Source organism: Enterobacter sp. A8 (genome assembly GCF_004296595.1).
GTDB lineage: Bacteria > Pseudomonadota > Gammaproteobacteria > Enterobacterales > Enterobacteriaceae > Enterobacter > Enterobacter cloacae.
In genome coordinates this window covers 170,536-227,103 of record NZ_SCMF01000004.1, presented here as the reverse complement: position 1 = coordinate 227,103, position 56,568 = coordinate 170,536, and the positions used below count along the sequence as shown (strand labels likewise).

Below are 56,568 nucleotides of genomic sequence, written 5' to 3'. Positions count from 1 at the left end.
GAGCGCCTGGCACGCATCAACGCCCGCGCGCCGGTATACACCGTGACGCACGGCGATATCGACCTGTCTCAGCTGTTCAACACCAACGGTTTTATGCTGGAAGAGCATGTCACCTCAAAACCGCGTTTTCACTTTATGGCGGATAAGCAGAACGACGTAGCGTCGATTGTGGTGGAGCTGGATTACCCGGTAGACATCAGCGAGGTCTCCTGCGTGATGGAGAACCTGCTGCTGTCGTTTGCGGATAAGCTGCTGCGCTACAAAGGCATGCTGTGGATCGACGGCGAACCAAACCGCCTGCTGTTCCAGGGCGTACAGCGGCTGTACAGCGCGGACTGGGACAGACCCTGGGGCGACGAGACACCGCGCAGCGTGATGGTGTTTATTGGCATCCAGCTGCCGGAAGAGGAAATTCGGGCGGCATTTGCGGGGCTGAAGAGATAACCGCCCAGCATCCCCTCTCCCGGTGGGAGAGGGTTAGGGTGAGGGGTAAACCTTATTTCACCGCCTCCGGCAGCGTCACAATCCACAACTCACTGTCAGACGCCGGTTTCTCCAGCGGCTTCACGCTGAGGGTCGTTTCAACCGGCTTATCATCCAGCGTCAGCTTTCCTTCCGCGTTCACCCGATAATCCTTGAGCTTCTTGCCCTCGACCGGATGTTGCATCGCCACCTTCACGCCAAAGTCGTTATCGTTCGCCACCGCCAGCGTTTTGCTGTCGATCAGCGCCAGCCCTTCAGCCTTTTCCTGCTGCCAGCCCAGGGCGCGCAGATCAACAACCTGCGTTTTCTGCGCAAGGGTAATGCCGCGCTGTGCCAGGGTTTTCTCATCATCAAACTCCGGATATTCGCCCGGCTTGTCGAAACCTGACAAATCGCTCACCTTACTGAGATCGACCTTGTAAATCAGGTTACGCATTCCGTCGTTTTTATCACTTCCCTGTTCGATCAGCAGGATGTGCTGGTTATCGAGCGCCACGATGTCGCCGATTTTAGCGTCGCTTTTTTTGCTGTAGGCCGCGCTGTCGATGGGATAACCGTACATCGCGGTTTTCCCGCTTGCCGGGTCAAAGCTCACCAGACGCGTAAACAGCGCCTTTTTCTTGCTCTTACCGTCGATATCCAGCGTACTTTGCACGGCGGCAATAATACGCCCGTCCGGCATACGGGTGAGGCCTTCAAAGCCGCGGTTCGCCTGACGCCATTTGAGGATATTTGGCAAACCGCCCGCAATTGCTTTTTCCCCTTCCGCCGCCTGCGGACCGTGGATCGCCAGGATTTTCCCTTTACTGTCGATGTTAATCAGGAACGGGCCATACTCATCGCACAGCCAGTAACCGCCTTTACCGTCCGGGGTGATCCCTTCCGTATCCAGCCCGCGATTATCCCCCTTCAGCCTCTTTAACGTGTCGCTGAAGGCCACTTCATTGGTGGATCCAATCACGTCGCTTTCCAGCGGCAGACCGTTGATCGCGCCTTTATCGTCATGGAGAGGACGGGCATCAATGGCCTCCGCTTTGCCGTTTTGTACACGAATCGTCATCAGCAGCGGCGCGAAATCTGGCGTAACGAAAATTTTGGCTTCGTTTTTACCCACTTTCGGTGAATCCGCGTTCGGACCGCGATCGGTAATGGTGGCGAAGGTCAGGGCATCGCCCTGTTTCCCGGTGAACAGCAGGCCAGAACCAATCCCAACCGGAAGCCCGTTCGGGAATGCACTGGCAAACGCGCCGGTGTAGTTCACGTGTGTGCCTTCTGGAAAACTGACGACATAGCGCTCAGCCGTAGGCTGCGCCGCGAGGGCAGAGAAAGAGAGCACACAACCGATTAGCACAGGAATAATTTTTCTTTTCATATTGTTAGCTTCCATAAAGTGAAGCTCACACCGTAAAGAAGAAACGTGTCAGGAAAATGACATCGAATGGCAACATTGCGCGGGCCGGAGCGCCAAAGAAATGTAAAGCTCTGTTGTTATCTGTAACAGCGGAAACATTTCTGGAAATTATTAGAAACCCAATTAATTCGCTGCGAACCACTCTTTCTGCTCTCGTTCAGATTATGTTTAGCTAAAAAAATAAACACTTTCTAAACGCCAAATCATTACCCGTTGACGACCTCTCAACCCAACACTCTCGCAACACCACCAAATTAAAAAATTAACAAAACCAGCATAAAACGGCGACTTTCATCACATTTGCAGTCATTAACATCGCTTGTTAAGGTGCGCCCAGATTAAATTGATGACGAGGCATATGAGATGAAAAAACTGAATATCCTTCTGCTGACTGCGTTGACTGCTGTATCGGGTTCTGCACTGGCTCTGGGTGGCAGCGTTGAGCAGGGTAAAAACTTCACCAACCTCAATCTTGAGATGGGTAAATCCTCATCCGGTCTGTATGTGGAAAGCAACTGGCTGAAAAACACCGATGACGGTACGCAGACCGGCGGTGTGGGTGCAGGTTATAACCTGGGTCTTGGCCCGGTCATGCTGAACGCGGGTGCAAAAGCTATCTATATCGGCCCGAAAAAAGGCGATAACGGCGTGGCGTTCCCGATCGGTGGCGGCGTAAACGTTGCCCTGACCGACAGCATTCATCTGTATGGTGAAGGCTACGTGGCACCAGAAGGGATGAACAACAGCGTGAAAAACTACGTTGAAGCCAACGGCGGCGTAAGCTGGACGCCAGTTACACCTGTGACCCTGAAAGTGGGTTACCGCCACGTGAGCGTTGATGGTAAAGACGGTCGTCCAGGCCACACCCTGATTGACGGTGCGTATGTTGGCGGTGGAGTCACCTTCTGATGAAACACCGCATTACCGCGCTTTGCGTTCTGAGCCTCACGCTTCTGCTCACCGGCTGCGTCCAGTACAAATGGGTGAAACCGGGCGTCAGCGACGCTGAAATGAACAAAAAGCTCACGGAATGTGAAGCGCAGGCGCTGATTGATCTGCCCCCGGATAACGTCGTAACCGGTTCGGACTCGGAAAAAACGGATCTGAAGAACAAGAAAAAGGATATTTCCACGAGCTACACGGTTGAAGACGCCAATGAGGATCGCAGGGCGACCCTCGTAGACAGCTGCATGTTCAAAAGCGGCTGGGATAAAATTGAAGTGCAATAATCTCTAAAAAACCTGCCTACTGGCAGGTTTTTTATTGCCGCTTACTTACGCACCACCACCAGCTTCTGGTTCACAAACTCTTTGATCCCCAGATCCGACAGCTCGCGTCCGTAACCGGAGCGTTTCACGCCGCCAAACGGCAGCTCCGGTGCGGTATCGGTGAGCCAGTTGATATACACCATGCCGGTATCAATCCGTGACGCCATTTTCTTCGCGCGTTCAATATCCTGACTGAACACCGCACCGCCCAGTCCGTAGTGAGAGTCGTTCGCCAGGGCGACCGCCTCGTCATCGTTTTTCACCACATATATCTGCGCCACCGGGCCGAAGAACTCCTCGAAGTACGCCGGGTTGTCGCGGGAGATATTCGTCAGGATCGTCGGCTCAAAGAAGCTCCCGTCGCGCTGCACCGGTTTACCACCATAGTGTAACGTCGCGCCCTTTTTCACCGCCTCGTTGACCTGTTTTGTCAGCGTTTCGAGCGCATCTTGAGACGACAGTGGTCCAAGCGTGGTGCTTTCATCCAGCGGGTCGCCAATTTTCACCTGCTTAAAGGCGTCGGTGAATTTGCTCAGGAAGGCATCGGCAATTTTCTCATGCAGGATAAAGCGCTTCGCTGCGGTACAGACCTGACCGGCGTTGTTAAGTCGCGCGTTCACGCCTGTCTTCACCGCTTTATCAAGATCCGCATCGTCCAGCACCACGAAAACGTCGTTACCGCCCAGCTCAAGGGTGGATTTCTTGATGTGCTTCGCCGCCTGCGCGGCCACCACGCTGCCCGCTTTCTCAGAGCCGGTTAGGGCGGCCCCCTGTACGCGGTCGTCAGCGATGATGTTCGCCACCTGCTCAGACGAGATAAAGAGATTGGTCCATGCCCCTTCCGGCGCCCCTGCCTCACGCACCAGATGAGCAAAGGTTTCGGCACAGTGCGGCACGATGCTGGCATGTTTAGCCAGCACCGGGTTACCCGCCGCCAGGTTAGGTGCCAGAACACGCATCAGCTGATAATACGGGAAATTCCACGGTTCCACGGCCATCAGCACGCCGATGGGGTGATGCTCCACCCACGCTTCTCCGAGTTCAGACGGGTACTTCACCGGGGCCAGGAACTGCTTCGCGTTATCGGCATAGTAGCGGGCGATTTGCGCGCACAGCTTCACCTCACCGCGGCTTTGTTCGATGAGCTTACCCATCTCCTGACTGGCAATTTTAGCCAGCTCCTCGGTGCGTTCGTCGATCAGGTCAGCAAGCTTATGCAGCACCGGCAGGCGCTGTTCAATGTCGCCTTTCGCCCACTGCGAATGGTAAAGGGCGTCGGCCGCTTTCAGCGCCGCTTCGATATCCGCGTCGGTATGAGAGGGATATTCTTTGATGAGCTGGTTGGTGGCAGGATTTACTGTCTGATAAGCCATATCGAATCTCCATGTTTTACCGCTTAGGGTAGTAAGGGTAGACAACATGACGGGTGATGGACGTAAAGTTGGGTATATCCGGAAGGTTCTTAGTAAGGCCAGGGCATGGTATAAAAATGTTCCTGACAGGAGCGCCTATGACCCATACCCGACACATCCGCCAGACCTTTAACCGCCTTCCGGGCCTTGAGCTGCGCAGCACGTGGCAGAGTACCGTGGCGTATAAACGTCATTGTCACCCTCAACTCTCGATTGGCGCGATAGTGGAAGGCCAGACCTGCTGCCGGTGCAATGACACGCAGTACATCCTCCACCCCGGCGATCTCATCGTGATCCCGGCGCATGTGCCGCACAGCTGCAACCCCGTTGCGGGCCAGCCCCGCAGCTATCACATGCTCTATATCGACACGGATTATCCCCTGGCAGAACAGGTCATACGCGACAGCACGTTGTTTGCTCTTTACCAGAACGTTGTTGAGAACATGTCGGCTAATTCCCTGAACATGCTGATTTCTGCCCTTCCGCGCTGCGCCAGCCGCACGGGTGAATTACGCTCAACCAGCCAGCACATTCAGCAGGCGTTTCTTGCCGATTTAACCAGCCCGCCGTCACTCGACGACCTTGCCCACCGCTTCTCGCTGCGCAAAGAGACGCTGATCCGCACCTTCAGGCAGGACACTGGCCTGACGCCGGGCAGCTTTCTCAACATCTCCCGCGTGGAATACGCCAAAGCGCGGCTCCGCGCCGGGGATGATATTGCCGATGTCGGCTACCAGAGCGGGTTTGCCGATCAGAGCCATTTTCATAAGACCTTTGTGAGCTATACCGCCGCCACGCCGCGCCAGTACGCCACGGGCCGATCAATATTGGACAATAAATAGCGTTTGCATCGCCGTAGTCTGACCTCGGTTTTTTACACAGAGGTTGCTATGGAACTGTTATTCCCTTCCGCTTTTCTCGCTCTGGCGCTGGCGCATTTTGTCGCCCTGTTAAGCCCGGGCCCGGATTTCTTCCTGCTGGTGGGCTACGCGGCGCGCTACCGGGTCCGCGGCAGCGCCGGGCTGTGCCTCGGCATCGCCGCGGGCAACGGGTTGTATATCCTGCTGGTGATTATCGGCTGGAGCGCGCTGCGCCAGTTTACGTGGCTGTTTACCCTTATCGAGCTTTGCGGGGCGCTGTATCTGCTGTGGATCGGCTCGCATCTGGTGCGCAGCCGCCCGCAAGCGCTGGCGCTGAATGAAACCCACCAGCGCTTCCCCTCACTGCGTAAACAGATCCTGCTGGGGCTCGGCTCGGCGTTATTAAATCCAAAGAACGCCCTGTTCTATCTGGCGCTGATGACGGCGCTACTGGGGCCAAACGTCACGCTGCTTCAGCAGGCGACCTGCGGCGTCTGGATGGTGATGGTAGTGCTGGTGTGGGATCTGGCGCTGGTATCACTGATGGGGCTGCCCGCGGTGCAACAGAGGCTCAGCCGTTCGCTGTGGCTAATTGAGCGGGCGGCGGGGGTTGTACTAATGGGGTTTGGCGGGTGGGTACTGTGGCGACTGCTGGAGCTGATAAGCTGAAATAAGGGGCAGCCCAACGCTGCCCGTGGTCTATTTTTTGTTTTGATCGCGCAGCATCGCTTCACGCAATATGGCGTTTAGCCGCGTCTGGTAACCCTTTCCAGGCCGTTTCAGCCACTCCATCACGTCGGCGTCAATGCGTACAGATGCCTGCGTTTTAAGTGGCCGATAGAACTTCCCTCGCACCGCCCCGGACCACTGTTTATCGTCCGTGGCAGGAATATCGCTGTAATCGATTTCTGCTTCTGGTTTTTCAGCTAATGCTTTTAGCTCAGCGTCACGACGAGCGCTAACCTCAGGCGAACTACCTCGTTTATGTTTAACGATGCTCATAACGGTTCCTCTCTTTACGGTCCGCCTTACGTGCGCTAATGATACGAATAATTTCGCCTCCGCTTTCGAAACGTACCGTATGTGCGACCAGGATAACAATGACGCCTTGCACAAGGCCGATGGTTTGCCAGCGAAACTCACCGTTCTCATAGCGATCCTGAACAGACAAATGATAAGGATCGTCGAAAACCAGAACCGCATCCTCAAAGCGTATGCCATGTTTTTGCTGGTTACTTTTCGCCTTATCGCTATCCCACTCATACTCCGTTGGCATAGTGTACCCTTCCCTGATTGTATATACAAAAAAGCATATACAAACTGCGCAAGGATTAAACCCATTAAGCAAAAGCGGTGTTTAATTTCGGAATGCAGATTCCAGAAGCGAAGATGGTGTAACGCTCCCGTCTTTGCACTTTCCCCCCGTCTCCCTCTATCCTTAACCCATGGAAAAAATTGCTGAACTCAAACGCGCCAAGCTGCTGGCGCTGTCGCTGCTGCTGATTGCCGTCGCGGCGTTTATCACTACCCTGTTTCTGCCGCAAACCTTCTGGGTGCGCGGCGTGAAGGCCATTGCCGAGGCGGCGATGGTTGGTGCGCTGGCGGACTGGTTTGCGGTCGTCGCGCTGTTTCGCCGGGTGCCCATTCCGTTTATCTCGCGCCATACGGCGATTATCCCGCGCAATAAAGACCGGATTGGCGATAATCTCGGCCAGTTCGTGCAGGAGAAGTTTCTCGACACCCAGTCGCTGGTGGCGCTGATCCGCCGTTATGAGCCGGCGCAGATGATTGGCACCTGGTTTAGCAAGCCCGACAATGCCCAGCGTGTCGGACAGCATCTGATTCAGGTGATGGGTGGTTTTCTTGAGCTGACCGACGACGGGCGTATTCAGCGCCTGCTCAAACGCGCGGTGCATAAGGCCATCGACAAGGTCGATTTCACCGAAACCAGCGCAGTGATGCTGGAGAGCATGACCAAAAACAACCGCCATCAGGTACTGCTGGACGCCATCATCAACCGCCTGATCACCCTGATTCAACGCGACAGCACGCGGGAATTCATTTCAGACCAGATCGTCCACTGGCTTAAGACCGAGCATCCGCGCAAGGCGATGGTGCTGCCCACCGAGTGGCTGGGCGATCAGAGCGCGGAGATGGTGTCGAACGCGGTGAATACCCTGCTGGACGACGTTAGTCATGACCGCACCCACCAGATCCGCCAGGCGTTCGACCGCGCCACGCTGAAGCTTATCGACAACCTGAAAAACGATCCGGAGATGGCCGCAAAGGCAGAGAACATCAAGCATTACCTGAAGAACGACGACGCGTTTAACCGCTATCTGGGTGAGATGTGGGCTGACCTGCGCCAATGGCTGAAGGCGGATATGCAACGTGAGGATTCCCGCGTGAAGCAGCGCATCGCCAACGCCGGGCAGTGGTTTGGCGAAACGCTGCTCGGTGACGACAGCCTGCGGGCATCGCTCAATGAGCACCTCGAGCAGGCGGCGCACCGCGTAGCACCGGATTTCGCGGCGTTTCTCACCCGTCATATCAGCGACACGGTAAAAAGCTGGGACGCCAAAGATATGTCCCGCCAGATCGAGCTTAACATCGGCAAAGATCTGCAGTTTATCCGCGTCAACGGCACCCTGGTGGGCGGGACGATTGGCCTGATCCTGTTTTTACTTTCGCAACTGCCCGCCGTGCTTGCACATTACTCCGTTTTGGGTGGTGCAATGACGTAGCGCGTCGCCTCAAAGCGATTGAGGATCAAGTGCACCAGAAACACCATCGTCAGCGTCGCCACCAGAGAAAAGGTCACCGAGGTGATGCGGTAGAGATCGCTGAACACCAGGTCGCTGTCCGGGTGCATGTTCTGACCGAACATAATCCCGATGGTGGTGATGCTGGCAAACCCAACGCCGGCTCCCACCTTCTCCATCACATGCAGACGCGCACCAAACGCCAGCCCGAGGCCGATAAGCGGCATCATCAGTAGCATGTGGCTGCTGTGATCGTAGAGGATAAGCTGCACCACCAGAATATAGAGACAGCCCAGCACCACGCCAGCCACGCGCCAGATAGAGCTCATCACCGCGCCGCGATAGTGCATCGGGAACAGAATCAACACACCGGCCATCAGCGCCGAAAGCGAATCGCTCAAATCGCTTATCTGGAAGATGACAAAAATCATCGTCGCAACGGTGCCGGAGAGCAGAGACTCGTGCCGCACGCGGGCATCATCTTTCTCGATCAGCGGCGGCGGCTTGCGCGGTTCAACGTCCGGCAGGAGGTAGTTCATCAGCGCGCTCAGGCATACCGCCATCACACTCGCTTCAATGTTGGAAAACAGCAGCGTGTGCCAGTCGGTGGTGGGATAGCTCATAAAGTTGAGCATCACGCTCTGGCACACCACGCCCATCGACCCGAACAGGAACAGCGGCCCCTTACTCATAAAGCGAAAACGCATGACATACAGGGCAAAAACTACCAGCGTCATGATCACCGGCCACTGGGACAGATAGCCGATAATAATCACCATTTCGACGCAGTTTAGCGATGCGCTGAAGATAAACTGCTTCGCCACATGGCGGTTAAAGACCGGCACCAGCGACAGCAGCATGATGGGGTAGACCACATATAACACGCCGTAGCTGGTGTTATAGAAACTTGAAATACTCAGCGCGATCATCCCGGCAAAGACGATGCGCAGGGTCTGGCGAAAGTCATTGGCCGTATAGACGATGTTGCCGTGCGGGGTAAAGACCCGCGCCAGCGTGCTAATAGACATAGTGGAGCAGGCTCACCAGGTGGATTTGCATCCCGGAGAAGAAGCGCGCAAACGGCCCTTCGCTGTTGTAGAGCTGCACGGTGGCACGAGCGCCGGTCGGGAGCGGTTTCGGCAGCGTCTCATCCAGCGCCACGTGAATGCGCATTCGCTGAGCGTCGCGCACCCAACGGTTGGAGGTTTCCGGCGCGGACAGTTCGCCGCTCACCGCCTCCTGTCCGGCAAGGATCCCCGCATCGCTGCTGGTCACGTGGGCGCGGAAAACCTGTCCCGGAAAGGCGTCAAATACCACGGCGGCATCGGTCCCCTGATGGGTATGGCGCAGACTCTTCTCACGAAAATCGGCCACAATATCGGTCTGATTATTCACCAGCGCCAGCGCCGCCGAGCCGGACGAGGCATAAAACCCGGGGCTCAACTGCAGGTTGCTGACCGTACCATCCGCCTGGGCGTAAACCTTCGTCCAGCCGAGGTTCAGCTCCGCCTCATCCAGCGCGTTACGGTATTTTTGCAGCGTCACGTTGCGGTGCTCTTCCCGCTCGCCGCGCTGGATGCGCAGGTTATGGATGTTCGCCTGAATCGAGCTCACGGACTGCTCGCTGCTCTGCCAGGTGGTACGGACCTTATCCAGATCCGCCTGCGAGACGTTCTGTAACGTGCTCAGCTTCTGGTAGCGGTCAAAGGTCACTTTGTCGTTACGCGCGGTCAGCACGGCGGTTTTCAGGCTGGCCTGGGCGGCGGCGATCTGCGCATCCAGCTGTTCATTGGACAGGCGTGCCTGCTCAAGCGCGATTTGCGCCGCTTCCACTTTATTGCGAAACGGCGTGTCATCCAGCTCAAACAGCAGGTCGCCCCGCTTCACCTGGCTGTTGTTGTGTACGTGCACGGCCGACACATACCCGGAGACGCGCGGAGAAACCGGCGTCACCACGCGCATGACGGTGGAGTCCGGCGTCAGCGGGATCCAGATATCAGCGACGACAAAGTAGACAAACATCAGCAGGAAAGAGGCAATACTCACCCTTACCCAGCGGGCAAACTTTTGTTCAGGAGTCATTATTTTTCGGTCTTGTTATCTTCTTCGCGGATTGTCCGCAAATTGCAGGCGATTTGATTCAAGGTGGCGCTGAAAATTTCGATATGCTCAGGCGCGATGTTTTGCGATACGCGCGTCTGGTACGTCTCAATCACCTGGGTGAGCCTTTTTAGGATGGCTTTTCCCTCAGGCGTCAGCGTCAGAAGCCGGATGCGCTTGTCATAAGGCGATACGGTGCGCAGCAGGTATCCCTGCTTTTCCAGCTGTGTCAGGGTGCGCATCAGCGGCGGCAGTTCAATGCCCTGCACCTCCGCCAGCTCACTCACCGAGACGTTATCCCCCAGTTGATGAAGCTGCATCATTACCGTCCAGCTCGACTGGGTTAACCCGGTATCGAGAATGGCGTCGTCAATAACGGCGCGCCACTGGCGCACAATCATCGCCATCCGCATGCCCATCGGCCTGCGGCAAAACAGTTGTTCTTCACTCATGGGGGGAACCTCTCTAAACACGTCGTCAAGATAATAGTTATCAGGGTAAGTATCAAGAAACGCGAGACGAAAGAGCAGGAATTGCGAAACGATGTCTCCCTCTCCCGGCGGGCTGAGGGTTCCCCATACAATAATGCCTGCACGGAGGACCCCCCTCTCCCTTGAGGGAGAGGGTTGGGGTGAGGGGGAACATACGGCTGTGGAGGTCATTCCGTTCACTTTATGTTCCTTGCTACTCTGTAACAACATGACCCGTGAACGTGCCAGGGCGGCTCAATCGCCGCCGCCCTGGCGACCCGGGCTCCCGGCGGTAAATCGCCGCTTCGCGGTGCCTTCGGCTTATTCCTTCCGGCTTATCGGGGACGGGCGGATGTAACGTCCCTGTAAAGCCGCCCTCTCGGCGCATCCATGCGCCTCGCCCCGGCCTGCAGGAAACGCCTCAGCGATTTACAGCCGGACCAGGGCATCGCTGAATGCTCTCAGTCATTCTGAGAGCAGCGTTATCGCTTATGGTTAAAAAATTACTGGGGAATCCTCTCCCGGCGGGAGAGGGTACAGCCCGCAGCGGAGTTTAGCGGCTAAAATGTCGGGTAATGGCGCCCTTCCCCGAAGCCGTAAGCACCACTTCCCGATACCCTGCCACCCGCTGGATCCAGCCCTTGCTTTCCAGATGCATGAGCAGCGCCGCACCGGCTTCACCGCCCAGATGAAACCGCCGCTCGCTCCAGTCCAGACAGGCGCAACAGGCCTTTCGCCGGGGATGGGTGCTTAACGGGATACCGAGTTTCAGAAACTGCTCCCGGCCATACAGCGTCAATGCTGAACCGTCTGGCTCCAGCCAACTTTCGGCCTGCATGAAATCGTAGATCTGCACCGCCACCGCGCCCGCCAGATGGTCGTAGCAGGTGCGGGCTTCACGCAGGGCTTTTGGCGCGCTGGTTTCCGGCGGAGAAATGCGGTGCCACGACAGCCCCATCATCTGCTCCACCAGCTCCGCTACGTCATACCCTGCCAGGCGATAATAGCGATGGCGCCCCTGCGACAGGCAGGTAATGAGCTTTCCGTCCAGCAGCCGCGCAAGGTGCCCGCTGGCGGTAGACGGCGCCACATCCGCCGCCGCACTCAGCTCGGTGGCCGTCCACGCTCGCCCGTCCATCAGCGCACAAAGCATTTTCACGCGCGACGGATCGGCCATTGCGGCTGCTACTGCGGCAATGGCCTGCTCCAGCGCTGCGCTGTTATCTGGCGGTAAGCTCGTCTTTAACATAGGTTGCCCAGGGTTCGGTGATTGCTGCGGCCAGCTTATCATTATCCGTCAGCAGAATGAGGTGATTCGCGTGGTCGCTGTACTGGGTAAGAATAGACACCCCGCGAGCCGCCAGTGCAGCAGCTATCTCCCCCAGCTCGCCGGGGCGTTCCTGCCTCAGTTTTCTGATGATGGGCCGACGAACCGCTTTCAGGTTAAATCCGGCCTCAAGCAGAACATGGCGGGCTTTTTCGCCGTCTTCCACCAGAAAATGTGCCTCAACGCCGAATACACCACCGCCTTCCAGCCCAATCCCTTTACTGCCCAACAGCTGACCAAAGCGTGCCAGTTCACCCGGCGTATCGTTAAAAATCACATGAACATCATACATCCGCGTGCCCTCCGTTTTCGGCGCTGTATTCCCGCACCAGCTGTGCCACCCGAATGCGGTAGTACGTAAAAATCGACTCCCGCCCCTCGGCCTGCGCGGCCTGATGAAAAACGTTCTGCTTCCAGTTGCGGATAGCTTCTTCGTCCCGCCACCAGGAGAGCGAGAGAATTTTGCCGTCGGTGGTCAGGCTCTGGAAACGTTCGATATCGATAAAACCGTCATTATCCGCCAGCAGGGGTTTAAGTTCGGCCGCGAGCTGCAGGTACCGCGCCTGATGCGCCGGCGCGGCTTTGGCTTCGAAAATGACTGCGATCATGAAGGTCTCTCCGTTGTGATGGTGTGAAGAGAATGCAGGACAGATGACAAGGATGCTTCGGTATGGAGCGAAGTGTTGTGCCGGATGGCGCTGCGCTCAATTTCCCGTTGAAATCCGATGATGACAGACATATGATTTATGTACGGTAAGATTCCGTACATAATATTACTATGCAACCGGGGCATTAACCCCAGGTAACGATGAAGAGCGAATCATGTCAGCACTAAAGAAACAGCGTATCGATCTACGCTTAACCGAAGACGACAAAAGCCTGATCGAAGAAGCAGCGGCAATGACGAACCAGTCAATTTCACAATTCATGGTAAGTACGGCCTCCGAACGCGCAGCAGAAGTGATTGAACAGCACCGCCGCCTGATCCTCAACGAGGCATCCTGGAACCAGGTGATGGATGCGATCAGTAACCCGCCAACACCAAATGAACGACTGAAGCGAGCAGCCAGGCGTCTCCAGGATCTGGAGTGATACGTGAATAACATGAAAATAGGGATTTTTTCAGATGACGTTGAGTATGATCTAAGCCATTTCGATTGCGGAGAAGAGAGCCTAAACACCTTTCTGACGGCACACCTGAAACGCCAGCATCGTGGGAAATTTTTGCGGGGTTACGTTCTTGTCGCATCCGGGGAAAAGCCGCGGGTGTTGGGTTATTACACGCTGTCCGGGAGCTGCTTTGAAAAGGCGTACCTTCCTTCTAAAACCCAGCAGAAGCGAGTGCCTTACAAAAATGTTCCCAGCGTCACGCTGGGCCGCCTGGCGATAGATAAACGCTTCCAGGGGCAAGGATTGGGGGAGTTGCTGGTCACCCATGCTCTGAAAACGGTCTACCTGGCGTCTTTTGCCGTGGGTATCCACGGGATATTCGTAGAAGCGCTGAACGACAGCGCCAAAAACTTTTACCTTAAACTGGGGTTTATCGCCCTTCAGGCAGAGAATGAAAATACTCTCTTCCTGCCGACTAAAACCATTGAAAGACTGTTTGCAGATTAAGCCTGTTTCTCACGCCCCGCGAACCGGGCGTGAGTAACACGTAATGGGTTTAACCCACAATCGACTTCGGCTCCATAAACGCCCCAATTCCCCATTCGCCCATCTCACGTCCCACGCCGGAGTGTTTAAACCCGCCAAACGGGGCTTTTGGCTCATGCGCGAGGGTGTTCACCAGCACGCGCCCGGAAACAATCTGCTGCGCCACGCGACGCGCACGCCCGGTATCACGCCCCAGCACCATCGCGCTCAGGCCGTACTCGGTATCGTTGGCAATCGCGACAGCCTCCGCCTCGTCCTGATAAGGAATAATGCACAGCACCGGGCCAAAAATTTCCTCACGCGCGATGGTCATCTGGTTGTTCACATCAGTAAACAGCGTCGGGCGCACAAACCAGCCGTCCCGCGTCCGGTCCGGTCGCCCTTCGCCGCCCGCCAGCAGTCGCGCGCCTTCGTCGAGCCCTTTGCGAATATATCCCTGCACCCGCAGCCACTGCTTTTCGCTGACCATTGGGCCAATCTCTGTCGCGCTTTCGCGCGGGTCGCCGGATTTCACCGCCGCCACCGCCTGCGCCAGGGCGATTTCCATCTCGGCCTTGCGCGACTGCGGCACCAGAATACGCGTGCCGGCCACGCACGCCTGCCCGCTGTTCATAAACCCGGCCTGAATCACCAGCGGGATCGCCCGTGCAAGATCGACATCATCCAGCAAAATCGTCGGCGATTTACCGCCTAACTCCAGCGTGACGCGCTTAAAACCCTCCGCTGCGTTACGCAGGATCGCTTTGCCGGTATTCGTCGACCCCGTAAACGAGATTTTCGCCACGTCCGGGTGGCGGCCAATGGTCTCCCCCACCGTCTCGCCGCGCCCGGTGATGATATTAAACACGCCCGCTGGCAATGCGGCATCACGCAGCGCCTCGGTAATAATCTGCGTTTGCAGGGCGCTCATTTCGCTGGGTTTGATCACCGCCGTGCAGCCCGCCGCGAGCGCCGCCGCCAGTTTGCCGCAGATAAACCCCGCATCGCTGTTCCACGGCGTGATCAGGCCCGCTACGCCTAGCGGCGTCATCTGCACCGATGCCGCCCCCGCTGAAAATGCGAATTCAAACCCCTCCAGGGCCTCAATCGCCTGGGCAATGACATCGGCCGGATAACTGGCCATCCACGCCGAGCGCGCAGCCGGTGCGCCGTACTCTTCGATTATCGCCTCCAGCAGCTGATCATGACGGGCGGCAACAGCGGCATGCATACGTGTTAACGCAGCAATCCGTTCCTGTTTTGTGGTTTGCGACCACGCCGGAAACGCCGCTTTGGCGGCCGCAATGGCGCGTTCAGCGTCGACCTCATCTGCCAGACGCACCTGCCCTATGACCTGTGCCGTCGCCGGGTTGTATAAATCAAAACGCTCGGTGCCGTGCGGGGTAACAAATTCGCCGTTGATAAAAATCTGTTCGATGTGGTGCATATAAACCTCCTCAGGCTGTGTGGACACAGTCTGGCACGACTACTCCGTTGCGATAATCCACGCTATGCTGCAAGGGTTGTTTCGATTTTCAGGATAATCTATGCATCGTTCAGGTTTGACAGAGCTGGAAGTGGTGATGGCGGTGGTACGACGCGGCAGCTTTCGCGGTGCCGCCCAGGAGCTGGGTATGTCCGCCACGGCGGTGAGTAACGCCATCGCCGGGCTGGAGAGCCGCCTCGAGACGCGTCTTTTTAACCGCACTACCCGCAGCGTGGCGCTCACCGACGCCGGGCAGCGTTATGTGGCGCGCATCGGTCCGGCGCTGCAGGAAATTCGTCAGGCCGGGGAAGAGATCAACAGCGACACCGGTGAACCCGCAGGCACCCTGCGCCTGAACGTGCCGAACAATATTGGCTCCCTGTTTCTGGACCAGCTGCTGATCGACTTTATGATCCGCTACCCGAAAATGCGCGTGGAAACGGTGAGCGAGGCGCGAATGATCGATATCGTCGCCGAAGGCTACGACGCCGGGATCCGCCTTGAAGAGGCGGTTCCGCAGGACATGATCGCCGTACCGCTGACCGGAGAGATCCGCCAGCTCGTGACCGCCACACCGGACTATTTTGCCCGCCACGGTATCCCGCAAACGCCGGAGGATCTGCTGTTGCATCAGGGGATCGGGATGCGCATGGCCCACGGTGGGATCTACCGCTGGGAGCTGGCCCGTCGGGGAGTCCAGTATGCGCTGGCCGTGCCGCCGCGTTTTGCGACATCCGATCTTTTTGCCTCGATCCGCGCGGTCAAAGCAGGGCTGGGGATTGGCTTTTTGCCGGAACTCTATATCCGTGACGAGCTGAAAAGCGGGGAACTGGTGAGCGTGTTAAACGACTGGACGCAGCCGTTTGCCGGGCTGCGTCTTTACTATCCAGGCCATCGCCACGTCCCGCCGGGGTTGCGGGCGCTGGTGGCGATGATCCGCGAGCGCGGGATTATTCCAGGTTAGCCTTGTTCAGTCCGTAAGCTGCGTCCAGCGAGCCGGGGGCCATGCGCGAGGTAATGCCTAAACGGTTCCAGGCGTTGATCGCCACGATGGCGAAGTTCAGCTCTGAAATCTCCACGTCAGAAAAGTGTTCCGCCACGCTACGGTACAGCGCGTCGCTCACCCCGTGAACGCCAATCTGGGTCAACGCTTCGGCGAAGGCCAGCGCCGCTTTCTCGCGAGCGCTGAACAGCGGAGATTCGCGCCAGGCCGCCAGGTGGTAAAGGCGCAGTTCGCGCTCCCCGGCAATTTTGGCCTCTTTGGAGTGCATATCCAGACAGAAGGTACAGCCGTTCAGCTGGGAAACGCGAATGTCGATCAGGTGCTTCAGCGCCGGGTCGATGGAGGTTTTCGCCACTTCCATGCTCAGGGCGGACAGCGCGTTGGCAAGGGCTGGAGTGACTTTATGGTGGTTTACGCGAGTGCTCATTGTCTTTCCTCTTATTTACACGGTATGTGTCATGCGATGAGGACAATCTACGCGGGTCATGACATAGTAAAAAGATACAAAAAACATAAAATGAGGTAGGACATGAAGCCGGGCTATCACGACATTTACACCCGCTATCGCGACAACATTACGCGCGGCGTGCTGAAGCCTGGCGATAAGGTGCCCGCCATTCGCGTACTGGCCGAAGAGCTCAAGGTAGCGCGCAAAACCGTCGAAACGGCGTATGCTATTTTAATCGGCGAAGGGTACCTGGTGAGCCAGGGCGCACGCGGCACGCGGGTCAATCCCGATCTCTTGCTGCCCGCGACGCCGGCTCCAGCGGATCACACCACCGGTACACTCCCGGCATCGCTTATCAGCCAGCGTGAACGAGCGGGTTTTCTGCGCCCCGGCATTCCCTCCCTCGACAGCTTCCCCTATAAAAAATGGTTACTGCTGGCAGGCCAGGCGACGCGCTCGATGCGGCCGGAAGAGATGCTCAACCCGCCGGTGCTGGGCTGGTATCCCCTGCGCCAGGCTATCGCCCGCTATCTGAATATCTCCCGCGGGCTCTCGTGTACCGCCGAACAGGTGTTGATCACCAGCGGCTACAGCGGCAGTCTGCGCCTGATCCTCGATACGCTCGCCAGCCGCAGCGACAAAGTGGTGTTTGAAGATCCGGGCTATTTTATGGGCCAGCAGCTGCTTAAGCGGATTGTGCCACGTCTGCACACCGTGCCGGTCGATCGCTGCGGCATCGACACGGAGTATCTGTTGCATCATCACCGCGACGCCCGTTTTGCTATCGTGACGCCCTCTCACCAGAGCCCACTGGCGGTAACGCTCTCTCTGCCGCGTAAACAGCAGCTTCTCGACTGGGCGAGCCAGAACGGGGCGTGGATTATTGAAGATGATTACGACGGGGAATTTCACTATACCCGCAAGGTGCTGCCGTCGCTGAAAAGCCTCGATCGCCATGATCGGGTGATCTTTATGGGCACTTTCAGTAAAACCATTATGCCCTCCTTACGCATGGGCTACATCGTGATGCCCGCCAGCACGGTTGAGGCATTTACCGACTGCGCGGACATCGTCGCCAGCGGCCAGCCGGTATTGACGCAAAAAATCCTCACCACCTTTCTCAACGAGGGCCATTTTTTCCGTCATCTCAAGAAGATGCGCGCGCTGTACCAGACCCGCCGGGAGTGGATGATTGCCGCCCTGCGTGAGGTATATGGCGATCTGTTTTTCACCGAGCAGAACGACGGCGGAATGCATATCGTGGCGTTTCTGGCGAAAGGCAGCAACGATCGGGAGGTGGCGTGCTGCTGGCAAGCGCAGCAGCTGCAGGTGAATGCCCTTTCAGAGTGGTATCGCGGGTCGGGCAAACGCTACGGGCTGGTGATGGGCTATAACAACGTGCGGTCATATCAGGAGGCGGTGGATTTGCTGGAAAGACCGAAGCGGCAGACGCTTGCGCTGTTGAGCTAAACATCGCCCGGTGGCGCTACGCTTACCGGGCCTACGGGATCGAGTAGGCCGGGTAAGGCGCAGCCGCCACCCGGCGGCGACGTGTCTCACACATCATACCGCGACAACCCAACGTCCTTGAGCTGCTCGTCGCTCATCTGGCTCAGAATGCGGCGGGTACGGTTGACGCGATACCAGTTACGCAGCGTTTTCGCTACCCACACAAACGCGATAAACGGACGTTTTGAACGATTTTCGTAGAATTCCATGATGCTCTCCTCACCGTGTCAGTGGGGCTATGATCGTGGAAAACGGCTTTAGCAATACAGACTCAAAAACAACTTTTGTTTAACATACAGATCCGCTAAAACGGTATCTGCATGCCGTTTTTTGCGGCAATCTGTACTGGTTTTGTAATCTGTATGGTGACAACAAAGGATACAGCATGACGCGCTACCAACATCTGGCCAATCTACTGGCAGAACGCATTGAACAAGGGCTGTATCGCAGCGGTGAACGTCTGCCGTCGGTACGCGCGCTGAGCCAGGAGCATGGCGTGAGCATCAGCACCATACAGCAGGCCTATCAGATCCTCGAAAACCTGCAGCTCATCACTCCCCAGCCGCGCTCCGGCTATTTTGTGTCTAAGCGCAAGGCCCAGCCGCCGGTGCCGGCCATGACGCGCCCGGTGCAGCGCCCGGTGGACGTCACCCAGTGGGATGAGGTGATGATGCTGCTGGATGCCCGCGCCGACAAAGAGATGATCTCCTTTGGCGGCGGTTCGCCAGACGTTAACCAGCCGAGCCTGAAGCCCCTGTGGCGTGAGATGAGCCGCATCGCACAGCACAACCCCGCCGAAATGCTGAGCTATGACGTACTCGACGGGCGCCTTGAGCTGCGCGAGCAGATCGCCCGGCTGATGCTCGACGGGGGCTCCACCGTGGCGGCGAACGAGATTGTGATCACCAACGGCTGCCACGGCGCGCTCTCCATCGCCCTGCTGTCGGTCTGTAAACCAGGAGACATTGTGGCGGTGGAGTCGCCGTCGTTCCACGGCACCATGCAGATGCTGCGCGGGTTTGACATCAAGGCGATAGAAATTCCGACCGATTCGCAAACCGGGATCAGCATTGAGGCTTTAGAGCTGGCGCTGGAGCAGTGGCCCATCAAAGCGGTCATCCTGGTGCCCAACTGCAATAATCCGCTTGGGTTTATCATGCCGGAGTCGCGTAAGAAGCAGGTGCTGGCCCTGGCCCAGCGGCACGATATCGTGATCGTCGAGGATGATATCTACGGCGAGCTGGCGGCGGAATACCCGCGCCCGCGAACCATTCACTCCATGGATATTGATGGCCGCGTGATCCTCTGCAGCTCGTTTACCAAAACCGTGGCGCCAGGGTTACGCGTCGGCTGGATTGTGCCGGGACGCTACTACGACCGGGTGATGCACATGAAATACGCCGCGGGCGGGTTTAACGTGCCGGGCACGCAGATGGCGGTGGCGGCGTTTATCCGCGACGGCCATTATCATCGCCACGTGCGCCGTATGCGCCAGATTTATCAGCAGAATATGGAAACCTATACCTGCTGGGTACGGCAATATTTTCCGGCAGACATATGCGTGACGCGCCCGCAGGGCAGTTTTTTGCTGTGGGTGGAGCTACCGGAGAAGGTCGACATGGTGTGCGTCAGCAAGCAGCTGTGCCGGTTGAAGATCCAGGCCGCGGCCGGGTCGCTGTTTTCCGCGCCCGGAAAGTACCGCAACTGCCTGCGGATTAACGTGGCATTACCGCCGACGGATAAGCATCGCGAGGCATTGAAGAAGATGGGTGAAGCGATTGTGATTGCGATGGAGGAGGGCTAGTGCGGCCTGATGCCCTCACCCCGGCCCTCTCCCACAGGGAGAGGGAGAAAACCGCCGTTGTAGGCCCGGTAAGCGCAGCGCCACCGGGCAACAGGCCGCACTACTCGTCGAAGTACCAGTACCCCTGGTTAATCAGCCCGGTGAGCTCCTCGACAAACGCCGGGTTGTTCAGCGCATCGCCCAGCTCGGCCTGGCCCAGCTCAGTGTAGCGGCACAGCGCGTCCGCCGCCTTCGCGTCGACTGTCTCGAGCTGTTCACTGTTGATAAAGAAACTGCCGTTGATATTCAGCACGCGCAGGCCGCTCAGGCGAGACAATCTCTCTCCGCCCTGCAGCGCGTCCAGCACCTCCTCGGGCGCATACGGCGGCTCGGCGGCGGCGATATCCAGCTCGTGACGCGGCGTGGAGACAAAGCTGCCGAACCATTTTGTGAAATCATCCGGCTTACCGATCATGTCGATCATCATCTGGCGAATGCGATCGAGCTCGTACTGCTCAATGCGCCCAGGGTGTTCGCGGCAGGTCAGATCCGGATCGCTGTAATGCTCCCCACCCAGATCGTTTTCCAGCGCGTAATCGGCAAAGCTGCTGATCAGATCGCGGCCGTTTGGCCCCCGGAAACCCACAGAGTAGTTCAGCGCGGTTTCATGGGTGAAGCCGTCGTGCGGGAATCCAGGTGGAATGTAGAGAATATCGCCCGGCGCCAGATCTTCGTCGATGATCGGTTCAAACGGATCCACGTGCAGCAGCGCCGGATGTGGGCAGAACTGACGCATCGGCAGCTTGTCACCCACGCGCCAGCGACGGCTGCCCATCCCCTGAATGATGAACACATCGTACTGATCGATATGCGGGCCCACGCCGCCGCCCGGCACGGAGAAGGAGATCATGAGATCATCCAGACGCCAGTCCGGCAGCACGCGGAACGGGCGCACCAGCTCCGCCGCCGGCATGTGCCAGTGGTTCACCGCCTGCGCCAGCAGCGACCAGCCGGTTTCACCCAGGCCGTCAAAGTGCTCAAACGGACCATTGCTGGCCTGCCATTTGCCGTTGAAATGGCTCACCAGACGGCTATCGACCTCCGGCTCCATCGCCAGGCCTGCCAGCTCGTCCGGGGTAATCGGGTCGACAAAATTCGGGAAGGCATTTTTCAGCACAACGGGTTTTTTTTGCCAGTATTTCTCAAGAAATTCCGGCCAGTTCAGGTTCAGTTGATACGCCATGGATAGCACCAGTGAGAGGGGAAACAGGCGCGATTATAGGCAAGAAGGCAGAGGGGGAACTTGTCATGGGTCAAACCAGCACGCGTAGGTCGGGTAAGGCGTAGCCGCCACCCGACACGTACACGGCGTTAAAAACTTAATCCAGCTTCAGATCGTCATAATGGGTAATCAGTTTACCCACAATGCCGTAATCCAGCGCTTCGGCCGGAGACATCCAGAAGTTGCGGTCGGTGTCTTTTTTCACTTTTTCCAGCGGCTGGCCGGTGGCGTCGGCGATCAGTTTGTTTACCCGGTCCAGCATGCGGATGATCTCGCGCGCTTCAATCTCAATATCCGTCGCCTGACCGCGCACGCCGCCCAGCGGCTGGTGGATCATAAAGCGGGTGTTTGGCAGCGAGTAGCGATGCTCTTTTTTCGCCGCCAGGAAGATGGTGATCCCGGCGCTCGCCACCCAGCCGGTACCGATCACGTGTACATCCGGGCGGATGAACTTGATGAAGTCGTGAATGGTATCACCGGCTTCCACGTGACCGCCCTGGCTGTTGATGTAAAGTTTGATCGGATCGTTGCTCACGCTTTGCAGCAGGATCAGCTGGGTGATGACTTTCTCTGCCAGCGCCTGGTTGATTTCACCGGAGATAACAATCGAGCGGGATTCCAGCAGCTTCTGCTGCAGTGCGCTCTGTGTCCCTTCCGCTTTATCCTTATCGCCGTCTTTCAGTGTGTAGTGCATTGTTATGTCCTCAGCATTTAGCGCTCAAAACCAGAGTGTAGCCTGTTTTACCCGTGAAAGTCCTCAGGCGCACACAATGCGAATGTCCTGGGCCGCAAACGCGTCGACAACGCCCTGTTCCAGCGCCTCTTCTACCACCAGCACATCAATGTCCTGGCACGTCGACACCACAAAGCGCGCCACACCGGGAAGTTTGTCTGCCGTCAGGGCCACGATGGTCTGGTTGCTCTGGGCGATAACCGCCTTTTTGAATTCGCAGTCGGCAAAGTCAAAGCCGGTGAGTCCCATCTGCGGATCCATCGCGCAGCCGCCAATAAAGGCCTGATCGAAGATAATGCCCTGGATCTGACCCGCGGCCGTGGCGCCCACCGACCCGCCGGATGCCCGCTGGATCTGCCCGCCGGTGATGATCACCTCGCACAGGGGATGGCGCAGCAGTTCCGTGGCGATGGCCGGGGAGTTGGTCACCACCGTGACGTTGAGATCCGCCGGGAGCGCTTTCGCCAGCGCCAGGTTTGTTGTCCCCGCGTCGATAAAAATGCACCCGCCCGCCTGAACCAGCGTTGCTGCTTTCTGCGCGATTGTGTGCTTTTCTGCACTTATTTTCTGCTCGCGGCTTAAAAAATTACCCGCATCCGGAAGCTGAAGCACCGCGCCGCCGTAGACCTTTTTGCAATAGCCCTCTTTGCTAAGTTCATGTAAATCACGGCGAATAGTGTGCTCGGATACGTTCATCTGGCTCGCCAGCTCGGTACAGACCACCCTTCCGCTCTTCTGAAGGATCTGGCGGATCCGCGCTTGTCGCTGTTCAGGAAAAGCTGCATAATCGAGCATTGAAAGTCCTTTAAAAATTCTAATCGAGTATCAATGCGCATAATGTTGCATAACCGCGCAACACAAACAACGAGGGTTACAATGAATATTGCACATGTCGTACTCTGGACCCGCAGCCTTAACGCCCAGGTTCAGTTCTGGGAAACGGTGTTTAATGGCCGCAGCAACGCACGCTACGTCAGTAAAAATCGTCCGGGTTTTGAATCCCATTTTATTACCCTTGATGAGGGGCGGACGATTGAGCTGATGACCATTCCGGACCTGCCCGACGCGCCTGCCCACCCTGAATTTATCGGCTGGGCGCATATCGCCATCAACGTCGGCGGAAAAGCACAGGTGGACAGCATGGCGGCACAGGCCAGGGCAAACGGCACGCTGCTTAGCGCCCCGCGTATGACCGGGGACGGCTTCTATGAAGCGATAATCGCGGACCCGGACGGCAATCGCATTGAGCTTGTCGGTGCATAAAAACAGCGTTTCGTTCCTTCACCGCCCCTGCTCCGGCTCGCTATACTTCATATGGTTATCATATTGTTAAATGATAATGATATTTAATGTGTTAAGATGAAAGTCAGCATAAACAGTCTCTTACGTAACCGAAGGGACGGTTTGCATCCTCGACCTTTAAATCAGCACCGGGGCGGTGAATGGAACACATTGTGTATGTGGTTGATGACGATGACGCCGTCAGGCAGTCCGTGACCGGGCTACTGGAATCGGCAGACCTGAACGCTATCGGCTTTTCATCGGCAGAAGCATTTCTTCAGCACCGCTTCGAGGATCTGCCTTCGTGCGTGATCCTCGATATGCAAATGCCCACCATCTCCGGTTTTGAGGTGGCTGATGCCCTCAGGGACAGCGGGCGTGAGATCCCGATTATTTTCCTCACCGGCCACGGCACCATCCCGATGTCGGTTCGCGCCATCAAAGGCGGGGCCTACGAGTTTCTGACCAAACCGGTTGAATCCGCCGCGCTTATCGACGCCATTGAATCCGCACTCCGGCTGGCGGAAAACAACGCCGTGCGTAACAAAGAGCACTACGCCCTGAAGCAGCGCCATATGTCTCTTACCCCGCGCGAACATGAAGTGCTCCAGCTGGCGATAAGCGGCCTGCTGAACAAGCAGATCGCCGCCGAGCTTGGGGTGAGCGAAATCACGGTGAAAGTCCATCGCCGCCGCGTGATGGAGAAGATGCAGGTGCGCTCCGTGGCAGAGCTGGTCAGGGTCGTGGAACGCCTGAGCAAAAGTCTGCCAACGGAATAGCCGTTACCCTTCCTGTGCCGCAAGCGGCAGCGCAAAAGCAAAGACGGTGCCGTGCGGCTCCCGGCGGCGCGCGCTCAGTTTTCCGCAGTGCCGCTCAATGATGCTGGCGCTGATGGTCAGCCCCATCCCCATGCCCTGCGCTTTAGTGGAATAGAACGAGTCAAAAATCTTCTCCAGCCGCTCAGGCTCTATGCCGCTGCCGGTATCGGCTATCTCCACCAGCACTCTCCCTTCTGCATTGCTGGTGCTGATGGTGATGGTGCAAGAGCGATCTTTCACCTCGGCCATCGCCTCTACCGCGTTCATCACCAGGTTGAGCAGCACCTGCTGGATCTGCACGCTGTCGCCAGTGATAAAGCTATCCTGTGCCTGCAAAAGGTAATCGACGCTAATGTGTCGCTGCTCAAGCTCGCTGCGCGACAGCGCGATGATATGGTGGACCAGGTAGTGCAGATCGATGCGTGAGAAGGTCGGATCCTGCTTGCGCGTCAGGGACTGAATGCTGCGGATGATCTCCCCCGCCCGCGCCCCTTCAGCGGCGATCTCCTCCAGCCCTTCACGCACTTTATCCAGCCGGGCTGGCTCCCGGTTGAGCCAGCGCAGGCTCGCCCCGGCGTTGGAGACGATCGACATCAGCGGCTGGTTGATCTCATGAGCGATGGAAGAGGTCAATTGCCCGACGGTGGTCGCCCGGGAAACGCGCGCCAGATCTGCCTGCGCCACCCGCATCGCATCTTCCGCCGCCCGCTGGCTGGTAATGTCGGTGATGATGCCGTAATACTCGTTCACCTCGCTGCCCACGCCCACCGGATCGCCAATCCCGAGAATATAGCGGATTGAGCCATCGGTGCGGTTAATGCGGAACTCCGCCCGCATGGAGAGCCCTTCGCGTACGCTTTGGGTGACGATGGTACTGATCCGGGCGTAATCATCCTGATGCACAAAGGTCAAAAACTCCGCCATGGAGATCTTCTTTTGCTGTTCAGGCAGGCCGAGGATTCGGGCGTACTCCTCGGAGATAAACATCAGATCCTGCTCCAGCTCCCAGCGCCAGCTGCCGGTGTGGCTGATCTGCTCGCCCAGCATCAGCGAGGTCTGGCTGGATCGCAGCTCTTTCTCCACGCGACGACGCTGGATGTTTTCCGCCAGCAGCTCGGCATACAGGCGCGCCGTCTCCAGCGAGACCGCCGCCTGCGCCCCCAGCAGGCTCACCACGCGGGAGTGCTCGGCGGTAAAGACCTCCGGCATCAGGCGATTTTCCAGGTAGAGCACGCCCACCAGACGCGCCTGTTTGAACATCGGGACGCACATCACGGCCGCCCCCGAGGTCACGAGATAAGGATCCTGGCTGAAGGGGTGAAACTCTTCCGGCTTGCCGGTGCGGATCTCCTGCCCGGTGCGGATCACCGCCGCCAGCACCGACAGCGGCATATCGGTCGCCATCGGGACCTCTTTCAGGATCCGCACCCGCACGCCGTCGGTACTGGTCCACGCGCTGGCCTCGATCTCCGGGATATGGTTGTCGCTCACGCGCAGCAGCAGACCGCGCTGCGCCCCGGCCCGTTCAAGCAGCAGCGTCATCAGGTTTTCAATCAACCGCTCAAGGTTAATTTCTTCAGACAGCGCGCGTGACGCCTTGATCACGCTTTGCAGATCGCGAATCACTTCATTCTGCGCGAAAGCCACCGTGTCGTACGCGCTGGCCTGGGCGGAGCTCAGGAGATGCGGGAAATCCTGCTCAAGCTGGCGCACTTTTGCCTGTGCACCGGCGCGGCCCCAGGCGGCGATCGCCCCGCGGAAGTGGGCGTCCGAGGCGGTCGGATAGCCGCAGGCAAGGGCAAAGCGCCCTGCCAGCTCGTGGGCCAGCGCGTTCAGCGGATTGAAACCGCCCTCCCGCGAGAGGCGCACCGCCTTCTCATACTGCTCAAGCGCAATGCTGTTCATCCCGTCCAGACGCACGATTTCGGCGTAAATCAGCGCCTCTTTGTCGGCAAACGTGCCCGGATTAATCCGCGCCCAGAGGGCGATTTTGTCGTAGTGGGCGTGAATGCTGCGACGGTGATTCGCCGAGAAGGTCTCCGGCGTCAGCTGTCTGGAAAGCGACAGGGCGCTGTAGAGATGGTAATCCAGCAGGTGAATGTGGCCAGGCGCAGACCACGCGAACCAGCCCGCCTGCTCCAGCTCCGCCTGCGCGGCGGCATACTCCCCGCAGGTAAAGTGCGCCATCCCACGGTACAGCCAGTACCAGAACAGCATGGTCGAGGTCTGCTCCGGGGCCTGCTCAGGCGCCGCTGGCAGCATCGCTTCAGGCAGCACCTGCGCGGCGCTCCAGGTGCCGATGACCGGCGTACGCAGAAACTCAACGTAGCCGCGCTGGAGCATCAAAATCGTTTCGATGTCCTGGAAGTGGGTTTTACGGACAAAGGCCAGACCGCGATCGATGCTGGTCAGCACCCCGTCCAGATGATCGCCCCGCGAGAGGAAGTTGATCACCTGATGGCAGGCTGCAAAGCAGGCCACCGTCATATCACCGTGAGTGACGGCGGCGGTAAAGCAGGCCTTGGCGCACTCGATGGTGAACGACAGCGGCTGGGTCCAGACGCTGAGCTGATCGAGCGGCAGCAGGGTTTTGGCTTCAAAGGCATCGTAGCCGTGACGGTTTACCAGCTCGCGGGCCAGCGTGCCGTACTGGAAACCAAGGCGATACTCGGCGTAGCGTTGGCCAATCAATACCCCAAACCAGGCCATCGCCGTGGTGGAGGCGCCGGTGATACCGTGGTCGAGGGTCAGGTGCATCATGCGACAGAGCAGCAAAAAGTGCAGGCGCGGGCAGATAAAGCTGGCGCAAATGCTGGCGCTATACAGCAGGTTCATCACCGCTTCGGTTTGCGGGTTGTCCATCTGCGAGAGCTGGACAAAATGCTGTTGCGGCGCGTCTCCCACGCGGTTGCAGAAGTGTTTCCAGGCTTCGTCGCACTCGACGTCTTCCGGGTAGTGGCTGATCTGGATACCAAAAATCCCCAGCCAGCACAGCGCCGCCTCCAGCGCCAGACGGCTGTCGGACTGGCGAATGTAGACTTCCACCAGCAGGTTAGCCGCCAGCGCTTTTTCAGTCAGCCCGCCGGGGCAGCCGAGGATCGCGTCACACAGCTCGCGGGTTCGCTCCAGGTGGCCGAGCGCAAATTCACAGCCCGCCTCTTCGATGTCGAGCATAAAGTCAGACACCGCCCCGGCATTGCCCAGCGCTCTGGCGGTCTGAATGTAGCTCAGGGCCGAATGATAATCGCCGGTGCGCTTCGCCCGCCGTGCGGCCAGCAGGCTGAGCTCGCGGAACATCTGGCGCTGCGGCGCGGGCTGAATGCTGTCCAGCGCGGCCGTCACGTGGTGCACGGCGCGGAACAGCAGTTCGTTCCCCGCCGCCTGACGCGCGGCCTCGGCCAGCAGGCTGGCGGTGGTCAGGTGCAGGTGGCTCCTCTCACGCTGATCCAGCAGTGCGAAAGCAGCCTCCTGCACCCTGTCGTGGGTAAAGGCATACGCTTTTTCCGTCAGCACAATCAGCTGCGCCATCACCGCCGGGTGCAGCGCATAACGGATTTCCGCCACCGACATCCCGACCACGCGGCACAACATCTCCAGCTCGCCCGTGCCGCCAAGACAGGCAATGCTGCCCAGCAGACGACGCGTCTCGTCGGGCATCTCTTCAAGCTTTTCCAGCACCAGGGTGACGACATTTTCGGTGTAATGCCGGGCGCGGATCGCCTGCAGATCGTACTGCCATTTGTCCTGATACTTGTTATGCACCACCAGCCCGTCATCAACAATGCGGCGGAAAAACTCATGCACGAACAGCGGGTTGCCGCCGGTTTTTTCGTGGATAAGCGTGGCGAGGTCGGTTGTTGTGGCGCTGCGCACGCGAAACAGCGTGCCCAGCCAGCGTGCTACCGCCTTCACCGTCAGCGGCTGCGGGATAATCTCGATGGCGTGTTGCGCCGACGCCGGCAGGCTCGCGAGCTGCTGCTGTAACGCGGGATCGGACAACGAGGCGATGTCCCGGTGCGCCACCACCAGCAATAGCGGAATGGCACCGCAGGTCGCCAGCAGGTGCTTCAACGTTTGCAGGCTGGCGGCGTCGCTCCACTGCAGATCGTCAAGCAGCAAGACCAGCGGACAGCCCTGCGAGGCAAAGGTTTTAACCAGCGCCAGCACCATATGGCTGAAGCGGGCCCGGGCATCAATGGAAAATGTATCTGCCGAGAAGCGAGGTTTACTCTCCAGCAGCAACCCCAGCTCGGGCACCAGGCTGACGGCCAGCTCTTCATATCCTTCCAGGGCGCGCGAGAGGCGGATTTTCCACTTCGCCACCTCTTCCGCAGGCAGCCCGAGCAGGTGCAGCGTCAGGGTGCGAAACGCCGAGCTTAATACGCCGTAGGGTAACGTCGGCGAAAACTGATCGACCTTGCCCACCGCCAGCAGCACCCTGCGCTGCTGCAACGTTTTTAGCGCCGTGGCGATAATCGAGGATTTACCGATCCCCGACGGCCCGCCGATCGTCACCAGCTCCGGCACAATGTTTTGCCCCACCCGCTCAAACGCGGCGATGACGTCGTTTGCCTGCGGATGCGCCGCAAACAGGGAGTCCGCCAGATGGATCGCCGGCGTCCGGTCCTGCTGGCCTGGCGTAAAGGCGACGATCTCGCCTTCGGAGGTTAACGTCGCCTGACAGCGTCGAAGATCGGCAATCAGCCCGTCGACGGTCTGGTAGCGGTTATCGGGTTGCTTCTCCAGCAGCTTGAGGATGATGGTCGACAGCATGTCGGGCACATCCGGGCGCAACACGGCGGGAGAGAGCGGCTCAGAGGCAATGTGGTAATGCGCCCAGTTGGTCTGCTCGTTCTCGCCGAGCTCAAACGGCAGGCGTCCGGTCAGGAGCTCATAAAGCACAATGCCCAGGCTGTAGAGATCGCTGCGGCAATCGACGGCCCGCTGTGTGCGGGTGGTGTGCTCCGGGGACATATAGGCGGGCGTACCGCCAGAGACGGCCAGCCGGGTCTGGGAAAAGGCCCCGGAGATGCTACATGACAGGCCAAAGCTGCCCAGACGGCAGGTTGAATCGTGATGAACAAAGATATTGCCGGGCTTGATATCACCGTGGATCAGGTTTTGCAGGTGCATCTGACGCAGCGGCGTGCAGATCTGGATCGCCAGCTCGATAAACCGGGCGATCCCCGAGATCGCCCTGCCCGCGCGTCGCGCCAGCAGCTCAAACGAAAATGGCGCGTACACCAGTGCAAAACGCCCCCGGTACTGGGTGGAGGCCACGGCGCGAATGGCCCAGCTGTCCTGCAGGTGATCGCGCAACGCAAACTCATTTTTGAGCAGCCGGGTGGCCCGCTCTTCTTCTTCGTCGCTGACCGCGGTGGCAATGATAAAGGAGCCGCCAGAATGAGGATGTCGGGCATTCATCCAGGAGATCCCGCCCTCCTGCGCCAGCACGGTAAAAATGACATCCTCTTTAAGGACAAAAACCCGCCCATCATGGAGATTTCCCTGGGCGGGCCAGAATGCAGGCAGCTCGTTTTCGTTCATCCGCGATCCTTATTGTCGGCGGGCCAGCTCCCGCTGAATATGATCCAGCAGAATATCGATGTTAATAGGCTTACGCAAAAATGCAGCGGCGCCCAAATCAAGAGCGTACCGCTGCATATTTTCATCAGCATGACCGGAGATAAAGAGCACGGGGGGAGGCGGGGCAGCCAGCAGCCGCAGCTTTTCAAACAGCTCCAGGCCGTTCATGCCCCGCAGCTTGATATCGGTGATCACCAGCGCCGCGCCGGACAGGGCGAACGGGTGGCTCAGAAACACCTCTGCCGAATCAAACGTGTCGGTCGCATACCCTTCCGACTCCAGGAGGTTACTCAGCCCGCTGCGGACAGAACGTTCGTCATCAATGATGGCAATGCGCCACGGCAGCGTCATGCTGTTATTCCTCAAAAAATCATTAAACGTCGCGGTTTTCCTTCACGGGCGCGGGAGGCGCCGTGCCGCTGATTTTCGGCACACACTCGTGACGAAACCAGGCCAGAGTCAGCGGTTCGCGATTCAGTATGCGACGTCCCACCGGGATCAGCTGTTCGCCCACCAGCATACCAAACAGGCCAAGCAGGGCGACAACCGGCGGTGCCGGAGAGTGGACGTTGAGCAGAGCGTAAATTACCCCAGCCAGCACGCCGCACACCAGCGAAATTATCCAGGCCTTCATGATGACTCTCCTGCCGGATGGTGAACCACTGCCGGAACGCTCACCACGCTGTCGCGGGCTAACAGATGGCGCGTCGCCTGCTCCCCGGCCAGCATCCCCAGCAGGCCAATCAGCGCCAGCGCGGGCGGCGCGGGGGAGCGTACCTTCAGCGCGGCATACATCAGGCCGATCAACACGCCTGCCGCAAGGGATATCAACCCTGTACTCATAGAGAACTCCAGAAAGCAGTCAGTGGCAGGCCGGATGAGGGACCAGCCTGCCGCCGGGACTTAGCGGGCCGGGACCGGCGCTAAGGTACGGTGCTCGCTCTTCTGGCGAGACGGCGCTTTGTGCACCATGGTGTAAGCGTAATCCACGCCCATGCCGTACGCGCCGGAGTGCTCGCGCACGATATCCATCACCGCGGTGTAGGTCTCTTTACGCGCCCAGTCGCGCTGCCACTCCAGCATCACCTGCTGCCAGGTCACCGGGATCACGCCCGCCTGGATCATGCGCTGCATGGCGAAGTCGTGGGCTTCTTTGGTGGTACCGCCGGACGCGTCCGCCACCATATAAATTTCGTAGTCACCTTCCAGCATTGCGCACAGGGCAAAGCTGTTGTTGCACACTTCGGTCCACAGACCGGCAACCACCACCTTCTTCTTGCCGTTGGCTTTCAGCGCGTCGCGCACCTTCTGGTCATCCCAGGAGTTCATGGAGGTACGCTCCAGAATGTCCTGGCCCGGGAACACGTCCAGCAGCTCCGGGTAGGTGTTACCGGAGAAGCTTTCAGTCTCTACGGTGGTGATGATGGTCGGGATGTTGAACACTTTGGCCGCTTTCGCCAGCGCCACGGTGTTGTTTTTCAGCACCTGGCGGTCAATAGACTGCACGCCAAACGCCATCTGTGGCTGATGGTCGATGAAAATAATCTGACAGTTCGCAGGGGTTAATACTTCGAGCTTTGAAGAGGTCATAGCATTTTCCAGTGGTTAAGGGTGAAATCGCCGTGAGTGCCACGCCGATAAAGTCGCCCCCATCCTGCGGCCTTCTGCGCCTGTGCGTAATTATCTCTTCGTATAGTTAACCTTAGGTATAGTTATACTTTGGTATACCTATCCTATTGTATAACTGGATCTTTGCCGAAACCGGTTCCCATAATCCTGACCATTCCCCTCTCAGTCAGGAGCAGTTATGGTTACCCTTGGAAAAGCCGATCTCATTCTGGTTAACGGCCAGTTTCACACCGTCGATCGCGAGAATCCTGTGGCGGAAGCCGTCGCCGTGCGCGACGGAAAATTTCTGGAAGTGGGTACCGTCGCCGAGGTGATGCAACACCACTGCGACGGCACTAAAGTGGTGGATTTAAAAGGCCACACCGCCATCCCCGGCCTGAACGACTCCCACCTGCACCTCATTCGCGGCGGGCTGAACTACAACCTCGAGCTGCGCTGGGAAGGCGTGCCGTCTCTGGCCGATGCCCTGCGGATGCTGAAAGAACAAGCCCTGCGCACGCCATCGCCACAGTGGGTGCGCGTGGTGGGCGGCTGGAGCGAGTTCCAGTTTGCCGAACGCCGCATGCCAACCCTGGACGAAATCAACGACGCCGCGCCGGACACCCCGGTCTTTATCCTGCACCTCTACGACCGCGCCCTGCTCAACCGCGCCGCGCTGAAGGTGGTTGGCTACACCAAAGACACGCCAAACCCGCCGGGCGGCGAGATCCAGCGCGACGCCAACGGCAACCCGACCGGGATGCTGATCGCCCGTCCGAACGCCATGATCCTCTACGCCACGCTGGCCAAAGGGCCGAAGCTGCCGCTGGAGCAGCAGGTTAACTCCACCCGCCAGTTTATGCGCGAGCTGAACCGTCTGGGGCTGACCAGCGCCATCGACGCGGGCGGCGGCTTCCAGAACTACCCGGAAGATTACGAGGTGATTGCCGAGCTGCACGAGAAGAAGCAGATGACCGTCCGCATCGCCTACAACCTCTTTACCCAGCGTCCGGGCCACGAGCTGGAAGACTTTGAGAAATGGACCGACATGCTCACGCCGGGCCAGGGCAGCGACTTCTTCCGCCATAACGGCGCGGGCGAGATGCTGGTCTTCTCCGCCGCCGATTTTGAAGATTTTCTCGAACCACGCCCGGATCTCGCGCCGGGCATGGAGGATGAGCTGGAGCGCGTGGTGCGCCATCTGGTAGAGCACCGCTGGCCGTTCCGCCTGCACGCCACCTACAACGAGTCCATCAGCCGCATGCTGGACGTGTTCGAAAAAGTTAACCGCGATATTCCGTTTAACGGCCTGCACTGGTTCTTCGACCATGCGGAGACTGTCACCCAGGCCAACATCGACCGCATCAAAGCGCTCGGCGGCGGCATTGCCGTGCAGCACCGTATGGCCTTCCAGGGCGAATACTTTGCCGAGCGTTACGGCATTGAAGCCACCCGCCATACGCCACCGGTGGCAAAAATGTTGGAGACCGGCGTACCGGTGGGCTTAGGCACCGATGCCACCCGCGTGGCGAGCTACAACCCGTGGACCGCCCTCTACTGGCTGGTCTCTGGCCGTACCGTCGGCGGGATGCAGATGTACGATCACAGCGCCCGTCTGGATCGCGACACCGCCCTGATGCTCTGGACCCAGGGCAGCGCATGGTTCTCCAGCGAACAAAACCAGAAGGGGCAGATCAAAGTCGGCCAGCTCGCCGACCTGGCGGTGCTGAGCAAAGACTACTTCCGCGTGCCGGAAGAGGAGATCAAGGGCATCGAATCCGTCCTGACGGTGGTCAACGGCGATATCGTCTACGCCGCAGGCAGCTTTGGCCCGCTGGCCCCGCCTGCCATTCCGGTCCTGCCTGAGTGGTCCCCGGTGGTGAAGGTGCCGGGCCACTACCGCAGCGCGCCGCCGCAGGCCACACGCGTGGGTATGAACGCCGTCCACCACTGCAGCGGCCCGTGCGGGGTGCACAGCCACCAGCATGATTTTGCGCGCACGTCAGAGATACCGGTGTCGGACGATAACGCATTCTGGGGGGCGCTGGGCTGCAGCTGCTTTGCATTCTGATGAAAAACACCTTTGCTCCGCCCCGGGTCGACCTGGGGCTGTTTTTCCTGCGCCTGACCGGCAGCCTGCTGTTGCTGTACGTGCACGGCCTGCCGAAGGTGCTGCACTTCAGCGAAGAGCTGACGCGCATTGAAGATCCGTTCGGCTTCGGGCCCTGGGCGAGCCTGATCCCGGCGATTGTCGCCGAGGTGATCTGCCCGCTGTTTATCATTGCGGGCGTCTACACCCGCCTGGCGTGCCTGCCGATTATTGCCGTGCTGCTGGTGGCGATGCTGGCGGTACACCCGAACTGGTCGATTGCCGAAGGGCAGTTTGGCTGGCTGCTGCTGATTATCTTCACCACCCTTGCCCTGACCGGGCCGGGCCAGTGGCGGCTGCAGCGTAAGGTAACGGAGAAATTTGCATGACCCAGGTTAACGACGTTCGTGACGCCCACGTCGAGACGACGCCCGCACCGACGGTTTCGCCCTGGCAGCCACTGAGCCAGCCGGTATTCCGCATGCTGTGGATCGCCACGGTGGTCTCTAACGTCGGCTCATGGATGAGCGACGTCGGTATTAACTGGAGCATGCTGAGCCTGAGCGCCGATCCGCTGGATATCGCGCTGGTACAGGCGGCCAGCAGCCTGCCAATGTTCCTCTTCGCCCTGCCGTCCGGGGTGATGGCGGACATCGTCGACCGACGTAAATACCTGCTCTTCTCCCAGCTGTGGGTGTTCATCGCCGCCGCCGGGCTGGCGGTGCTCTCCTTCACCGGCCACGTCACGCCTGCGGTTCTGCTGGTGACGACGTTTCTGCTGAGCGTGGGGGCGGCGATGAGCTCGCCGCCGTTCCAGGCGGTGGTGCCCGACCTGGTGAGCAAGCCGGAGCTGGGTGCCGCCGTGGCGCTCAACTCGCTCGGGGTGAACATCAGCCGGGCGATTGGCCCTGCGCTGGGCGGTTTTCTGCTGTCACTGGCCGGGCCGTGGATGGTGTTTGCCCTGAACGCGCTCTCCGTGGTCGGCGTGGCGTGGGTGCTGTGGCGCTGGCGTCCCGCACCGACAGTGCAGCGTCTGCCGCCGGAGCACTTCTTCTCGGCGGTGCGCTCTGGCATCCGTTACGTACACGCCGCGCCGGTGCTGCGCAACGTGCTGGTGCGCACGGTGGCCTTCTTCGTTTTTGGCAGCGCGGGCTGGGCCCTGCTGCCGCTGGTGGCGCGCCGCGAGCTGGGTTTAGGCCCGGCGGGCTACGGCGTGATGCTGGCGTGCATTGGCCTGGGGGCGATCGCCGGGGCCATCCTGCTGCCGCGACTGCGCCAGCGGCTGAACGCCGACCGCCTGATGGTGGCCGCCAGCCTGACGTTTGCTCTTACCATGCTGGCGCTGGCGTTCGTACGCCACTTCTGGCTGCTGAACCTGTTTGAGTTTTTCACCGGCTTCGCGTGGATTGCGGTGCTTTCCACCCTCAATCTCGGCGCGCAGCGCAGTGCGGCACGCTGGGTGAAAGCCCGCGCGCTGGCGGTCTACCTGACGGTGTTCTTCGGCTCGATGACCGCCGGCAGCGCCCTCTGGGGACAGATCGCTTCGCAGTTTGGCACCCCGACTTCGCTGGTGGTCGCCACGCTGGGAATGGTGCTGGCGAGCGCGACGGTGTTCCGCTGGAAGCTGGAGAAAGATCCTGATTTAAATCTCGACCTCAGCGGCCAGCCGCTGGACGGCGTGGAGATCGACCTGCCCAACGAGCGCGGCCCGGTGCTGGTGTCGCACGAGTACATCATCGACCCGCACAACGCGAAAGCGTTTTTGCAGGCAGTGCACGAGCTGCGCCGGGTGCGCCGCCGCGCCGGAGCGATGAGCTGGGCGGTGTACGAGGATATCGAACGCCCCGGACTGTTTATCGAGACCTTCCTGATGGGCTCCTGGATTGAGCATCTGCGCCAGCAGGAGCGCCACACCATGAATGACCTCCTGCTGCAGAGCCGCGTTCTGGCTTTTCATCAGGGCACAACATCACCGGCTATTCGCTACCTGGTCGCGCCGGTATAACCATAACCATCACCTGTACAGGAACACACTATGGCAACGTTTAAGGCAAAAGACGGCACGCAGATTTACTACAAAGATTGCGGCGCGGGTAAACCGGTTCTCTTCAGCCACGGCTGGCCGCTGGACGGCGACATGTGGGACAGCCAGTTGAACTACCTGGCCGAGCGCGGATTCCGCGCCATCGCCTTTGACCGTCGCGGCTTTGGCCGCTCGGATCAGCCGTGGAACGGCTACGACTACGACACCTTTGCGTCCGATATCAACGACCTGATTACCACCCTGGACCTGCAGGACGTGACGCTGGTGGGCTTCTCCATGGGCGGCGGCGATGTGACCCGCTACATCAATAACTACGGCAGCGCACGCGTGGCCGGTCTGGCGCTGTTGGGCGCGGTCACGCCGATCTTCGGTAAATCAGATACCTTCCCGCAGGGTGTAGATCAGAGCGTGTTCGACGGCATTCGCGACGGCCTGCGTAAGGATCGCGCCCAGTTCATCAGCGACTTCGCCACCCCGTTCTACGGCATCAATGCCGGGCAGACCGTCTCTGCCGGTGCCCTGACCCAGACGCTGAACATCGCCCTGCTGGCGTCACTGAAGGGCACCATCGACTGCGTGACCGCGTTCGGCGAAACCGACTTCCGCCCGGATATGGCGAAAATCGACGTGCCGACGCTGGTGATCCACGGCAGCAACGACCAGATCGTGCCGTTTGAAAGCACCGGCAAGCTGGCGGCAGAGATGATCAAAAACGCCACGCTGAAGGTGTACGACAACGCGCCGCACGGCTTCGCGCTGACCCACCAGGATCAGCTCAACGAAGATCTGCTGGCGTTTGTGAAGTCGCTGTAAGATGGTCTGAGGGCATGTCGTTATGGCATGCCCTTATAGATCACTGTTTTAGGTAGTTATTCACTAAGGCTTACAATCCCGTAAAATTCAGTCGCCAGGTTACAGAAGCCTGAAATTTTACTGGAGAGCATATGGACGCAGTTGAGCAAGACGTCAGATTCGCATGGGCAGACTTTTATCAGACATTTGCCTCTCAGCTACTGACCTGGCGAAATCGAAGAGAGGAGTTGGTGGCGGGCATTCACCGCATTGCTGCTGAGATTGGCAGTATGTCACACCTGCAAGACAAGCCCGCTAATGGCGCTCCCCATCCTTTGAAAGACATTTGTCCTTTCACCACTATGGGCTTGTTTAATCGCTCACTTACCGTTACCAACCGAAGAAATATCGCAGCCAGCCTGGCAAAACTGATAGGCGTTCGCGAACCGGTTCCTGAATCGTTCGACGGTATTCCGCTGCTGAACAATCAGAAGTCATGGTTCTTTGGCTATGAGAAATCACGTAAGCCAGAAGACATCGATACGCTGTGGGAAATGTTTTCTCAGGCAATCTCCTTCGCCGACACCCCAAACGCCGATCCCACGGACTTCCTCTTGTCTTATGACGCCGCATCTAACGTGCGCAATGTTGGCTGGAACCTGACGATGGGATTGTACTGGCTACGCCCCTGGTTCTATCCTACGCTGGATAGCCAGTCTCAGTACTACATTCAGAAAGTCCTGAATATTAAAATCATTAAAAAAGGTGCCAAAGGGCGCTGCAGTGGACACAACTATCAGACCGTAGCGCTGGCGCTCAAAAAGGCCTTTACCCAGCCAAACTATCCGGTTCACTCCTTCCCTGAACTCTCCCTGGCGGCATGGAATATCGATTTACATCAGTCAAATGATGAGGTCGAGCGGCTGACATGGAAAGCGTATTTGCTTAATAAAATCAAACTACTGTGCCTGAAAAAAGACAACCCATACTTCTCCTTGAGGGAGTTAAAAGAGGCTTATCTGGAGGAGATTAAGGCGGATTATCCCAATAACAATACGGTTGAATCGTCCATTTCATATTATCTGCAAAAACTACGTGATGATGATGAACTGGAGTTTCAGACCCCCGGTAACTATGAATATCTCAACTTCGATAAAGGTGAATTGCAGAGCATCACCGAGGAAACGGTTGAAGAGAACGTGCCCGCTGAAATCTCTTACAAGCCTTACGCGATAAGCAATTTGATCGACGAAGGCTGCTTTTTAGAAGAGGATAAAATCCAACTCATCCTTCAGCGTTTACAGGCCAAAAAAAACCTGATCCTGCAGGGCCCGCCGGGAACCGGTAAAACCTGGCTTGCTCGCCGCCTGGCGTATTGCCTGATGGGCGAGGAAACCTCTAAGCGCATCAGCGCGGTGCAGTTCCACCCTACCCTCTCCTACGAAGATTTTATTCGCGGCTGGCGTCCTAATAATGAAGGACGTTTAGCACTGGTAGACGGGCCTTTTCTCCATGCGATAGACAGAGCAATAAACGATCCGACGACTAAATACGTGGTCATCATTGAAGAGATTAACCGGGGCAATCCTGCGCAAATTTTCGGCGAAACGCTGACGCTGATGGAGGCGGATAAACGCACACCGAATGAGGCGCTTGAGCTCTCATACCGATCGGATATGGACGAAAAAACCTACATTCCTGAAAACCTGTACATCATCGGGACGATGAATATCGCTGACCGCTCGCTTGCCCTGCTAGACCTGGCATTACGGCGCCGCTTTGCGTTTATTGATCTTAAGCCCGAATTCAACGACACGTGGAAAAAGTGGGTTAACCAACGGTTTAATGTGAGCCTGGAAACATTAGCCCTTATAGAATCCCAATTAACCGCGTTAAATGAAAAATTGTCCAGGGACGCGGCGCTAGGGCCACAGTTTTGTATCGGGCATAGCTATTTTACCCCACCCACGGGGTTGAAAATTGACGACGGGATGGCCTGGTACGAGCAGGTTGTCGAAACCGAAATCTGCCCTTTACTTGCCGAATACTGGTTCGATGCGCCGGAGAAAGTCCTGGATGCCAGAAAGGGACTTCTCAGCGTATGACCGATCTTGCTGAACGTGGCGATACGCAGGCTCGGGCAGCTGTATCGCGCATTCCTTTGCGCAACATCTGGCTATTGATGCTGTACGCCTCCAGTCTGTTTCGCCACCACGGGCGCAGCATGGTTGCCGCTGAAAACAACCCGGAGGAGATCCCGGCGCTGGTAGCCAGAATCCTGCTTCACGAAGTGGAACAGCGGCTGTTAAGGCAGTTAAGTGTGGGATACCAAACACGCCGCGCCACGCTTAACAGGGTAAGAGGACGCATTGATGTTCTGCGTACAACCAGTCGACAATTGCTTGAGCGGGCACAGGTAGCGTGTCTGTTTCAGGAAATGACGCTGGATACACCACGAAATCGCTATGTTCGCTCTGCGCTAGAGCACCTTGTTCCACTGCTCAGCGACGGCGCGCTGGCTGCGCAATGTCGCGCAATGGCAGTCAATTTGCGTCGTAGAGGTATCGAGGGCGCTATGCCCAGCAAAGGTGAACTGCCGTCAATCACGCGCTTTGGTCGCCACGATGCGGCGGATAAAGCCATGGTCGATGCCGCGCAGCTGGCATTTGAATTATGGCTACCAACCCAAACTGCGGGGCAAAAACTGTTGCCAACGCCGTCTGATGACCCTTACTGGATGCGTAAGCTGTTCGAGAAAAGTATGGCGGGTTTCTATCACGTCCATCTTCCCAAAAAAGACTGGACAGTCGCTGCCGGAAAAGAGTTGAAATGGAGATTAACGTCTCATAGTGCAGGGAGCGAAAGTATTTTCCCAACCATGAACTCGGACATCATTCTTGAGCACAGGCAACCTGCACAGCGCATCATCATCGACACTAAATTCAATAACATTCTGATTAAAGGCTGGTATCGCGATCAGAGCTTGCGCAGCGGTTATATCTACCAGATGTATACTTATCTGCGCACGCAGGAGAACCGAACAGACCCGCTATCTCTCCGTTCGGCTGGATTATTACTTCATCCAGCCGTCGACGTAATGCTCTCCGAATTCGTTGAGGTACAGGGGCATAAAATCCACTTTGCCACCGTTGATTTAGCAGCAGATGCCGTCACAATGACTCAGCAATTATTGAAATTAGCCCAAGATTGCTGTGGGATAGCTGACGTGAATTAAGTTCTGAAGTGGACGCCTGCATGACAGGCGCCCACCTGGATTAGTTCGCCGGTGCCGGGCGCTCCAGCCGCTTATTCTCCGAACCGCTATTTTCTATATGATGCCTGCGCTCCGCCAGCAGCCGACAAATCTCCGCATGCTTCTCCTCGGTAAAGGTAAAGCGCGACATAAAGCCCATGCGGATCAGCGACCCAATCGCCGGCAGCAGGCAAATCCCGAAGAACAGCCCGGACAGCACGCCTTCGCTCTGGATCTGCGCCTGCGGCACGTAGCCGATCATCGTCAGAAACACGCCGATGAGCCCGCCGCCTACCGCCACCGACATCTTGCCGGTAAAGGTCTGCCCGGAGAAGGTGATCGCCGCGCAACGTTTGTGGGTGTGATACTCCGCGTACTCGATGGTGTCGGCAATCATCGACGAGGTGAGGATATTGGTCATCATCACGAACAGCGTGCTCAGGCCGAGCAGAATGAACAGCATCGTCACCTGCTGATACCCGATGAACCACATCACCACGCGCACCGCCACGTCCAGCCCGCAGAGGATCATAAACAGCTTCCGCTTCTGCATCCGGCGCGTCAGCATCGGGGCCACCAGGCACAGCACCGCCGCCACAATCCCCATCACGCCAATCGCCATCTGCAGGCCGCCGTCGCCCAGGTTATTGATAAAGAAGTAGATATAGAGACCGCCCGCCACGTTGTGGAACACGCAGAAAAAGAACGACAGCAGCACAATAAACAGCGGCTTGTTCTGGCGCAGGTTGTGGAAGGTGTCGCGGATGGTCACCTTTTCCGGGCTCGGCGGCACGCGCTCTTTGATCTGCATAAAGCCGTTAAGCATCAGCGGCAGGCCCACCAGCATCATCACCAGCGCCGCCATAAAGTAGCCTTTGTCATTGCTGTACTGGGCGAAGAACGCCGCCAGCTTCGGGAAGAAGATGTTGGCGCAGGCAATGCCCGCGTTCACCCCAAGCATCGCCGCCGTCACCGCGCGGGTGCGCTGGGCGGAGTCGTTGGTCATCACCGACGACATCGACCAGAACGGGGTATCGGAGATGGCATACAGCGTCCCCCACAGGATATACGTCACCCCGGCGTAGAGGATTTTGGTGGTCATGTCCGCTTCGATTTTATAGAACGACAGCAGCGTGACGCCGGTGATCAGCAGCGGCGCGATCAGCAAAAAGTGGCGAAACTTACCGAACCGGCTGTTAATGGTGTCCATAATGCTGGCAAACAGCGGATCGTGAACCGCGTCCCACGCGCGGGCAATCAGGAAGATGGTACTGGCCGCCAGCGCCGAGATCCCCAGCACGTCGGTGTAAAAATAGTTAATAAACGAACCCACTAAACCAAAGCTAAAACACTGACCTAAACCATAGCCAAAATAAGACCACAACTCGCGAGACGGTATTTTCATTGTCATTGCCATTGTTATATGCCTGCCTGGTTGCCCGGCGGTCGGCCGCCGGGTCAATATTATTAGCCCTGCGCCTGCGGGGCGATCTTGCGCAGCTGCTGCATTAATGCGATTTCACGGCGTGAGAACGGAATGCCGTTCTCCTCGAACACGTCGTGGAACCAGAGGCGGCAGTAGTCCGTGGACTCCGTCATCACCACCGGCCACGGCAGCCACGTCTGGGTTTTGCCGCGCACCAGCCCCCACTGGTACGGCGCGACCTTCGCCGCGTACATCAGCGGAAGCTGCTCCTCAATGGTGCTGCCCACGTGGCGCGCCAGCCATTCGGTGCAGAACAGCGGCCGACCAAGCTGTTGCAGTTGCTGAATAATCGCCGTCATACGGCCGGTGTGGGTGTAGGCGTGGAAGCTCACCACGTCCGAGAGCGCCAGTGCGGTCTGGTCCAGCGGATGCTGGAAGAACGTCTCGCCCTCCTCTTCCGGCGGCAGACGCCACGCGCAGACGGTGAGCGGCTGGGTCGGGTCTTCTTCACGCACCCACTGGAACGCCAGCTTCATCAACTCATGCGCGCAGGTCTCCAGCTTCGCGTCGTACTGCACCTCCTGCGTGCCCGTCGCGAAAATGCCGCGGTTGCCCGGCTCGTTATAGAGATCCCACAGCAGCACGCGCTTATCGTCGCGGAACTGGCGGACAACGTCGCGGATATAGCGCTCAATCTGCGGCCAGCAGTCAGGATCGCACACCTTGTCGCGCCCCGGGCTCGCCGCCGCCTGGCTGTTGTGCTTGCCCGGCACCGGCGGCTTTTGCGGGCCGAGGTACGGCTCGTCGCCGGAGAAGCCGCAGTCGTCCATCAGGGTCAGCATGGTGCTGAAGCCGCGACCGTCAGCAATCGTCAAAAAGCGGTCAATGCGCGCCATCAGCCCGTCGCGGTCGTGCTCCCAGACAATAAACGGCAGGTTGATGCGCAGGGTGTTATAACCCGCCTCCGCCGCCCAGCCCAGCTCGCGCTCGATGGTGGCGGCATCGAAGGTCTCTTCCTGCCAGATATCGGTCCAGTTCACCGCCGTCGACGGCAGGTAGTTAAACCCGCACAGCCAGCCTTTTTGCTGATACCACGCCTGTGCCTGCTCCCTGCTCCACTGCTCTTTCATTACGCGTCCTCTTACTGATAATATTTAGCTAATAAATATTAGTTGCGGGATAAATGCGCAAATTACGGCGTTTAGAAAAGCGACGGCCCTCACAAAGTTCACGCTTCGATGAATGAGAAACGTGATCGACGGCGCTAAAGCGTGCGGTTAGGGTATGATGCAAAGTCGCGAAAGGGAGAGGACGGATGAAGCGAAAAACGAAAGTGACGATGAACGATATTGCGCGGGCGGCGGGCGTGTCGCAGGCGACGGTATCGCTGGTGCTTAACCAGTCCCGCAACATCAAGCTCAGCGACGACACCCGCCAGCGGGTGATTGGCGTCGCTACCGAGCTCGGCTATGACCGCCTCCCCGCCGTTCACGCCCCGCGCAACCAGGAAGAGATCGCCCTGCTGGTGAGCTCCATGCAGAGCTTCGACCCGTTTATCGACGCCATCAGCCAGGCGCGGGAAGCGGCGTGGCGCAACGAGACCCTGCTCACCGTCTACGACTACGGCGACGACATCGAGCTGGCGTTGAACATCATCCGCCAGCTGGAGAAGCGCAACTGCATCGGGATTATTCTCGCCTCTCCGGTCACCACGCTGGTGGACATGACGGCGTTCCAGGACTGCACCCGCATCCCGCTGGTGCTGCTTAACCAGCGCGACCCCGGCTCGCCGCTGCTGCCGTCGTTTATCCCGGACGACTACGCCAACGCCTTCCAGGTGACTAAACACCTCATAGCCTGCGGGGCCACGCGCATCGCCCACATCACCGGCGAGAGCTGGATGGAGGCCTCGCGCCAGCGTCTGGCAGGCTACCAGGCGGCGCTGCAGCAGGCCGGACTCGCGTGCGACGACAGCCTGGTGCGCCAGACCAACTGGCAGTTCAGCGAATCCTTTACCGCGACAGCTTCCCTGCTGGAACTGGCCGAGCGCCCGGACGCCATCTTCTGCGCCAGCGACTGGCTGGCGATTGGCTGCTATCAGGCGCTGGCGGTGAACGGCGTGCGCATCCCGCAGGACATGCTGCTGGCGGGCTACGACGACCAGAAGATTTCCGAGCAGCTCACCCCGCCGCTGACCAGTATCCAGCTGCCCTACAGCGAGCTGGGACGGCTGGCGGTGGAGTACCTGTGTAATCAGGAAGATGCCGCCACGCACGTGACGCTGGCGGGCAGGCTGAAGGTACGCGCCTCAAGCCCCGTCTGAGGTAAACACCATGCCCGCATAGGGCTTCTCGCGACACGCCGCCAGCCGCGCGGCGAGGCTGCCCACGTGCAGCTCCAGCTTGTGCCCGTCCGGGTCGAGAAAATAGAACGACGCCCCCTCGCTTTTGTTCTGCTTCCAGACGGTGACGCCCGCCTGCTCCAGCCTTTGCGAGAACGGTTCAAAATCCTCTTCCGCCACGGTAAACGCGTAATGGGTGTAGTCGCTCTCCTGCGGCGGCACATACTGGCGCGCCTCGTCGTACGACAGGCAGACCCACAGATCGCCGCAGGTGAGATAGGCCCCGGTATTCCAGCGGGCATGCAGCGCTAACCCCAGCAGCTCGTGCCAGAAGGTGACGCTTTTTTGCAGGTCGCTGACCGCGAGGGTCAGGTGGTTGAGTGATTGCAGCATGACGTGCCCTTTTGTTTTTTGCGCCGGACGTGATACGGTAAAAGCATGAACATAAACCACGCCGTGCTCACCGTAAACCGCTGGTGGCTGCCTTCTTAAAGGCGGCACGGAGTAGTTTTCCCCATTTTCAGATAGCCGCCGAAAGGCGGCTTTCACACATCTCAGACCCCTTTCGGCATTACAACGTTAAGGAGTCTTTATGAACCCGCAAACCATCCTCACCGGCGACCGTCCAACCGGCCCGCTGCACCTTGGCCACTTCGTCGGATCGCTGCGCCAGCGCGTGGCGCTGCAGCAGACGCACAACCAGTTTGTGCTGATTGCCGACCTGCAGGGGCTGACCGACAACGGCAGCAACCCGCAGAAGATCCGCGACAACATCCCCGAAGTGCTGGCCGACTATCTCGCCGCCGGCATCGACCCGAACCTGACCACGATCTGCCTGCAGTCCGCCCTGCCCGCCCTCGCCGAGCTGACGATGCTGTACATGAACATCGTCACCGTCGCGCGCGTGGAGCGTAACCCGACGGTGAAAAACGAGATTGTGCAGAAGGGCTTCGCCCGCTCGCTGCCGGTCGGGTTTATGGCCTATCCCATCAGCCAAGCGGCGGACATCACCGCGTTTAAGGCCGAGTGCGTGCCCGTCGGCGACGACCAGCTGCCGATGATTGAGCAGACCAACGAGATTGTGCACAAGATGAACAGCCTGCTGCCCGCCCCGGTGCTGCGCCACTGCAAGGCGATGCTGAGCGACACCAGCCGCCTGCCCGGCATCGACGGCAGCGCCAAGATGTCGAAATCGCTGGGCAACACGCTGCACCTTTCGGCCAGTGAAGAGACCATCCATCGCGCGGTAAGCGCCATGTACACCGACCCGAACCACCTGAAGGTGAGCGACCCGGGGCAGATTGAGGGGAACGTGGTGTTTACGTATCTCGACGCGTTTCATCCGGACAAGGACAAAGTGGCGGCGATGAAGGCGCACTATCAGGCGGGCGGGCTGGGCGACCGGGTGTGCAAGAACGAGCTGGAGGGGTGTTTGCAGGAGCTGATTGCGCCGATGCGGGAGCGGAGGGCGATGTTTATGCGTGACAGGGGCGAGTTGATGGCGATGCTGAAGCGCGGGACCGAACGGGCGCAAGGGGTGACGCAGGCGACGTTGCGGGAGGTGAAGGTTGGGTTCCGGCTTACCGGCACGTGGGTGCAGGGACCAGACGTACAGGGGGAGTTTCCAGCCCAGCGCATCCGTGCGGTTGCTTATGGCATGAGACAGGCAATCCATGGTGCTTTCAGACGGCACCGGTAACGGCTGCTCTAGCCCCGGAGCAGCCAACTGGTCGAAAGCGGAAGTCAGCCACCTGCTCCATATTTTCCTTGAGGAAAAATTTCGGCCCGGCAGAGCCAATAAACGGCATATGCGCTGACGCCGATACTTTGGAGATATTGCGCATCAGCGCCACATCCTGCGGGCTGGCGTCGAATTCATACGCGGAGATCACCGCCCCGATCGGTTCACCGCCCGGGGTGTCGTATTCTGCGATATAGGTGTGTGTATACAGTCCGCTCTGGATAATTTCCGGAGAGTCTTCAAAATCCTGGCGCAGGTCTTCTTTGGAGACGTCGAGGATTTCGGTTTTGACGTTCTGGCGATAATCGGTGTTGTCCACCAGGTGCTTTAGACCACGCCACAGCCCCTCAACCCGTTGAAACTCCGGGTTGTGCATCACGGCATCCAGCTGGCGGCTAATCTGGTAGTCCAGCGTGGCAATATGGTGGTCAATCAGGGTCTTATCCAGCTTCTCAACTTTTGCACCTGATTTACTCAGGCATTCCAGGAACACCTGCATTCCGGCAGTCAGACGCTCGTCAGCGCTCGCATCAGACATGGCCTGCGCATCCTGCCAGATATCCAGCGCGCTCAGTTCAGAAACCGGGCTGAGATTGATTTTCTCAAACAGGGAAGCATAAACACCGCCCGTCTGCGGGCGTTCCAGCACAACACTTTCGCCCGTAACGGCATTTTGATTTTGTACAGACATCAGCATTTCCTCATTAATCCGTTAATTCATTGCGACCGTTACGGCTGTTTCGGTGCCAGAGCAGACAATTCATCGCGCAGTTCGCGGCTGAGCGCCGGGTCAAGCAGGATTTTTTCCAGCTCTTTTCGGAAGCTCTGGTTATCCAGCAGATTCGCTTTCAAATCGCGAAGCAAATTGCGCATGGCGAGCATGGCCTTCAGTTGGGGGATCTGGCGCGCGACCTCTTCTGGCGTAAAATCTTTGATGTCGCGAAATGTCAGGCTGATATTCTCTTCGCTGCCATCACCCGCCAGTGTATTTTCAACGGTGAGATTCACTTTTGGGGAATATTCGGAAAGCACTGCATTAAAGTTATTTTTATTTATATCGATTTTTTCACGCTCTGATAACGGTCTTTGTTCTGCACCATTACTGAAATCGCCAGTCACCAGCAATTTAAGCGGCAATTCAACTTTCTTCTGGGCTCCCCCGGTATGTAAATCCAGTTTTAAATTAACGCGCGCCTTCGGAATCTCATTCTGGAAGCTTTTCTCGCTCATAAATCCCTCTTATCACCACTGTGTGAAAGTTTCCTGACTACATTTCTTTACACGCGGATAATAGGGTAAATGGCCGAACAAAATCAAATACGCAGATCTTTGTTTTTCAACAGGAAAATTCTTAAGAATATTCCTTCAAAAGGCAGGATTAATCCGAAAACAATAAGAACAAGGAGCGCCAACAAACATGTAAAATCCTCCAGGTTTTCGTTAATTCCCAGAATAACTATCCAAAGAAGAGGTAAAACATAGTTGCCAGGTAATTAAATTAGCAAAACCGAACAAAAATTAACCTACTTCAACGCGCTGAAGTTTTTGCGTCAATTAAAGAAATATCTCAACAAATTAAGCCAATGAAAAATTCTGAAATATCGCCGCACCGCCAGACGCCATGCACAAGTGCGATGTAAAGCGTAATACTTTTGTCCATTTCTGGACTGGACGTGAAAAGGGCGATTAAAAATTGAGAAGTGTGAAGTTAATCACAAATATAGGATCGACCCATGTTTTGCAATGCAGAAAAATCCGGGCAATCATGCCCCCCTCATATCAATGAATAGCACCTCAACAGTTGGACACCCAACTGAATAAGGTGCAGATTCATCCATCGTAGCAGGATGCCCGGACCGGAACTGTTAGCAGCATTTACCGAAGAGCATTCCTTGCCTGTCAGCATGACGGGCAAAAAAATATTTTCTCTAAACGTTACGCTTTCGTCTGCCCATTCCCACGCTTTATCACCGGTATATCCCCCGTATCATTCAACGCACCCGGAAATGTTTTTAACCACTGTGCGACTTTCTGTTTATTTATATTCACCACACTCATCCCTTCCAGACATCCCCATAATTCTCTTGTATGCTGTGGCGTAATCACGATGCAGTCTTTCATGGCGCGGATTTTCACCGGCATGCCGTTGATAAAGCCTGCACGGGTTAACCAGTCCCCGCCCAGGAGAAGGTATTTCATGTCTATGCGTGCATACAGTTCGCAGCAGGCTGCACTGTCCTGCAGCGTTTCCGCGCGAGGGTGGATGGGCGCCGCATTGGGCGGGTTGCCGTGCAGACGGCGGGCGCTGTTTTTGCGTACCAGCTCGTGGTTTTTAATCATGCCGGTGAAAGCGTCTGATTCTGTTATGCAAACGGTAAACTCTGGCTTAAAATTCGTCGCAGCCATTTTCAACTCCTCGATAGTTGGTTGTGGTTAGCGGTATGGGGGTGTTGCAGCACCTTCATATCGCGAATTCCTCGTTAAATATTCTTTAATACTTCCTTTGCCGTTCGGCGTAATTTCTGGTGCTTATTATACAGGGCTGAATATAAATACAGCGGTTTGGTGTGGGGTAAATTTGGAATTTGCGAGGGGGATTCAGGAAATAAGATTTTAATTCGAGAAATGACAACACTTCGGCTGGAAATCACTTCAACTCACCTCCTCCAGATATCTGTTCGTTCGCAAACCTGGCGCTAATGCCGCATCGGTTGCCTCCACACCTTTCTCACATATCTCTCAAAAATTCATCAAACCGATAGATTAACGATTTACATCACTCTGGTTTTGTTATGTGATCCTGTTACAGGCTTTAGTAACGCCCTGCCCAGCCAACCGTAACAGGACTTCATCGATGGAATTTTATCAGGCCGATCCGACGCTTGAGAACTACTGGCGTGGAGTGATTCTCTTTGGAAGGAACGTCGCATCTTACAAATTTGCGCTGGCGTCAGCGTTGTATGAAGTGGATAAGACGGGCAGCGATTTGATTACGCTCGACCAGCTTGCCGTGCCGTTCAGCCGTTATCTTTGCGAGCACCTGAAACATGCGCCAAAACAGATCACCTCCCGCAGCAGCCAATTTCTGGAAACCTGCCTGAAGTTCAACCGAGGTGAAATCACCCATGCCCAACTCATTGAAGCAACGGTGCGCCTCGGCTTTAACAACGTGATCGATGCCTTTCACTACGTGAACCAGGGCGAAATCGATAAACGTTTTTTCCTTGATGAGCGCAAAACCCACAATGGGATCCGCCTGACGGACAACTTCTATTTACTGGGCGAACGCCTGCAGTATAAAAACCTCGCCTTTGAAACCAATGCCCGCTGGAACCTGGTAGAACAGGCCTGGTCGATGGGGATATCGCGTAACCTTGTGGGCGTAGAGTTCGACGAAGATAATCAGCTGTTGTTCACGAGGGTGAACGCGCGTCGCGTAGACATCACCAGCTGTCGCGACAGCCTGAATGGATACCAGAAAGGACGGTGTTTTTATTGCTTCAAACCCATCAGCCTGGTACCGGGAGACGCAGAACTGGCGGACGTCGACCACTTTATTCCCTGGGCTGCCCGCCAAGAAGTGAGCAATATTAACGGCGTGTGGAACTTAGTGCTGGCCTGCCGGTGCTGTAACCGTGGCGTCGAAGGCAAGTCGGCACGCATTCCCGAGCTCAGGCTCCTGCAGCGGTTACACACCCGCAATGAGTATTTTATTCAGAGCAAACTGCCGTTACATGAGACGATTGTTCTACAGACAGGGCAACGTCCTGAAGCACGGAAAAACTTTCTTCAGCGTAACTGGCAGGCCGCGCTGGACAAGCTTATCCATACCTGGAAACCCAACGCGGAAGGCGAGGCAACGTTTTAATGACACTTCACTACTACCAGAACCACGCGCAGGATTTCTTCGATGGCACGGTCAATGTCGATATGACCACGCTCTACGAGGCCTTCACGCAACATCTGCCTCACGGTGCCAGGGTTCTGGATGCGGGCTGTGGTTCAGGCCGGGACGCAAAAGCCTTTCATGAGATGGGTTATCAGGTGGATGCTTTTGATGCCTCTTCCGCGATGGTGGAACTGGCAAGGCAACATACCGGGTTACCTGTACAGCTGATGACATTTTCAGAGATCGACGCTAAAGCGCAGTACGATGGGATCTGGTGTTGTGCCTCTTTGCTGCATGTCCCCTCTTCTGGGTTACCTGCGGTGATGCAAAAGCTTGCGGATGCGCTTAAGCCTGGCGGCGTCTGGTATGTATCCTTTAAGTATGGCAACGGTGAGCGGGTGCAGGGTGAACGACGGTTTACGGATCTGGATGAAGAGGGATTGCGGGAGTTGCTGAAGACGGTTCCGGGGATGGAGATAGCTTCGCTGTGGGCGACTCAGGATAACCGCCCGGACAGGGATGAGAAATGGCTGAATGGGATATTACGAAAAACCGCCGCTTGATCATCAGGCGGTGCTAATCGACACGGATTATCTCGATGCGGTTTTCATCATCGCCAGCATGATTCTGTTGATGTCTTCAGTGCGCTGGCCACGCCTGATTTCCCAGTGAGAGAACATTCCGACGCTTCTGTATAGACAATTTCTCCGTCGAACACGTCGAATAGTCCTCCAGCCTTTATCTTTCTTATGCTGCTCATACTTACATCTCCACGAGCAGTACACGGCAAAAATCTGTCAGAGCGTCAGGCCTGAACACCCAATAACGTATCGGTGTGTTCAGGCACTTACCACAGTTTTATAACTGCCGCTGCTCAAGGCTGGAATAAATCGTTTTGATCTCAGATTTTAAGCTATCACCGCGATAGACCATCGATGTGTCATAGCGCTGGTATCTTTCCTCTCGCGCGGCGCTAAACCAGTTAAAGGAACCAACGCAGAGTAGTCCCTCATCGCCAATCACAATCTTACTGTGAACACGGTTGACCAACTTCGTCATGATGCCAATTTCATTCAACCTTTCCAGGGCTTCATTCAGGCGCTGATGTTTCTCTTTCCGCTTTTCAAAATCTGCATGCTCTGTATTAAACGTTTTATCCGTTACTACAGTGATATCAATGCCACGGGCGCGCGCCTGAGACATCGACGCCAGAAAACCTGTCTGTTCCAGCTTTTGCCAGGTGAGCCACGGTGAAACGATAGTAATACTCTGATTAATAGCGTCAAAAGTCTGGTTCAGAAACGCATCATGTTGCTCCACCCCGTGCAGGGTTGAAATCTGCGTTTGCGAAGTACTTAAATCCTGGCGCTCCTGAAACTCAAACTGCAATGCATTTTCAGTGGACGCAAAAAGATATTTTGCCAGCAGTCCCCGTGGTGACGATCCGGGTTGGATCTCAAACAGATCCATATCGCCAAAGACCATGAAGCTATCTTTCGCACGCGAAACGGCGACGTTCAGCATGCTGCTGTCGCTGTCAATAAAACTGCCATCTTCATGCTTCGAATATACAGGGGAGAAAAGCACAATCGCCCTTTCCGCCCCCTGCAATGAATGGACAGTACCGACTGTCAGCGAATTTTCATCGCCACTACAATTAATATCCAGCTTACGTAATGACGATTTAATCGTACTGACTTGTGCCGAAAATGGGGTAACAACCCCCACTACTTTATGTAGAGGTTCGCCATAATGACGTTCGATTTCCTCTTTGTGCGCCGCTAGCCACGCAGCTATCGTCTCAGCTTCAAAGGCGTTATAACGGCTTCCTCCACTGGCCTGCATACCTTTACCATCAATATGCAGATATCCCATTGCAGGAAATATTGTCTCTTTTTCTTCCCCTCGTTTGGGCTGCAACTTACCGTGATAGCAGAGGGTGTTACAGTAGCCAATGATGTTATCGAAACAGCGACGGTGTTCGTACAGATACATCCCCCGCGCAAAGTCCGGATCATATTGATAGCGCGAGTTAAACTGGGCGATCTTCATGACACTGCCAGATGCAGCACTCTTTCCTGAGTCACACACCAGGGCATAAGATTCGGTAAGTTCTTCTTGGGTACCACCAGGAAGGATATTCTCCTCAACCATGTTGCCGATATCAATACCGGGCAAGCTATTCCAGATAGGCGCAATCTGTTCTGTGTCACCAATCACCAGGGCTTTCTTCGCCAGTGCGAAGGAGGCTGCGGCAACCTCAGGAAGCACCTGCCCCGCTTCGTCGACAATTAGTAAATCGGCAAAGTTATATAAATAGTTATCGTCGAATTTCTTATTGCCGCCGACAAATTCGCTGGTTTTCATATGGTAAGGAAACATGAAGCACGTCATGACTACACAGGGGGTTAGCTTCATTCTACGCTGCCAGCGGGCCTTTGTACTTTTCGCACCAGTACGACCTTTTTCCTTTTGAATATTATCTATGGCAGCCATATCCATCAGCCACCGACCTTCCCAGTAATGCGTCGCCAGCAAAAACATTGGGAAACGGAGCTGTGTATCGGCAAGCTCATCGGCTTCGTGCAGACTTAACTCTGTTTCGCCCGGATTCCCCAGTGAGTGAGTAATATGGTGCCAGCGCATAGCTGCTTCGCTTTCACGTCGGGAAATGTCCTCAGCAAGATCCATTTGCTGCTGATACCCGGCCTGCTCTTTACGCGCTTGTTCAATCAGGCCATTGATAAAGGCATCAATTCCATCGGGCAGAGCGCCCTGGAATGCTGTCATTCTTTCGCCAAACGTAGCCTCTAAAAACAGCTTCATTTGATAGTGACGCTTAGTACGCACGGCGGGAAGCCAGGAGAAGAGAGCGAACATGAACGACTCACCGGCGCGATATTGTTCCCACTGTTTTTTACCCTGCGTTAATAGCGAGATTTCATTTGTGCTATTGAGCAGTGACGTTCTTTTATCCTCAATATACTGTTCGAGATCGTCGCTGACGGCGCTCCGCTCCTCGCGGATGGCGTTCAGGGCGTCCCACGCAGGCTCGATTTGCTCAAGCTCTGCAGAGAGTTCAACTAAACGCTGATGCAAGAGATCCACAACCTGTTCAGGTGAATGGCATTCCACAGTCGGAAATGCTGCGCTTGCCTTTTCAAGGAAAAAGAACCGGGCATCTTCTACATATTCAAGGGATTCAACGCGGTTAAAAAAGTCTTCCGTCTGGTATTTTTTTGCTGCCTCGGCTTTTCGGCTTGAAGACGGGAAGTAAGCGCCAAAGCTTTTTACATCAGGTAACCAACGTCCGGCCATAGGCCCGCTGCCGGTAGCAAAATCTTTTCCGAACGCCTCAATAATGTTGGTAACCGCCTGGTTGTTGGTTGAAGTCGCAATCACTACTGGCGGTTCAGTTTTGTTAAGCGCCGCCCTCGCCCACTCCGTGGAAATGATAGAGAGCACCAGTGTGGTTTTTCCGGTTCCCGGAGGACCGTTGACGGCAAGAATATCGCCCGGCTGCTGAGTGAGATAATGGCTCAGGGCATCGCGCTGTGCGACAGCCAGAGGAAATTTGTCGCCAGAATGGCCCAGACGCTCAGTGAACATGGCATTACTGGCAAGGAGCGGCTCAACAGGAGATTTATCCGTTGAGGCAAAGCGTGCCAGTAATGGCACCTCTTTTTTGCACGACAGTAAATGATCGTACATGGGCAGAATATGAATGCTGGCGCCGCCAGACTGATTGGCTTTAATCACATAGCCATATCCAGCCGGCTCATATTGCTCTGGTGAATCGAGCCATTTCCCGGCCACACTTTTTAAAAGTTCATTTGTCTCTTTCAGGTACGTTTGCCACAACTGCTTATAGCGAGCATATCGTTCCGCCTGCTGTTCGTCTGTTTCCTCGCGCTGTTCATCCTCATCTTCGGGACCAAAAGTGACCGAATCATGTGTGGTTTTGTACCTGTCATATTCTGTCATCTCACCAATAGAAAAGGTGCCTTTAGGGAGAGGTTCAAGCAGATCACGGGGAATGGTTGCAGGAGATGCGGGGAACAAAAAGCCCTCTCGGTTCATCAGTGCGGAAGTAACCAGAGGCGTAACTATACCTGGTGCGCCTGCCGTCCGTTCCTTGCCATGCTTTAACAGGCGGATCCATACCTGCGGTCGTAACATTACCTCGACGGTCTTAACCTGCTCGTCTTCGCCCTCGAAGAACGCTTGCACGATCTCTTCATCCAACCTGCCCCGATCGACATTCATCCACTGAGTAAATGACTCTTCATCTTTGCGCTCAAATGCCCCTTTTCCAGACTCGGCGTCAGCTAAGGTATTACGCCAGTATGAAGTGAATCCCTGAGTGTTACTGTCCATTCCCCATCCCGTGACTTAAATGAAATTATTGATTTCGCTGATATAAATCCTTCATATGATTAAGTATTGTCCACGTTGCGAGCGGGATCGCAATAAATTGTTAGTAACAAACATGTAGTAAGTTCTTGAACGTGAAGAATACTAATAGTTCGAATTATCCACCTTAATTTTGCCAGTTGTTCCCCAAAACACCTGATCAGCTCATTACCTGATACATTAATCTGTGTAAAATCAGAGCTAATCCTATTTCGTTGAGAGCTCTGCTATGGTTGGCGAAAACAAAACTCATCTGACGGAAACAGACATTATCACCAAATATATCCTGCCTGCCGTCAAGACCGCAGGCTGGGATGTCATGTCACAAGTTCGTCAGGAAGTAAAACTGCGTGATGGCAAAATTGTAGTGCGTGGCAAACTGGCCTCACGTATCAAAGTGAAATCTGCCGATATCGTGCTGTACCACAAGCCGAACTTGCCGTTGGCAGTGATCGAAGCCAAGGCCAATAAGCACGCCATCAGCAAAGGAATGCAGCAGGGTCTGGACTACGCCAGCTTGCTTGATGTGCCTTTTGTGTTTGCCTCCAATGGTGATGGTTTCATCTTCCACGATAAAACCAACCCGCAGCAGCTCGAATCCGAAATTGCCCTCAGTGACTTCCCGACGCCTGAGCAGCTCTGGCAAAAATACTGTGTCTGGAAAGGATTCACTCAGGAGCAGTTGCCGGTTATCAGCCAGGATTATTTCGACGACGGCAGCGGCAAATCTCCTCGTTACTATCAGATGCAGGCGATCAACCGAACGGTAGATGCCGTGTCGGCTGGAAAGCATCGCATTCTGCTGGTCATGGCAACCGGTACGGGTAAAACGTATACCGCATTCCAGATTATCTGGCGGCTCTGGAAGGCCAAAAACAAAAAACGCATCCTTTTCCTCGCTGACCGCAATATCCTTGTCGATCAAACCAAGAACAATGATTTCCAGCCTTTCGGTACAGCAATGACCAAAGTGACCGGACGTACCATTGATCCGGCGTACGAGGTCCATCTTGCGTTATACCAGGCTATTACCGGACCGGAAGAACATCAGAAAGCCTATAAACAGGTAGATCCAAATTTCTTCGACCTGATTGTGATTGACGAATGCCACCGTGGCAGCGCGTCTGAAGATTCAGCCTGGCGAGAGATTCTGGAATATTTCGGCAGCGCCACACAGGTTGGCCTGACTGCGACGCCAAAAGAAACGGAAGACGTCTCCAATATCGACTACTTCGGTGAGCCGGTTTACACCTATTCTCTCAAAGAGGGCATTGAAGACGGTTTTCTCGCCCCCTATAAAGTCGTGCGTGTTGACATCGATGTTGATGTTCAGGGCTGGCGGCCCGTCAAAGGCCAGCTGGATAAATACGGCGAAGAGATTGAAGACCGAATCTACAATCTGAAAGATTTTGATCGCAAACTGGTCATTGATGAACGCACCATGCTGGTAGCGCAGACCATCACCGATTACCTGAAACGCACCAATCCGATGGATAAAACCATTGTTTTCTGCAACGACATCGATCACGCCGACCGCATGCGCCACGCGCTGGTGGTGCTCAACCCTGAGCAGGTGTTGAAGAACGAAAAGTACGTGATGAAAATCACCGGCGACGATGACATCGGCAAGGCGCAACTCGATAACTTTATTAATCCTAAGAAAGCCTACCCCGTTATCGCGACAACATCAGAGCTGATGACAACCGGCGTTGATGCGCAGACCTGCAAGCTGGTCGTACTGGATCAGAACATCCAGTCGATGACTAAATTTAAACAGATCATCGGGCGCGGCACACGTATCAACGAAAAGCACGGCAAGCTGTGGTTCACCATACTCGACTTCAAAAAAGCGACCGAGCTGTTTGCCGACCCACGCTTTGACGGTTTGCCGGAAAAAGTACTGGTGGTAAAACCCGACGATATCTCCAATGAAAGTTCCAACTTCAATGAGCGGCTGGAAGAAGAAACCCTTAATGATGATGTCGATAAACCTGCCAGTGAAGTGCGAGAAGACGCTGCTGAGTATCACGTTAACCGCGACAACCATTCCGGAAACGGTGAATTTCATAGCGATGATGCAGACAAAGTCCGCAAATTCTATGTGAATGGCGTGGCGGTGAAAGTACTGGCGAAGCGCGTTCAGTATTACGATTCTGACGGCAAGTTGGTCACTGAATCCTTCCAGGATTACACCCGCAAAACGATGCTGAAAGACAGCGAGTACGCCTCGCTGGATAGCTTCGTGCGCAAATGGCAGGAGGCACCTCGCAAGCAGGCGATTATTGAAGAACTGGCACAGCTGGGAATTCTGTGGGATGTGCTGGCCGAAGAGGTGGGTAAAGATCTCGACCCGTTTGATTTGCTCTGCCATGTGGTGTACGGTCAGCCACCGTTAACCCGTCAGGAGCGCGCGGCCAACGTACGTAAGCGTAACTATTTTACGAAATACGCCGAACCGGCTCAGCAGGTTCTCAATACCCTGCTGGACAAATACGCCGATGAAGGCGTGCAGGAAATCGAGGATGTTCAGGTGCTAAAACTGAAGCCGTTCGATGCACTGGGTCGCCCAATTGAGATCATCAAAACCCGCTTTGGCGACAAAAAGGCGTATGAGCAAGCCGTTAACGAACTGGAAAACGAAATCTACCAGCTTCCGCCGCGCTCAGCCTGATAACACGTAAATTTATTGCCACTGGCCGCAACTGCGACCGGTGGCATCCTTTTTAAGTATGGAAAGAAAACATGTCGATTAGTTCAGTCATTAAATCTCTTCAGGACATTATGCGTAAAGACGCCGGTGTGGACGGCGATGCCCAGCGTCTGGGGCAGCTTTCATGGCTGCTATTTTTGAAGATTTTTGATACCCAGGAAGAAGAGCTGGAACTGGAGCAGGACGACTACCAGTTCCCGATTCCTCAGCGCTACTTATGGCGTAGCTGGGCGGCGAACAGCGAAGGTATCACCGGTGATGCGTTACTGGAATTTGTGAACGACGACCTCTTCCCAACGTTGAAAAACCTCACCGCGCCGATCGATAAAAACCCGCGTGGTTTTGTGGTCAAACAGGCGTTCAGCGATGCCTACAACTACATGAAAAACGGTACGCTGCTGCGTCAGGTGATCAACAAGCTCAACGAAATCGACTTCAGCAGCAGCCAGGAGCGCCATCTGTTTGGCGATATCTACGAGCAGATCCTGCGCGACCTGCAAAGCGCCGGAAATGCGGGTGAGTTCTATACCCCGCGTGCGGTGACGCGTTTTATGGTCAACCGTATTGATCCGAAACTGGGCGAGTCGATTATGGATCCGGCATGT

52 protein-coding genes and 2 pseudogenes (2 of these 54 cut by a window edge) are annotated in these 56,568 nt (G+C 56.6%); 26 read left to right on the top strand and 28 right to left on the bottom strand.

From position 1 onward, the window contains the following. On the top strand, positions 1-444 hold the end of the coding sequence (gene yjiA, locus EQV24_RS16745) for a GTPase (RefSeq protein ID WP_130626860.1). 510 nt of this gene lie to the left of the window's left edge; only the last 444 of its 954 coding nucleotides appear in the window; the start codon falls outside the window, past its left edge; it ends in the stop codon at positions 442-444. A 52-nt stretch (positions 445-496) separates the two neighbouring features. Here the strand turns inward: yjiA and EQV24_RS16740 are convergent, their stop codons facing one another. Then, complete coding sequence (locus tag EQV24_RS16740) at positions 497-1,855, bottom strand: esterase-like activity of phytase family protein (RefSeq protein WP_130626859.1); 1,359 nt, start codon at positions 1,853-1,855, stop codon at positions 497-499. 402 nt (positions 1,856-2,257) lie between these two features. Between EQV24_RS16740 and EQV24_RS16735 the strand changes: the two genes are divergently transcribed. Next, complete coding sequence (locus tag EQV24_RS16735) at positions 2,258-2,803, top strand: YfaZ family outer membrane protein (RefSeq protein WP_013095440.1); 546 nt, start codon at positions 2,258-2,260, stop codon at positions 2,801-2,803. Further along, positions 2,803-3,123 (top strand): hypothetical protein, encoded by a 321-nt coding sequence (locus tag EQV24_RS16730; protein ID WP_013095439.1) that lies wholly within the window; start codon positions 2,803-2,805, stop codon positions 3,121-3,123. The genes EQV24_RS16735 and EQV24_RS16730 overlap by 1 nt, the downstream gene beginning before the upstream one ends. 41 nt (positions 3,124-3,164) lie before the next feature. On the opposite strand, the gene EQV24_RS16725 is transcribed toward EQV24_RS16730, so the two are convergent. Beyond that, positions 3,165-4,535: an NAD-dependent succinate-semialdehyde dehydrogenase gene (locus tag EQV24_RS16725; RefSeq protein WP_058682778.1), complete on the bottom strand. Its 1,371-nt coding sequence runs from the start codon at positions 4,533-4,535 to the stop codon at positions 3,165-3,167. Positions 4,536-4,672: 137 nt separating this feature from the next. Between EQV24_RS16725 and EQV24_RS16720 the strand changes: the two genes are divergently transcribed. Then, positions 4,673-5,416 (top strand): AraC family transcriptional regulator, encoded by a 744-nt coding sequence (locus EQV24_RS16720; RefSeq protein ID WP_130626858.1) that lies wholly within the window; start codon positions 4,673-4,675, stop codon positions 5,414-5,416. Positions 5,417-5,464: 48 nt separating this feature from the next. Next, a complete protein-coding gene (locus tag EQV24_RS16715; RefSeq protein WP_038418626.1) occupies positions 5,465-6,103 on the top strand; it encodes a LysE family translocator in 639 nt (212 codons plus the stop codon). 30 nt (positions 6,104-6,133) lie between these two features. Here EQV24_RS16715 and EQV24_RS16710 read toward each other — a convergent pair whose 3' ends face one another. Together EQV24_RS16710 and EQV24_RS16705 are read right to left on the bottom strand one after the other, a co-directional pair. Then, positions 6,134-6,436: a BrnA antitoxin family protein gene (locus EQV24_RS16710; protein WP_023620649.1), complete on the bottom strand. Its 303-nt coding sequence runs from the start codon at positions 6,434-6,436 to the stop codon at positions 6,134-6,136. After that, positions 6,423-6,710, bottom strand: a complete 288-nt coding sequence (locus EQV24_RS16705; protein WP_023620650.1) for a BrnT family toxin — start codon at positions 6,708-6,710, stop codon at positions 6,423-6,425. Before EQV24_RS16705 ends, EQV24_RS16710 begins: the two co-directional genes overlap by 14 nt. A gap of 169 nt (positions 6,711-6,879) precedes the next feature. Between EQV24_RS16705 and EQV24_RS16700 the strand changes: the two genes are divergently transcribed. Next, on the top strand, positions 6,880-8,178 hold the full coding sequence (locus tag EQV24_RS16700) for a DUF445 domain-containing protein (protein ID WP_013095435.1): 1,299 nt from the start codon (positions 6,880-6,882) through the stop codon (positions 8,176-8,178). Here the strand turns inward: EQV24_RS16700 and EQV24_RS16695 are convergent. From EQV24_RS16695 to EQV24_RS16670, 6 genes are all read right to left on the bottom strand, one after another. Beyond that, entirely contained in the window at positions 8,148-9,224 is a 1,077-nt protein-coding gene (locus EQV24_RS16695) for a DUF2955 domain-containing protein (protein WP_130626857.1), read from the bottom strand. The genes EQV24_RS16700 and EQV24_RS16695 overlap by 31 nt on opposite strands. After that, positions 9,214-10,281 carry an HlyD family secretion protein gene (locus EQV24_RS16690; protein WP_029882194.1) on the bottom strand — a complete coding sequence of 356 codons (1,068 nt, stop codon included), beginning with the start codon at positions 10,279-10,281 and terminating at the stop codon, positions 9,214-9,216. The genes EQV24_RS16695 and EQV24_RS16690 overlap by 11 nt, the downstream gene beginning before the upstream one ends. Further along, positions 10,278-10,748: a MarR family transcriptional regulator gene (locus EQV24_RS16685; RefSeq protein ID WP_013095432.1), complete on the bottom strand. Its 471-nt coding sequence runs from the start codon at positions 10,746-10,748 to the stop codon at positions 10,278-10,280. The genes EQV24_RS16690 and EQV24_RS16685 overlap by 4 nt, the downstream gene beginning before the upstream one ends. A gap of 571 nt (positions 10,749-11,319) precedes the next feature. Further along, positions 11,320-12,015: a winged helix-turn-helix domain-containing protein gene (locus EQV24_RS16680; RefSeq protein ID WP_045295461.1), complete on the bottom strand. Its 696-nt coding sequence runs from the start codon at positions 12,013-12,015 to the stop codon at positions 11,320-11,322. After that, positions 11,987-12,385 (bottom strand): hypothetical protein, encoded by a 399-nt coding sequence (locus EQV24_RS16675; protein WP_029882197.1) that lies wholly within the window; start codon positions 12,383-12,385, stop codon positions 11,987-11,989. Before EQV24_RS16675 ends, EQV24_RS16680 begins: the two co-directional genes overlap by 29 nt. Beyond that, positions 12,378-12,701, bottom strand: coding sequence for an antibiotic biosynthesis monooxygenase (locus EQV24_RS16670; protein WP_130626856.1), 324 nt, complete (start codon positions 12,699-12,701; stop codon positions 12,378-12,380). The genes EQV24_RS16675 and EQV24_RS16670 overlap by 8 nt, the downstream gene beginning before the upstream one ends. A 214-nt stretch (positions 12,702-12,915) precedes the next feature. Between EQV24_RS16670 and EQV24_RS16665 the strand changes: the two genes are divergently transcribed. Both EQV24_RS16665 and EQV24_RS16660 read left to right on the top strand, forming a co-directional pair. Next, a complete protein-coding gene (locus EQV24_RS16665) occupies positions 12,916-13,185 on the top strand; it encodes a DUF1778 domain-containing protein (protein ID WP_013095428.1) in 270 nt (89 codons plus the stop codon). A 3-nt stretch (positions 13,186-13,188) separates the two neighbouring features. Further along, a complete protein-coding gene (locus tag EQV24_RS16660; protein WP_013095427.1) occupies positions 13,189-13,710 on the top strand; it encodes a GNAT family N-acetyltransferase in 522 nt (173 codons plus the stop codon). 49 nt (positions 13,711-13,759) lie between these two features. On the opposite strand, the gene EQV24_RS16655 is transcribed toward EQV24_RS16660, so the two are convergent. Next, positions 13,760-15,175: an aldehyde dehydrogenase family protein gene (locus EQV24_RS16655; RefSeq protein ID WP_130626855.1), complete on the bottom strand. Its 1,416-nt coding sequence runs from the start codon at positions 15,173-15,175 to the stop codon at positions 13,760-13,762. 100 nt (positions 15,176-15,275) lie between these two features. On the opposite strand from EQV24_RS16655, the gene EQV24_RS16650 reads away from it, so the two are divergent. Further along, entirely contained in the window at positions 15,276-16,178 is a 903-nt protein-coding gene (locus EQV24_RS16650; protein ID WP_130626854.1) for a LysR family transcriptional regulator, read from the top strand. On the opposite strand, the gene EQV24_RS16645 is transcribed toward EQV24_RS16650, so the two are convergent. Continuing rightward, positions 16,165-16,644, bottom strand: a complete 480-nt coding sequence (locus EQV24_RS16645) for a carboxymuconolactone decarboxylase family protein (RefSeq protein ID WP_013095424.1) — start codon at positions 16,642-16,644, stop codon at positions 16,165-16,167. The genes EQV24_RS16650 and EQV24_RS16645 overlap by 14 nt on opposite strands. 102 nt (positions 16,645-16,746) lie before the next feature. Here EQV24_RS16645 and EQV24_RS16640 point away from each other — a divergent pair, with 102 nt between their 5' ends. Then, on the top strand, positions 16,747-18,135 hold the full coding sequence (locus EQV24_RS16640; protein WP_029882200.1) for a PLP-dependent aminotransferase family protein: 1,389 nt from the start codon (positions 16,747-16,749) through the stop codon (positions 18,133-18,135). 86 nt (positions 18,136-18,221) lie between these two features. On the opposite strand, the gene EQV24_RS16635 is transcribed toward EQV24_RS16640, so the two are convergent. Further along, positions 18,222-18,383: a DUF1127 domain-containing protein gene (locus EQV24_RS16635; RefSeq protein WP_020687816.1), complete on the bottom strand. Its 162-nt coding sequence runs from the start codon at positions 18,381-18,383 to the stop codon at positions 18,222-18,224. A gap of 176 nt (positions 18,384-18,559) precedes the next feature. On the opposite strand from EQV24_RS16635, the gene EQV24_RS16630 reads away from it, so the two are divergent. After that, the gene (locus tag EQV24_RS16630) at positions 18,560-19,978 is read left to right on the top strand and encodes a PLP-dependent aminotransferase family protein (RefSeq protein WP_130626853.1); all 1,419 of its coding nucleotides are present in this window, start codon (positions 18,560-18,562) and stop codon (positions 19,976-19,978) included. Between the two features lie 100 nt (positions 19,979-20,078). Here the strand turns inward: EQV24_RS16630 and EQV24_RS16625 are convergent, their stop codons facing one another. The 3 genes from EQV24_RS16625 to EQV24_RS16615 all read right to left on the bottom strand — a co-directional run bounded on the left by EQV24_RS16625 (position 20,079) and on the right by EQV24_RS16615 (position 22,767). Further along, positions 20,079-21,200 (bottom strand): cupin domain-containing protein, encoded by a 1,122-nt coding sequence (locus EQV24_RS16625; protein ID WP_013095420.1) that lies wholly within the window; start codon positions 21,198-21,200, stop codon positions 20,079-20,081. Positions 21,201-21,336: 136 nt separating this feature from the next. Next, the gene (locus EQV24_RS16620) at positions 21,337-21,933 is read right to left on the bottom strand and encodes an ATP-dependent Clp protease proteolytic subunit (protein ID WP_013095419.1); all 597 of its coding nucleotides are present in this window, start codon (positions 21,931-21,933) and stop codon (positions 21,337-21,339) included. 63 nt (positions 21,934-21,996) lie between these two features. Then, positions 21,997-22,767, bottom strand: coding sequence for a DeoR/GlpR family DNA-binding transcription regulator (locus EQV24_RS16615; RefSeq protein ID WP_038981735.1), 771 nt, complete (start codon positions 22,765-22,767; stop codon positions 21,997-21,999). 81 nt (positions 22,768-22,848) lie between these two features. Here EQV24_RS16615 and EQV24_RS16610 point away from each other — a divergent pair, with 81 nt between their 5' ends. Both EQV24_RS16610 and EQV24_RS16605 read left to right on the top strand, forming a co-directional pair. After that, positions 22,849-23,235 (top strand): VOC family protein, encoded by a 387-nt coding sequence (locus EQV24_RS16610; RefSeq protein ID WP_130626852.1) that lies wholly within the window; start codon positions 22,849-22,851, stop codon positions 23,233-23,235. A gap of 179 nt (positions 23,236-23,414) precedes the next feature. Beyond that, complete coding sequence (locus EQV24_RS16605) at positions 23,415-24,032, top strand: response regulator (protein WP_023620669.1); 618 nt, start codon at positions 23,415-23,417, stop codon at positions 24,030-24,032. A 3-nt stretch (positions 24,033-24,035) separates the two neighbouring features. Here the strand turns inward: EQV24_RS16605 and EQV24_RS16600 are convergent, their stop codons facing one another. The 5 genes from EQV24_RS16600 to EQV24_RS16580 are packed head-to-tail and all read right to left on the bottom strand — an operon-like array spanning position 24,036 to position 31,247. Continuing rightward, positions 24,036-29,618 carry an ATP-binding sensor histidine kinase gene (locus EQV24_RS16600; protein WP_130626851.1) on the bottom strand — a complete coding sequence of 1,861 codons (5,583 nt, stop codon included), beginning with the start codon at positions 29,616-29,618 and terminating at the stop codon, positions 24,036-24,038. 9 nt (positions 29,619-29,627) lie between these two features. Continuing rightward, positions 29,628-30,008: a response regulator gene (locus EQV24_RS16595; RefSeq protein ID WP_013095414.1), complete on the bottom strand. Its 381-nt coding sequence runs from the start codon at positions 30,006-30,008 to the stop codon at positions 29,628-29,630. 22 nt (positions 30,009-30,030) lie between these two features. Further along, the gene (locus EQV24_RS16590; RefSeq protein WP_013095413.1) at positions 30,031-30,291 is read right to left on the bottom strand and encodes a XapX domain-containing protein; all 261 of its coding nucleotides are present in this window, start codon (positions 30,289-30,291) and stop codon (positions 30,031-30,033) included. Then, on the bottom strand, positions 30,288-30,500 hold the full coding sequence (locus tag EQV24_RS16585) for a DUF1427 family protein (protein WP_013095412.1): 213 nt from the start codon (positions 30,498-30,500) through the stop codon (positions 30,288-30,290). The genes EQV24_RS16590 and EQV24_RS16585 overlap by 4 nt, the downstream gene beginning before the upstream one ends. A 60-nt stretch (positions 30,501-30,560) precedes the next feature. Then, a complete protein-coding gene (locus EQV24_RS16580; RefSeq protein ID WP_013095411.1) occupies positions 30,561-31,247 on the bottom strand; it encodes a hydrolase in 687 nt (228 codons plus the stop codon). A gap of 217 nt (positions 31,248-31,464) precedes the next feature. On the opposite strand from EQV24_RS16580, the gene EQV24_RS16575 reads away from it, so the two are divergent. The 6 genes from EQV24_RS16575 to mcrC all read left to right on the top strand — a co-directional run bounded on the left by EQV24_RS16575 (position 31,465) and on the right by mcrC (position 39,425). Then, positions 31,465-33,336, top strand: a complete 1,872-nt coding sequence (locus EQV24_RS16575; protein WP_038418608.1) for an amidohydrolase — start codon at positions 31,465-31,467, stop codon at positions 33,334-33,336. After that, positions 33,336-33,743: a DoxX family protein gene (locus EQV24_RS16570; protein ID WP_020687449.1), complete on the top strand. Its 408-nt coding sequence runs from the start codon at positions 33,336-33,338 to the stop codon at positions 33,741-33,743. The genes EQV24_RS16575 and EQV24_RS16570 overlap by 1 nt, the downstream gene beginning before the upstream one ends. Next, the gene (locus EQV24_RS16565) at positions 33,740-35,359 is read left to right on the top strand and encodes an MFS transporter (RefSeq protein WP_013095408.1); all 1,620 of its coding nucleotides are present in this window, start codon (positions 33,740-33,742) and stop codon (positions 35,357-35,359) included. Before EQV24_RS16570 ends, EQV24_RS16565 begins: the two co-directional genes overlap by 4 nt. Positions 35,360-35,389: 30 nt before the next feature. After that, a complete protein-coding gene (locus EQV24_RS16560; RefSeq protein WP_014830493.1) occupies positions 35,390-36,211 on the top strand; it encodes an alpha/beta hydrolase in 822 nt (273 codons plus the stop codon). Positions 36,212-36,342: 131 nt separating this feature from the next. Then, positions 36,343-38,295 (top strand): AAA family ATPase, encoded by a 1,953-nt coding sequence (locus tag EQV24_RS16555; RefSeq protein WP_130626850.1) that lies wholly within the window; start codon positions 36,343-36,345, stop codon positions 38,293-38,295. Beyond that, positions 38,292-39,425 carry a 5-methylcytosine-specific restriction endonuclease system specificity protein McrC gene (gene mcrC / locus EQV24_RS16550; protein ID WP_130626849.1) on the top strand — a complete coding sequence of 378 codons (1,134 nt, stop codon included), beginning with the start codon at positions 38,292-38,294 and terminating at the stop codon, positions 39,423-39,425. Before EQV24_RS16555 ends, mcrC begins: the two co-directional genes overlap by 4 nt. 40 nt (positions 39,426-39,465) lie before the next feature. Here mcrC and EQV24_RS16545 read toward each other — a convergent pair whose 3' ends face one another. Together EQV24_RS16545 and EQV24_RS16540 are read right to left on the bottom strand one after the other, a co-directional pair. Continuing rightward, a complete protein-coding gene (locus tag EQV24_RS16545) occupies positions 39,466-40,860 on the bottom strand; it encodes an MFS transporter (protein WP_130626848.1) in 1,395 nt (464 codons plus the stop codon). Positions 40,861-40,910: 50 nt separating this feature from the next. Then, positions 40,911-41,999 carry a cellulase family glycosylhydrolase gene (locus tag EQV24_RS16540; protein WP_129253175.1) on the bottom strand — a complete coding sequence of 363 codons (1,089 nt, stop codon included), beginning with the start codon at positions 41,997-41,999 and terminating at the stop codon, positions 40,911-40,913. A gap of 185 nt (positions 42,000-42,184) precedes the next feature. Between EQV24_RS16540 and EQV24_RS16535 the strand changes: the two genes are divergently transcribed. After that, a complete protein-coding gene (locus EQV24_RS16535; protein WP_129253173.1) occupies positions 42,185-43,192 on the top strand; it encodes a LacI family DNA-binding transcriptional regulator in 1,008 nt (335 codons plus the stop codon). Here EQV24_RS16535 and fosA read toward each other — a convergent pair. Next, complete coding sequence (gene fosA, locus EQV24_RS16530; RefSeq protein ID WP_040020209.1) at positions 43,178-43,603, bottom strand: FosA/FosA2 family fosfomycin resistance glutathione transferase; 426 nt, start codon at positions 43,601-43,603, stop codon at positions 43,178-43,180. The two genes, EQV24_RS16535 and fosA, sit on opposite strands and share 15 nt — an antisense overlap. Before the next feature lie 199 nt (positions 43,604-43,802). Between fosA and trpS the strand changes: the two are divergent. Next, a pseudogene (gene trpS, locus EQV24_RS16525) lies at positions 43,803-44,783 on the top strand (tryptophan--tRNA ligase); the annotation flags it as partial. Between the two features lie 172 nt (positions 44,784-44,955). Here the strand turns inward: trpS and EQV24_RS16520 are convergent. The 3 genes and pseudogenes from EQV24_RS16520 to EQV24_RS16510 form a co-directional block, all read right to left on the bottom strand. Next, a pseudogene (locus EQV24_RS16520) lies at positions 44,956-45,648 on the bottom strand (type VI secretion system contractile sheath large subunit); the annotation flags it as partial. Positions 45,649-45,680: 32 nt separating this feature from the next. Then, on the bottom strand, positions 45,681-46,181 hold the full coding sequence (tssB, locus tag EQV24_RS16515; RefSeq protein ID WP_130626847.1) for a type VI secretion system contractile sheath small subunit: 501 nt from the start codon (positions 46,179-46,181) through the stop codon (positions 45,681-45,683). Between the two features lie 705 nt (positions 46,182-46,886). After that, the gene (locus tag EQV24_RS16510; protein WP_130626846.1) at positions 46,887-47,357 is read right to left on the bottom strand and encodes a SymE family type I addiction module toxin; all 471 of its coding nucleotides are present in this window, start codon (positions 47,355-47,357) and stop codon (positions 46,887-46,889) included. 448 nt (positions 47,358-47,805) lie between these two features. On the opposite strand from EQV24_RS16510, the gene EQV24_RS16505 reads away from it, so the two are divergent. From EQV24_RS16505 to EQV24_RS23675, 3 genes are read left to right on the top strand one after another with little or no spacing between them, the layout of a single operon-like run. Next, positions 47,806-48,819, top strand: coding sequence for an HNH endonuclease domain-containing protein (locus EQV24_RS16505; protein WP_130626845.1), 1,014 nt, complete (start codon positions 47,806-47,808; stop codon positions 48,817-48,819). Beyond that, entirely contained in the window at positions 48,819-49,403 is a 585-nt protein-coding gene (locus EQV24_RS16500; protein WP_130626844.1) for a class I SAM-dependent methyltransferase, read from the top strand. Before EQV24_RS16505 ends, EQV24_RS16500 begins: the two co-directional genes overlap by 1 nt. Further along, positions 49,375-49,512: a hypothetical protein gene (locus tag EQV24_RS23675; RefSeq protein ID WP_165876021.1), complete on the top strand. Its 138-nt coding sequence runs from the start codon at positions 49,375-49,377 to the stop codon at positions 49,510-49,512. Before EQV24_RS16500 ends, EQV24_RS23675 begins: the two co-directional genes overlap by 29 nt. Positions 49,513-49,698: 186 nt before the next feature. Here EQV24_RS23675 and EQV24_RS16490 read toward each other — a convergent pair whose 3' ends face one another. After that, positions 49,699-53,217 carry an AAA domain-containing protein gene (locus EQV24_RS16490; protein ID WP_130626842.1) on the bottom strand — a complete coding sequence of 1,173 codons (3,519 nt, stop codon included), beginning with the start codon at positions 53,215-53,217 and terminating at the stop codon, positions 49,699-49,701. A gap of 265 nt (positions 53,218-53,482) precedes the next feature. Between EQV24_RS16490 and EQV24_RS16485 the strand changes: the two genes are divergently transcribed. Both EQV24_RS16485 and EQV24_RS16480 read left to right on the top strand, forming a co-directional pair. Next, positions 53,483-55,924 (top strand): DEAD/DEAH box helicase family protein, encoded by a 2,442-nt coding sequence (locus EQV24_RS16485; protein WP_130626841.1) that lies wholly within the window; start codon positions 53,483-53,485, stop codon positions 55,922-55,924. 71 nt (positions 55,925-55,995) lie between these two features. Then, positions 55,996-56,568, top strand: partial view of an N-6 DNA methylase gene (locus EQV24_RS16480; RefSeq protein WP_130626840.1) — the start only. Its footprint extends 900 nt past the window's final position; 573 of the gene's 1,473 nt are visible here — the first part of the coding sequence; it begins with the start codon at positions 55,996-55,998; the stop codon falls past the right edge of the window.

Excerpts from the sequence above, each read along its gene's own strand:
- EQV24_RS16740 (WP_130626859.1), bottom strand. The coding sequence starts at position 1,855 with ATGAAAAGAAAAATTATTCCTGTGCTAATCGGTTGTGTGCTCTCTTTC.
- EQV24_RS16735 (WP_013095440.1), top strand. The coding sequence starts at position 2,258 with ATGAAAAAACTGAATATCCTTCTGCTGACTGCGTTGACTGCTGTATCG.
- EQV24_RS16730 (WP_013095439.1), top strand. The coding sequence starts at position 2,803 with ATGAAACACCGCATTACCGCGCTTTGCGTTCTGAGCCTCACGCTTCTG.
- EQV24_RS16725 (WP_058682778.1), bottom strand. The coding sequence starts at position 4,535 with ATGGCTTATCAGACAGTAAATCCTGCCACCAACCAGCTCATCAAAGAA.
- EQV24_RS16720 (WP_130626858.1), top strand. The coding sequence starts at position 4,673 with ATGACCCATACCCGACACATCCGCCAGACCTTTAACCGCCTTCCGGGC.
- EQV24_RS16715 (WP_038418626.1), top strand. The coding sequence starts at position 5,465 with ATGGAACTGTTATTCCCTTCCGCTTTTCTCGCTCTGGCGCTGGCGCAT.
- EQV24_RS16710 (WP_023620649.1), bottom strand. The coding sequence starts at position 6,436 with ATGAGCATCGTTAAACATAAACGAGGTAGTTCGCCTGAGGTTAGCGCT.
- EQV24_RS16705 (WP_023620650.1), bottom strand. The coding sequence starts at position 6,710 with ATGCCAACGGAGTATGAGTGGGATAGCGATAAGGCGAAAAGTAACCAG.
- EQV24_RS16700 (WP_013095435.1), top strand. The coding sequence starts at position 6,880 with ATGGAAAAAATTGCTGAACTCAAACGCGCCAAGCTGCTGGCGCTGTCG.
- EQV24_RS16695 (WP_130626857.1), bottom strand. The coding sequence starts at position 9,224 with ATGTCTATTAGCACGCTGGCGCGGGTCTTTACCCCGCACGGCAACATC.
- EQV24_RS16685 (WP_013095432.1), bottom strand. The coding sequence starts at position 10,748 with ATGAGTGAAGAACAACTGTTTTGCCGCAGGCCGATGGGCATGCGGATG.
- EQV24_RS16680 (WP_045295461.1), bottom strand. The coding sequence starts at position 12,015 with ATGTTAAAGACGAGCTTACCGCCAGATAACAGCGCAGCGCTGGAGCAG.
- EQV24_RS16675 (WP_029882197.1), bottom strand. The coding sequence starts at position 12,385 with ATGTATGATGTTCATGTGATTTTTAACGATACGCCGGGTGAACTGGCA.
- EQV24_RS16670 (WP_130626856.1), bottom strand. The coding sequence starts at position 12,701 with ATGATCGCAGTCATTTTCGAAGCCAAAGCCGCGCCGGCGCATCAGGCG.
- EQV24_RS16665 (WP_013095428.1), top strand. The coding sequence starts at position 12,916 with ATGTCAGCACTAAAGAAACAGCGTATCGATCTACGCTTAACCGAAGAC.
- EQV24_RS16655 (WP_130626855.1), bottom strand. The coding sequence starts at position 15,175 with ATGCACCACATCGAACAGATTTTTATCAACGGCGAATTTGTTACCCCG.
- EQV24_RS16650 (WP_130626854.1), top strand. The coding sequence starts at position 15,276 with ATGCATCGTTCAGGTTTGACAGAGCTGGAAGTGGTGATGGCGGTGGTA.
- EQV24_RS16645 (WP_013095424.1), bottom strand. The coding sequence starts at position 16,644 with ATGAGCACTCGCGTAAACCACCATAAAGTCACTCCAGCCCTTGCCAAC.
- EQV24_RS16640 (WP_029882200.1), top strand. The coding sequence starts at position 16,747 with ATGAAGCCGGGCTATCACGACATTTACACCCGCTATCGCGACAACATT.
- EQV24_RS16635 (WP_020687816.1), bottom strand. The coding sequence starts at position 18,383 with ATGGAATTCTACGAAAATCGTTCAAAACGTCCGTTTATCGCGTTTGTG.
- EQV24_RS16630 (WP_130626853.1), top strand. The coding sequence starts at position 18,560 with ATGACGCGCTACCAACATCTGGCCAATCTACTGGCAGAACGCATTGAA.
- EQV24_RS16625 (WP_013095420.1), bottom strand. The coding sequence starts at position 21,200 with ATGGCGTATCAACTGAACCTGAACTGGCCGGAATTTCTTGAGAAATAC.
- EQV24_RS16620 (WP_013095419.1), bottom strand. The coding sequence starts at position 21,933 with ATGCACTACACACTGAAAGACGGCGATAAGGATAAAGCGGAAGGGACA.
- EQV24_RS16615 (WP_038981735.1), bottom strand. The coding sequence starts at position 22,767 with ATGCTCGATTATGCAGCTTTTCCTGAACAGCGACAAGCGCGGATCCGC.
- EQV24_RS16610 (WP_130626852.1), top strand. The coding sequence starts at position 22,849 with ATGAATATTGCACATGTCGTACTCTGGACCCGCAGCCTTAACGCCCAG.
- EQV24_RS16605 (WP_023620669.1), top strand. The coding sequence starts at position 23,415 with ATGGAACACATTGTGTATGTGGTTGATGACGATGACGCCGTCAGGCAG.
- EQV24_RS16600 (WP_130626851.1), bottom strand. The coding sequence starts at position 29,618 with ATGAACGAAAACGAGCTGCCTGCATTCTGGCCCGCCCAGGGAAATCTC.
- EQV24_RS16595 (WP_013095414.1), bottom strand. The coding sequence starts at position 30,008 with ATGACGCTGCCGTGGCGCATTGCCATCATTGATGACGAACGTTCTGTC.
- EQV24_RS16590 (WP_013095413.1), bottom strand. The coding sequence starts at position 30,291 with ATGAAGGCCTGGATAATTTCGCTGGTGTGCGGCGTGCTGGCTGGGGTA.
- EQV24_RS16585 (WP_013095412.1), bottom strand. The coding sequence starts at position 30,500 with ATGAGTACAGGGTTGATATCCCTTGCGGCAGGCGTGTTGATCGGCCTG.
- EQV24_RS16580 (WP_013095411.1), bottom strand. The coding sequence starts at position 31,247 with ATGACCTCTTCAAAGCTCGAAGTATTAACCCCTGCGAACTGTCAGATT.
- EQV24_RS16575 (WP_038418608.1), top strand. The coding sequence starts at position 31,465 with ATGGTTACCCTTGGAAAAGCCGATCTCATTCTGGTTAACGGCCAGTTT.
- EQV24_RS16570 (WP_020687449.1), top strand. The coding sequence starts at position 33,336 with ATGAAAAACACCTTTGCTCCGCCCCGGGTCGACCTGGGGCTGTTTTTC.
- EQV24_RS16565 (WP_013095408.1), top strand. The coding sequence starts at position 33,740 with ATGACCCAGGTTAACGACGTTCGTGACGCCCACGTCGAGACGACGCCC.
- EQV24_RS16560 (WP_014830493.1), top strand. The coding sequence starts at position 35,390 with ATGGCAACGTTTAAGGCAAAAGACGGCACGCAGATTTACTACAAAGAT.
- EQV24_RS16555 (WP_130626850.1), top strand. The coding sequence starts at position 36,343 with ATGGACGCAGTTGAGCAAGACGTCAGATTCGCATGGGCAGACTTTTAT.
- mcrC (WP_130626849.1), top strand. The coding sequence starts at position 38,292 with ATGACCGATCTTGCTGAACGTGGCGATACGCAGGCTCGGGCAGCTGTA.
- EQV24_RS16545 (WP_130626848.1), bottom strand. The coding sequence starts at position 40,860 with ATGGCAATGACAATGAAAATACCGTCTCGCGAGTTGTGGTCTTATTTT.
- EQV24_RS16540 (WP_129253175.1), bottom strand. The coding sequence starts at position 41,999 with ATGAAAGAGCAGTGGAGCAGGGAGCAGGCACAGGCGTGGTATCAGCAA.
- EQV24_RS16535 (WP_129253173.1), top strand. The coding sequence starts at position 42,185 with ATGAAGCGAAAAACGAAAGTGACGATGAACGATATTGCGCGGGCGGCG.
- fosA (WP_040020209.1), bottom strand. The coding sequence starts at position 43,603 with ATGCTGCAATCACTCAACCACCTGACCCTCGCGGTCAGCGACCTGCAA.
- tssB (WP_130626847.1), bottom strand. The coding sequence starts at position 46,181 with ATGAGCGAGAAAAGCTTCCAGAATGAGATTCCGAAGGCGCGCGTTAAT.
- EQV24_RS16510 (WP_130626846.1), bottom strand. The coding sequence starts at position 47,357 with ATGGCTGCGACGAATTTTAAGCCAGAGTTTACCGTTTGCATAACAGAA.
- EQV24_RS16505 (WP_130626845.1), top strand. The coding sequence starts at position 47,806 with ATGGAATTTTATCAGGCCGATCCGACGCTTGAGAACTACTGGCGTGGA.
- EQV24_RS16500 (WP_130626844.1), top strand. The coding sequence starts at position 48,819 with ATGACACTTCACTACTACCAGAACCACGCGCAGGATTTCTTCGATGGC.
- EQV24_RS23675 (WP_165876021.1), top strand. The coding sequence starts at position 49,375 with ATGGGATATTACGAAAAACCGCCGCTTGATCATCAGGCGGTGCTAATC.
- EQV24_RS16490 (WP_130626842.1), bottom strand. The coding sequence starts at position 53,217 with ATGGACAGTAACACTCAGGGATTCACTTCATACTGGCGTAATACCTTA.
- EQV24_RS16485 (WP_130626841.1), top strand. The coding sequence starts at position 53,483 with ATGGTTGGCGAAAACAAAACTCATCTGACGGAAACAGACATTATCACC.